The organism is Gemmatimonadota bacterium (genome assembly GCA_026706845.1).
Taxonomy (GTDB): domain Bacteria; phylum Latescibacterota; class UBA2968; order UBA2968; family UBA2968; genus VXRD01.
Map to the genome: position 1 here is coordinate 1 of JAPOXY010000036.1, position 57,671 is coordinate 57,671.

At 52.4% G+C, this 57,671-nt stretch carries 49 protein-coding genes and 1 pseudogene (1 of these 50 running past the window's edge); 17 read left to right on the forward strand and 33 right to left on the reverse strand.

All coding sequences use genetic code 11. The features are described from left to right. Positions 1 to 185: 185 nt before the first annotated feature. From OXG87_03585 to OXG87_03595, 3 genes are all read left to right on the forward strand, one after another. Positions 186 to 1,154, forward strand: coding sequence for a quinone oxidoreductase (locus OXG87_03585; GenBank protein ID MCY3868613.1), 969 nt, complete (start codon positions 186 to 188; stop codon positions 1,152 to 1,154). A gap of 4 nt (positions 1,155 to 1,158) precedes the next feature. After that, positions 1,159 to 1,641 carry an 8-oxo-dGTP diphosphatase gene (locus tag OXG87_03590; protein MCY3868614.1) on the forward strand — a complete coding sequence of 161 codons (483 nt, stop codon included), beginning with the start codon at positions 1,159 to 1,161 and terminating at the stop codon, positions 1,639 to 1,641. A 107-nt stretch (positions 1,642 to 1,748) separates the two neighbouring features. Further along, a complete protein-coding gene (locus OXG87_03595; GenBank protein MCY3868615.1) occupies positions 1,749 to 2,600 on the forward strand; it encodes an RNA polymerase sigma factor RpoD/SigA in 852 nt (283 codons plus the stop codon). A gap of 9 nt (positions 2,601 to 2,609) precedes the next feature. Here the strand turns inward: OXG87_03595 and murD are convergent, their stop codons facing one another. The 8 genes from murD to OXG87_03635 form a co-directional block, all read right to left on the reverse strand. After that, complete coding sequence (gene murD, locus OXG87_03600) at positions 2,610 to 3,962, reverse strand: UDP-N-acetylmuramoyl-L-alanine--D-glutamate ligase (GenBank protein MCY3868616.1); 1,353 nt, start codon at positions 3,960 to 3,962, stop codon at positions 2,610 to 2,612. A gap of 20 nt (positions 3,963 to 3,982) precedes the next feature. Further along, on the reverse strand, positions 3,983 to 4,969 hold the full coding sequence (locus OXG87_03605) for a MoxR family ATPase (protein ID MCY3868617.1): 987 nt from the start codon (positions 4,967 to 4,969) through the stop codon (positions 3,983 to 3,985). A gap of 13 nt (positions 4,970 to 4,982) precedes the next feature. Beyond that, positions 4,983 to 6,302 carry an asparagine synthetase B gene (locus tag OXG87_03610; GenBank protein ID MCY3868618.1) on the reverse strand — a complete coding sequence of 440 codons (1,320 nt, stop codon included), beginning with the start codon at positions 6,300 to 6,302 and terminating at the stop codon, positions 4,983 to 4,985. Further along, positions 6,299 to 8,128, reverse strand: coding sequence for a tetratricopeptide repeat protein (locus OXG87_03615; GenBank protein ID MCY3868619.1), 1,830 nt, complete (start codon positions 8,126 to 8,128; stop codon positions 6,299 to 6,301). Before OXG87_03615 ends, OXG87_03610 begins: the two co-directional genes overlap by 4 nt. Next, complete coding sequence (locus OXG87_03620) at positions 8,103 to 11,393, reverse strand: hypothetical protein (GenBank protein MCY3868620.1); 3,291 nt, start codon at positions 11,391 to 11,393, stop codon at positions 8,103 to 8,105. The genes OXG87_03615 and OXG87_03620 overlap by 26 nt, the downstream gene beginning before the upstream one ends. 10 nt (positions 11,394 to 11,403) lie before the next feature. After that, positions 11,404 to 12,066, reverse strand: a complete 663-nt coding sequence (locus tag OXG87_03625) for a DUF4159 domain-containing protein (protein MCY3868621.1) — start codon at positions 12,064 to 12,066, stop codon at positions 11,404 to 11,406. An 82-nt stretch (positions 12,067 to 12,148) separates the two neighbouring features. Beyond that, positions 12,149 to 12,490 carry a YkgJ family cysteine cluster protein gene (locus tag OXG87_03630; protein MCY3868622.1) on the reverse strand — a complete coding sequence of 114 codons (342 nt, stop codon included), beginning with the start codon at positions 12,488 to 12,490 and terminating at the stop codon, positions 12,149 to 12,151. Positions 12,491 to 12,505: 15 nt separating this feature from the next. After that, entirely contained in the window at positions 12,506 to 13,648 is a 1,143-nt protein-coding gene (locus tag OXG87_03635) for an aldose 1-epimerase family protein (GenBank protein MCY3868623.1), read from the reverse strand. Between the two features lie 222 nt (positions 13,649 to 13,870). Between OXG87_03635 and OXG87_03640 the strand changes: the two genes are divergently transcribed. The 4 genes from OXG87_03640 to OXG87_03655 are packed head-to-tail and all read left to right on the forward strand — an operon-like array spanning position 13,871 to position 17,931. Beyond that, a complete protein-coding gene (locus OXG87_03640) occupies positions 13,871 to 15,253 on the forward strand; it encodes a Mur ligase family protein (protein ID MCY3868624.1) in 1,383 nt (460 codons plus the stop codon). Beyond that, positions 15,250 to 16,140 (forward strand): LD-carboxypeptidase, encoded by an 891-nt coding sequence (locus OXG87_03645; protein ID MCY3868625.1) that lies wholly within the window; start codon positions 15,250 to 15,252, stop codon positions 16,138 to 16,140. The genes OXG87_03640 and OXG87_03645 overlap by 4 nt, the downstream gene beginning before the upstream one ends. Continuing rightward, positions 16,137 to 16,937 carry a M48 family metallopeptidase gene (locus OXG87_03650; protein ID MCY3868626.1) on the forward strand — a complete coding sequence of 267 codons (801 nt, stop codon included), beginning with the start codon at positions 16,137 to 16,139 and terminating at the stop codon, positions 16,935 to 16,937. The genes OXG87_03645 and OXG87_03650 overlap by 4 nt, the downstream gene beginning before the upstream one ends. 40 nt (positions 16,938 to 16,977) lie before the next feature. Next, positions 16,978 to 17,931, forward strand: a complete 954-nt coding sequence (locus OXG87_03655) for a hypothetical protein (GenBank protein ID MCY3868627.1) — start codon at positions 16,978 to 16,980, stop codon at positions 17,929 to 17,931. Between the two features lie 135 nt (positions 17,932 to 18,066). On the opposite strand, the gene OXG87_03660 is transcribed toward OXG87_03655, so the two are convergent. Both OXG87_03660 and OXG87_03665 read right to left on the reverse strand, forming a co-directional pair. Then, on the reverse strand, positions 18,067 to 18,456 hold the full coding sequence (locus OXG87_03660; protein MCY3868628.1) for a clan AA aspartic protease: 390 nt from the start codon (positions 18,454 to 18,456) through the stop codon (positions 18,067 to 18,069). A gap of 313 nt (positions 18,457 to 18,769) precedes the next feature. Then, entirely contained in the window at positions 18,770 to 20,191 is a 1,422-nt protein-coding gene (locus tag OXG87_03665) for a CRISPR-associated endonuclease Cas3'' (GenBank protein ID MCY3868629.1), read from the reverse strand. A gap of 70 nt (positions 20,192 to 20,261) precedes the next feature. Here OXG87_03665 and OXG87_03670 point away from each other — a divergent pair, with 70 nt between their 5' ends. From OXG87_03670 to OXG87_03680, 3 genes are all read left to right on the forward strand, one after another. Then, a complete protein-coding gene (locus OXG87_03670; GenBank protein ID MCY3868630.1) occupies positions 20,262 to 20,441 on the forward strand; it encodes a hypothetical protein in 180 nt (59 codons plus the stop codon). A gap of 238 nt (positions 20,442 to 20,679) precedes the next feature. After that, on the forward strand, positions 20,680 to 20,880 hold the full coding sequence (locus tag OXG87_03675) for a hypothetical protein (GenBank protein ID MCY3868631.1): 201 nt from the start codon (positions 20,680 to 20,682) through the stop codon (positions 20,878 to 20,880). Then, positions 20,858 to 21,190 (forward strand): type II toxin-antitoxin system PemK/MazF family toxin, encoded by a 333-nt coding sequence (locus tag OXG87_03680; GenBank protein MCY3868632.1) that lies wholly within the window; start codon positions 20,858 to 20,860, stop codon positions 21,188 to 21,190. Before OXG87_03675 ends, OXG87_03680 begins: the two co-directional genes overlap by 23 nt. On the opposite strand, the gene OXG87_03685 is transcribed toward OXG87_03680, so the two are convergent. The 4 genes and pseudogenes from OXG87_03685 to OXG87_03700 all read right to left on the reverse strand — a co-directional run bounded on the left by OXG87_03685 (position 21,183) and on the right by OXG87_03700 (position 23,495). Further along, positions 21,183 to 22,154: a transcriptional regulator gene (locus tag OXG87_03685; GenBank protein MCY3868633.1), complete on the reverse strand. Its 972-nt coding sequence runs from the start codon at positions 22,152 to 22,154 to the stop codon at positions 21,183 to 21,185. The two genes, OXG87_03680 and OXG87_03685, sit on opposite strands and share 8 nt — an antisense overlap. Before the next feature lie 277 nt (positions 22,155 to 22,431). Beyond that, the gene (locus OXG87_03690) at positions 22,432 to 22,713 is read right to left on the reverse strand and encodes a hypothetical protein (GenBank protein MCY3868634.1); all 282 of its coding nucleotides are present in this window, start codon (positions 22,711 to 22,713) and stop codon (positions 22,432 to 22,434) included. A gap of 31 nt (positions 22,714 to 22,744) precedes the next feature. Further along, positions 22,745 to 23,098, reverse strand: a pseudogene (locus OXG87_03695) (HEPN domain-containing protein). A gap of 49 nt (positions 23,099 to 23,147) precedes the next feature. Beyond that, on the reverse strand, positions 23,148 to 23,495 hold the full coding sequence (locus tag OXG87_03700) for a nucleotidyltransferase domain-containing protein (GenBank protein MCY3868635.1): 348 nt from the start codon (positions 23,493 to 23,495) through the stop codon (positions 23,148 to 23,150). Positions 23,496 to 23,693: 198 nt separating this feature from the next. Between OXG87_03700 and OXG87_03705 the strand changes: the two genes are divergently transcribed. Then, positions 23,694 to 23,816 carry a hypothetical protein gene (locus OXG87_03705; GenBank protein MCY3868636.1) on the forward strand — a complete coding sequence of 41 codons (123 nt, stop codon included), beginning with the start codon at positions 23,694 to 23,696 and terminating at the stop codon, positions 23,814 to 23,816. A 43-nt stretch (positions 23,817 to 23,859) separates the two neighbouring features. Here OXG87_03705 and OXG87_03710 read toward each other — a convergent pair whose 3' ends face one another. Genes OXG87_03710 through aroA form a run of 3 tightly spaced genes read right to left on the reverse strand, consistent with a single transcriptional unit; the run spans position 23,860 to position 27,491 of the window. Next, entirely contained in the window at positions 23,860 to 25,230 is a 1,371-nt protein-coding gene (locus tag OXG87_03710) for a hypothetical protein (GenBank protein MCY3868637.1), read from the reverse strand. A gap of 26 nt (positions 25,231 to 25,256) precedes the next feature. Then, a complete protein-coding gene (locus OXG87_03715) occupies positions 25,257 to 26,231 on the reverse strand; it encodes a PD-(D/E)XK nuclease family protein (protein ID MCY3868638.1) in 975 nt (324 codons plus the stop codon). A 3-nt stretch (positions 26,232 to 26,234) separates the two neighbouring features. Further along, positions 26,235 to 27,491: a 3-phosphoshikimate 1-carboxyvinyltransferase gene (gene aroA / locus OXG87_03720; protein ID MCY3868639.1), complete on the reverse strand. Its 1,257-nt coding sequence runs from the start codon at positions 27,489 to 27,491 to the stop codon at positions 26,235 to 26,237. A gap of 268 nt (positions 27,492 to 27,759) precedes the next feature. On the opposite strand from aroA, the gene dnaE reads away from it, so the two are divergent. Next, positions 27,760 to 31,257 (forward strand): DNA polymerase III subunit alpha, encoded by a 3,498-nt coding sequence (gene dnaE / locus OXG87_03725; GenBank protein MCY3868640.1) that lies wholly within the window; start codon positions 27,760 to 27,762, stop codon positions 31,255 to 31,257. Positions 31,258 to 31,336: 79 nt separating this feature from the next. On the opposite strand, the gene rodA is transcribed toward dnaE, so the two are convergent. The 15 genes from rodA to OXG87_03800 all read right to left on the reverse strand — a co-directional run bounded on the left by rodA (position 31,337) and on the right by OXG87_03800 (position 50,367). Next, entirely contained in the window at positions 31,337 to 32,557 is a 1,221-nt protein-coding gene (rodA, locus tag OXG87_03730; GenBank protein ID MCY3868641.1) for a rod shape-determining protein RodA, read from the reverse strand. 22 nt (positions 32,558 to 32,579) lie between these two features. Then, the gene (locus OXG87_03735; protein MCY3868642.1) at positions 32,580 to 34,445 is read right to left on the reverse strand and encodes a penicillin-binding protein 2; all 1,866 of its coding nucleotides are present in this window, start codon (positions 34,443 to 34,445) and stop codon (positions 32,580 to 32,582) included. Further along, positions 34,435 to 34,914: a rod shape-determining protein MreD gene (gene mreD, locus OXG87_03740; protein ID MCY3868643.1), complete on the reverse strand. Its 480-nt coding sequence runs from the start codon at positions 34,912 to 34,914 to the stop codon at positions 34,435 to 34,437. The genes OXG87_03735 and mreD overlap by 11 nt, the downstream gene beginning before the upstream one ends. 38 nt (positions 34,915 to 34,952) lie before the next feature. Then, complete coding sequence (locus OXG87_03745; protein MCY3868644.1) at positions 34,953 to 36,797, reverse strand: LysM peptidoglycan-binding domain-containing protein; 1,845 nt, start codon at positions 36,795 to 36,797, stop codon at positions 34,953 to 34,955. A gap of 13 nt (positions 36,798 to 36,810) precedes the next feature. Continuing rightward, a complete protein-coding gene (locus OXG87_03750) occupies positions 36,811 to 37,536 on the reverse strand; it encodes an SPOR domain-containing protein (protein MCY3868645.1) in 726 nt (241 codons plus the stop codon). A gap of 235 nt (positions 37,537 to 37,771) precedes the next feature. Continuing rightward, positions 37,772 to 38,809, reverse strand: coding sequence for an S-methyl-5-thioribose-1-phosphate isomerase (gene mtnA, locus OXG87_03755; protein ID MCY3868646.1), 1,038 nt, complete (start codon positions 38,807 to 38,809; stop codon positions 37,772 to 37,774). Between the two features lie 16 nt (positions 38,810 to 38,825). Then, the gene (rsfS, locus tag OXG87_03760) at positions 38,826 to 39,209 is read right to left on the reverse strand and encodes a ribosome silencing factor (protein ID MCY3868647.1); all 384 of its coding nucleotides are present in this window, start codon (positions 39,207 to 39,209) and stop codon (positions 38,826 to 38,828) included. A gap of 16 nt (positions 39,210 to 39,225) precedes the next feature. Continuing rightward, the gene (locus OXG87_03765; GenBank protein MCY3868648.1) at positions 39,226 to 39,639 is read right to left on the reverse strand and encodes a LytR C-terminal domain-containing protein; all 414 of its coding nucleotides are present in this window, start codon (positions 39,637 to 39,639) and stop codon (positions 39,226 to 39,228) included. A gap of 95 nt (positions 39,640 to 39,734) precedes the next feature. Further along, positions 39,735 to 40,202: a hypothetical protein gene (locus OXG87_03770; protein ID MCY3868649.1), complete on the reverse strand. Its 468-nt coding sequence runs from the start codon at positions 40,200 to 40,202 to the stop codon at positions 39,735 to 39,737. A 128-nt stretch (positions 40,203 to 40,330) separates the two neighbouring features. Continuing rightward, positions 40,331 to 41,452: a glutamine-hydrolyzing carbamoyl-phosphate synthase small subunit gene (carA, locus tag OXG87_03775; GenBank protein ID MCY3868650.1), complete on the reverse strand. Its 1,122-nt coding sequence runs from the start codon at positions 41,450 to 41,452 to the stop codon at positions 40,331 to 40,333. A 13-nt stretch (positions 41,453 to 41,465) separates the two neighbouring features. After that, a complete protein-coding gene (locus OXG87_03780; GenBank protein MCY3868651.1) occupies positions 41,466 to 42,740 on the reverse strand; it encodes a dihydroorotase in 1,275 nt (424 codons plus the stop codon). Positions 42,741 to 42,764: 24 nt separating this feature from the next. Continuing rightward, positions 42,765 to 44,066 carry a lactate racemase domain-containing protein gene (locus OXG87_03785; GenBank protein ID MCY3868652.1) on the reverse strand — a complete coding sequence of 434 codons (1,302 nt, stop codon included), beginning with the start codon at positions 44,064 to 44,066 and terminating at the stop codon, positions 42,765 to 42,767. A gap of 27 nt (positions 44,067 to 44,093) precedes the next feature. After that, a complete protein-coding gene (locus OXG87_03790; protein MCY3868653.1) occupies positions 44,094 to 45,254 on the reverse strand; it encodes an iron-containing alcohol dehydrogenase in 1,161 nt (386 codons plus the stop codon). A 107-nt stretch (positions 45,255 to 45,361) separates the two neighbouring features. After that, a complete protein-coding gene (locus OXG87_03795; GenBank protein ID MCY3868654.1) occupies positions 45,362 to 48,370 on the reverse strand; it encodes a hypothetical protein in 3,009 nt (1,002 codons plus the stop codon). 8 nt (positions 48,371 to 48,378) lie between these two features. Further along, positions 48,379 to 50,367, reverse strand: coding sequence for a hypothetical protein (locus tag OXG87_03800; protein ID MCY3868655.1), 1,989 nt, complete (start codon positions 50,365 to 50,367; stop codon positions 48,379 to 48,381). Between the two features lie 214 nt (positions 50,368 to 50,581). Here OXG87_03800 and OXG87_03805 point away from each other — a divergent pair, with 214 nt between their 5' ends. The 3 genes from OXG87_03805 to OXG87_03815 are packed head-to-tail and all read left to right on the forward strand — an operon-like array spanning position 50,582 to position 53,139. Beyond that, positions 50,582 to 50,836 carry a hypothetical protein gene (locus OXG87_03805; protein MCY3868656.1) on the forward strand — a complete coding sequence of 85 codons (255 nt, stop codon included), beginning with the start codon at positions 50,582 to 50,584 and terminating at the stop codon, positions 50,834 to 50,836. Between the two features lie 22 nt (positions 50,837 to 50,858). Next, positions 50,859 to 52,052 carry an acetylxylan esterase gene (locus OXG87_03810; protein MCY3868657.1) on the forward strand — a complete coding sequence of 398 codons (1,194 nt, stop codon included), beginning with the start codon at positions 50,859 to 50,861 and terminating at the stop codon, positions 52,050 to 52,052. A 34-nt stretch (positions 52,053 to 52,086) separates the two neighbouring features. Further along, a complete protein-coding gene (locus OXG87_03815) occupies positions 52,087 to 53,139 on the forward strand; it encodes a mannonate dehydratase (GenBank protein MCY3868658.1) in 1,053 nt (350 codons plus the stop codon). A gap of 11 nt (positions 53,140 to 53,150) precedes the next feature. Here the strand turns inward: OXG87_03815 and OXG87_03820 are convergent, their stop codons facing one another. Beyond that, positions 53,151 to 54,614: a sulfatase-like hydrolase/transferase gene (locus OXG87_03820; GenBank protein MCY3868659.1), complete on the reverse strand. Its 1,464-nt coding sequence runs from the start codon at positions 54,612 to 54,614 to the stop codon at positions 53,151 to 53,153. Between the two features lie 379 nt (positions 54,615 to 54,993). Between OXG87_03820 and OXG87_03825 the strand changes: the two genes are divergently transcribed. Both OXG87_03825 and OXG87_03830 read left to right on the forward strand, forming a co-directional pair. Continuing rightward, positions 54,994 to 56,706: a toprim domain-containing protein gene (locus OXG87_03825; GenBank protein MCY3868660.1), complete on the forward strand. Its 1,713-nt coding sequence runs from the start codon at positions 54,994 to 54,996 to the stop codon at positions 56,704 to 56,706. Positions 56,707 to 56,716: 10 nt separating this feature from the next. Then, a protein-coding gene (locus OXG87_03830; protein MCY3868661.1) for a DNA topoisomerase IV subunit A crosses the window boundary here: on the forward strand, positions 56,717 to 57,671 show its 5' portion. 947 nt of this gene lie beyond the right edge of the window; only the first 955 of its 1,902 coding nucleotides appear in the window; its start codon is at positions 56,717 to 56,719; the stop codon falls past the right edge of the window.

Below are 57,671 nucleotides of genomic sequence, written 5' to 3' on the forward strand. Positions count from 1 at the left end.
GCGTTACCCCGCTCGCTGCGGTTGAAGATTCCCGCGTTTTCCCTAACGGCTCGGTTCTGTGTTTCGATATTTTGATGTGATGACATTGACTCTATCCTCCTATTGCCTGATTACGGTAATATCTATATACTTTGAAAACGCCGTTTTTGTCAAAGGATTCTTATTCTCATCAAAAGGAGATTCGCGTGAAAGCTATTCGCATATCGCAATACGGTGGTGCAGAAGTTTTGAGTTTTGAAGATATTGATGTAGCAGATCCAGACGAGGGACAGGTGCGGATTACCGTAGAAGCAGCGGGTGTCAATTTTATCGATACCTATCACCGCACCGGCCTTTATCCTCTGAATTTGCCGTTGACGCTGGGACTGGAAGGCGCGGGCATTGTGAACGCGGTGGGTGCGGGGGTTTCGGATTTGGCTGAGGGCGACCGCGTGGCATGGAAAAGTGTGGAGGGCTCTTATGCCGAGCAAGTTGTCGCAGACGCAGCCGAGGTGGTCAAAATTCCCTCAGATGTCGCTACTAAAACCGCAGCCGCGGTGATGTTGCAAGGGCTGACTTCGCATTATCTGGTCAATAGTACCTATCCGGTTCGAGAAGGCGATACCTGCCTTATCCACGCAGCCGCAGGAGGCGTTGGTCTTTTGCTCGTACAGATGGCAAAAATGCGCGGGGCGCGGGTTATTGGCACCACATCTACAGAAGAAAAAGCGGCTCTGGCACGGGGCGCTGGTGCCGATGATATTATTCTTTATACCGAACGGGATTTTGAAGCCGAAGTTCTGCGCCTCACAGATGGGCAGGGCGTCGAGGTGGTTTACGATTCTGTTGCCAAAGCCACCTGGGAGAAAAGCATCAATTGCCTCAAACCGCGCGGTTATATGGTCTTTTTTGGCAATGCCAGTGGGCCGGTTCCGCCGATTGATCCTCTGCTTCTGTCGCAAAAAGGGTCTATTTATCTCACGCGCCCGACGCTCAATAGCTACACGCAGACCCGCGAAGAATATCTCCAGCGTACCCGCGAGGTTATGGGTTGGGTTCAAGACGGCAGCCTGGATGTGCGTATTGGCGAAGCGCATCCTCTTGAGAATGCGGCCGAAGCACATAATCGCCTCGAAGGTCGGCTGACTACGGGGAAAGTGCTGTTGATCCCATAATCGCATGTGTATCGAAAATCACACCACGCTGATACTGCTCGTGAGGGGTGATCCCATAACCCGTGTTTTGCTCGGTTATAAAAAACGCGGGTTTGGTGCGGGGAAATATACGGGTATTGGCGGGAAAATTGAACCCGGTGAAACGGTGCGTGCAGCCGCTGTGCGCGAAATGCGTGAAGAAACAGGCGTTGTGATGTCACCTCATGACCTTGTGGATGCCGGGCATGTGACGTTTTATTTTCCCGCCCGTCCCAAATGGAATCTCACGACCCGTATTTTTATTGGGCGCAGGTGGCAGGGCGAGCCGACGGAAACAGGGGAAATACGCCCCGTGTGGTTTGATATCGATCACCTGCCCTTTGATACCATGTGGGATGATGCTACCTATTGGTATCCCTATGTGTTGGCGCATAAGCGCGTCAGAGCGATATTTACATTTTCGACCGACTGCAAAACCGTCGCGACCAGCGAGATTGAGATGTGGTAGGCTGTGTGTTTTTTACTTGACTCTTGCGGTAGAATGGCTATATATCAGAGCGTTTGATAAACGAAACTTAACAAACTCTTCACTTTCTCTTTTATGAGGTGATTATTTTGACTACATCGACTAAAAGTGTTTCCAAAGATGCATTGCATCACTATCTCGAAGATGTGGCTTCGTCTCAACCTCTATCTTCCGAAGAGGAAGTTGCGCTCGCTGTTCGCATTCGCAAAGGCGATCAGGAAGCGCGGGCAAAACTCATTGAAGCCAATCTGCGCTTTGTGATTACAGTTGCCTACGAATATCAAAATCAGGGCGTACCGCTCGTGGATCTCATTAGCGCGGGAAACGTCGGTTTGATCACAGCGGCAGAGCGCTTTGACGAGACGAGGGGTTTTAAGTTTATCTCTTATGCTGTTTGGTGGATTCGCCAATCTATTTTACAAACCCTGGCGGAACACGCCAGGGTCGTGCGCCTTCCGCTCAATCGCGTGGAATTGCTCAGACGCATATCTCGCTGTAGAAGTAGCCGGCAGCAAGAGACTTCGACGCGCACTGCGGAAGAAGAAATTGCCGAAGAATTGGATATTCCGGTAGAGCAGGTTATGGATATTCTCACCAGCGGACAGCGCACCTTGTCTCTCGATACGTCTCTTGGCGATGGGGAAAATAGCCTTCTTGAGATGATGCCCGACAATTCTCAAGAGTCACCCGACGCAATGGCATTGAGAAATACCCTCAAAGCTGAAATCTCAAGTGCTTTGAGCACCCTTGATGAGCGCGAGCAAAAAGTGATCCGACTCTATTTTGGATTGGGCGGCGGTGCGGAGATGACGCTCGAAGAAATTGGTAAGAAATTTCGCCTGACGCGCGAACGGATTCGTCAAATAAAAGAAAAAGCACTTCGAAAATTGCGCCATCCCACGCGAGGGCGAAAATTGATGCCCTATGCCGATGATACCTGAACTGAAACGCTAATTTCTCAATTTTTCCACGCATTTTCGAAACCGCTCACCGCGCTCTTCAAAATTGCGAAACTGGTCGTAACTCGCCGATGCTGGCGATAGCAATACCACATCGCCAGATTGTGCGAGGCTTGTCGCGCAATCCATCGCTTCTTCCAAATTTTTTACGCGGTGAATATTGGTTTTCCCTTTTGCCGTTGCCGCAATTGCTTCCCCGGTTTCGCCCATCACTATTAGATGTGCGACCTTTTCTGCTATTGCCTCTCCCAGATCGTCAAATGCAATGCCCTTATCGTAGCCGCCGGCGATCAGCACGATTGGTTTGTCAAATGATAGGAGTGCTGTTTGCGTGCGGTCGGGACTCGTGGCTATTGAATCGTTCACATAGAGTGCGCCGTTGACTTCTGCTACCGGCTCCAGTCTGTGCGGTACCCCCTGAAATGTCTGCAATACTTCGGCGATCTTTTCTTCAGATACGCCGCTTATGACCGCTGCTCCCGTGGCTGCCAGTGCGTTGGCGAGGTTGTGCCGACCGCGCAAGGATATGGTATCTACAGAACAGACGGTTCGCTTCTCGCCATTGATTGTATGTTGAATTTTTCCCCCGCGGACAAATACATCTCCTTCGCCTTCAACGGCAAATACCACCCGCTGCCCTGCACCCGCCCAACGAGACATTTCGGCATATTCTCCGTTGACACTTGTCCAATCGCTTTTTGTCTGGTGCCTGACGATTTGTTGCTTGGCTTGTCGATACGCTTGTAGAGATCCGTGAATGTCGATGTGATTTGGCGCAAAGTTGGTTGTGACAGCGATGTGAGGACTCCACGATAAATCGCCCAATCGGTCGAGTTGAAAGCTCGATAATTCCAGTACGATAGGTACATCGGCGTGTAGCAGATCCAATTCGTCCAGCAGGGATCCTCCGATATTGCCGCCGATTCGCGTGCGTTTATCTTTTTGCTTGAGCATTTCTCCTATGAGCGAGGTTGTCGTGGTTTTGCCACTGCTGCCCGTTATGCCGATTATGGGCGCGGGACAGCGTTCGACAAATAGGCAGATTTCCGATGTGATGGGCACGTCCGCAGATTCTGCGATTTTCAAGTATCGCGATGACCGGGGTACCGCGGGATTGGCGACAATTAAATCTGCGTTCCGAAAATCTGTTTCTTCGTGCCCCTCCAGCTTAAAGGCGATGGGTAATCCATTCAGGGCGCGTACCGAAGCGCGCAGGTCTTTTTCAGGGCGCAAGTCCGTTACTGTCACCACCGCGCCTTCGCGTACCAGAAAACGCACTGCTCCCACGCCCCCGCCAAATAATCCCAATCCCATTACTGTGACGCGCTGGCCTTTTAGGTTCACGGGTAATCTCCAGGTGAAAGCTATTCTTTTAACAATTGATCAATGAGATCGACCGGGGTGATGCCTTCGGCTTCGGCGTTGAAATTCGTGACGAGGCGATGGCGCAAGACGGGTTTGGCGACAAAAGATACGTCGTCTATAGACGGTGCGTAGCGTCCGCTGAGTACGGCGCGCGCTTTGGCACCGAGGATGAGGCATTGGGAGGCGCGTGGTCCTGCGCCCCATCTGAGCATGTGGCCGATGGATGTGTCAGCATTTTGAGGGCGGGTTTTGCGGACGAGATCTACCGCGTGATCTACGATGTGATCGGCTACTGGAACTTTGCGGATGAGTTGCTGGAGGTCGCGAATTTGTTCGGCGTTGATTACGGGCTGCACGTCGTGGGTTTGGGCACCTGTGGTGGCTTTGACAATGGCGCGTTCTTCTTCCTGGGTGGGATAATCGATCCACAGGTTAAATATGAAGCGGTCGAGTTGGGCCTCGGGCAGGGGATAGGTGCCTTCTTGTTCGATGGGATTTTGTGTGGCTAAGACAAAGAAGGGTTCTTCGAGGCGAAAGGTTCCCCCCCCGGCGGTGACTTCGTGTTCTTGCATGGCCTGCAATAAGGCGGCCTGAGTTTTGGGCGGGGTGCGGTTGATTTCATCAGCCAGGATGATGTTGGCAAATAAGGGACCTTTGACAAAGCGAAATGCTTTGTGTCCGGTGGTCTGGTCTTCTTCGAGGAGTTCTGTGCCCGTGATGTCCGAAGGCATGAGGTCGGGGGTAAATTGGATGCGGCTGAAAGACAGGTCAAGGGCGCGTGCGAGGGTGCTGATGAGGAGTGTTTTGGCAAGGCCGGGTACGCCGACGAGCAAACAATGGCCCCCGCAGAGGAGGGCAATGAGGAGCTGATCGACGATTTCTCGCTGGCCAATAATCACTTTGCCAATTTCGGCGACGATCTGGTCATACGCGGTTTTTAATTGTTCAACTGCCTGGAGTTCTTCACGAGGTGATGCTTCGGGCATTTTGTTTCCTTTCCTATGTTTTGCGTTTTTCCTTTTTCGCCGCCGGGAAGAGAATATTGTTGAGTATGAGGCGATAGCCCGGCGAATTTTTGTGCAGTGCGAGTTGCGTGGGCGGGTCGTTGACAAAGTGTTGATAGTCTTCCGGGTCGTGTCCCGCATAAAATGTGAACGTGCCTTTGCCGATGTTGCCGTGGATGTATTTGACGTGGTCTGTGCCGGGTATGTCGCCCATGATGGTGACGGATTTTTTGATGCGGTTTTTGCGAAAGGCCGTGGTCTGGCCCAAAAAGCCGGGGACGATGGGCGTGTGGTTTTGCGTGAGCATGGTGGGTACGGGATCGTATTTTGCCGAGAATTCAAATAGTGAAAAGGCGTCGATATCGGCATTTTTGACCTGGCTCATCTCAATGGGCGACAGGTCGATGTCGGCGTGTTCGTATTCGAGGGGGTCCATAACGAGGTTGAAGTTTTCAAAGGCTGCTGTGCGCGAGAAATCGAGTTTTTGACGCGCCTGTGGATCTGCGGGGTCGCCGTCGTAAACGCTATCGACGATGTCGATTCCGCGCGCTGCAAGGGCAATGTCAAAGGTATCGGTGGCAGAGCACATGGCAAAGAGAAATCCGCCCTGCGCGACGTAGTTGTAAATGGCCTGTGCAACCGCGCCTTTGAGATGGGCTACTTTGGCGAATCCCAATTTGCCAGCGAGAGCTTTGAATCCGGCCTGTTGTTGTCGGTACCAGAGGGTGTGGCCGTGGCTGCGATAAAATTTGCCGTATTGTCCTGTGAAGTCTTCGTGATGCAGGTGCAGCCAGTCGAAGTTTTCGAGTTTGCCGCTGAGGACTTCTTCGTCCCACAATGTGGTGTAGGGGATTTCCGCGTACGTGAGGGCCAGTGTGACGGCGTCGTCCCAGGGCTGTTTGTTCGGGGGGGTATAGACGGCGATACGAGGAGCTTTTTCAAGGCGCATGCGGTTCATGTTGCCGGATTCAATGTCGGCGTAGATGCGCGTGGCCTGCGCGGCTGAGATGGCCTGAAAGGAGACGGCGCGGATGCGGGCTTCGCGCGCGATGGTTTCGTGGTGGTCGATGAGGAAGGATCCGCCGCGGTAGTTGAGCAACCATTCGACGGGATGGCCCTGTTGCAATGCCCAATACGCAATGCCGTAGGCTTTGAGGTGATCTGTTTGCGATACGTCCATGGGGATGAGTATTTTGCCGATGTTCGCACTTCCACCACCAATCGCCGCTGTGCAGGGAGAGGATGTTGCGAGGATGAGGAGCAGGATGAGAAGTGTGAAGTATGTGTGTCTTGCATTTTTTTGTTGTAATATCATCCCGCTTCCTTTGTTTTTTCGAGGGTTTCGATTTTTTGTCGGAGGTTTCGCAATCGCTCGCGTGCTATGTCGGCTTCGAGGCTTGTGGGATAGTTGACGAGCAGGGTTTCATAGACTTTTTGCGCGTCGTAATATTGTCCGAGGTATTTGTCGTAGATCGCGCCCTGTGCGATGTATGCGGCGGGGGAAAGCGGGCTTTCGGGTTGCGTGGCGATGAGTTTGCGATAGGTCTGAAGGGCTTGTGGGTAGCGTTTTTGGTCGGCGTATATTTTTGCCTGATGGTCGAGCAAGCGATCCGCGAGAAAGGATTGCGGATGGGCGCGATGGAGTGTTTCAAAAGCGTGCAATGCTCCGTTTTGATCTTTTTGACGCAGCTTGAGGCAGGCACCGGCATACGCGTTGAGCAGGGTTGCGTCTGCGCGCTGACCTTCTTGTAATAGCGCGGATAGGGCGATGGTGTCGTTGATGATGTCGCGGTTGACATCTGTTTTGAGCACGGCGTCGAGCAGGGTTTGAGCCTGGTCGATCTGGCCCGATAGAAAATGCAATTCGGCGAGGCGAAAGCGGGCTTCGGTCGCTTCGGAGGCGGTCGCTCTTTCGGCGATGATCTGGTGGTAGATATTCCGCGTCTTATCTGTGCCGTTCGCCTGTAGATGGCCTTCGGCGAGGGCAAATAGCGCTTTGTATCGCCAGGTGCTGCGTCGATGGGTCTGGATCAGGTTTTGAAATGCCTGCTGGGCACCTGCAGCGTCATTGTGGTGGTCGCGCAAGATGATGCCCACGAGAAAACGGGCTTCGTCGGCCTCTGCGCGGTTGGGGTGGCGGGCGATGAGGTCGCTGTAGTGGGTTTGTGCCTCGGCGGGGCGGTTTGCAAGCTGATATGCTTTGCCCAGGCCCAATTGCGCGCGCGCGAGATGGTGGGGACGGTCTGCGCGGTCACATATTGCCCGATAAGCGGCAATAGCGATTGGGGGATTTTCATTGTCGAGGGCGTAGTGCGCAATGCGGAACAGATAATTCCAGTTATTGTCTGTGGGCGCATTGGGCGAGAGCAAAAGGTCGAGTGTTTGCGCGACAAACCCAGCGGGCAGGGCGTATTCGATGAGCAGGCTGAGATCGGTTTGGTCTTTGGGCGATGAGAGCAGGTCAAAGATCTCGGCGTGCTGGTCGCCGTTTTGGGCAAAGTCGCGCAGGCGTGCTTCAACGTGTGCGCGATACTGCGGGTTTTGTCGAATCCAGATCAGATATTCGCGCACGGCATTGGGATAATGGGCGCGGCGTTCGGCGACTTCGGCGAGTTCGCGGGCAAACAGCGTTGTGTCCTGGAGTGCGATTCTCGCGCGGCGATAGGTCTGTTCGGCGCGTTTGTCGAGGTTGCGTTTGCGATAGCGGTCGGCAATGATGGCAAAGGGGTGTGTGCTGGTCGCTTTCTGGAGCAGGAGTTCCCAGGATGCGGCGGCGGAATCTATTTGGCCCAGTTCAAAGAGGGCAATGCCCAGACGAAGGCGCGCGTTGTTATCGTTTGGAACAGATAAGAGGCGTTGGCGAAACAGCACGGCGACTTCGTCATATCTGCCCGCCCGCGAAAGTGCGGATTCGAGGCGCATGAGAAGGTCGGCGCGATGGGGATGCTGGATGTAAAGCCCGCGGTAGATGTGGATCGCGCTCGTGAAGTCCTTTTTTGCTTCAAGGGCTATTGCGCGCCGTAGCGCGGCATTGATCTGCTCGGCAGATGCGATTGCCGTTCCCGCGAGTAAGAGGAGGATGGCGATATAGCAACTACCTCGAAAAAACCAAATTTTATTCGTCCGTTGTCTTTTTCGCATCTTCAATTAAGTTTTCAAAATACCGCCGGATAAGGGCCTGGTATTCGGGTGAATACCCTTCTTTGAGGGCGTCGCGCATCAAATGGCGCAGTGGGTTGTCGGCTTCTCCCAAATCTGCGGGGAGAGATCCCGGTCCGCGATAGGTCAGATTTACGCCCGTGCGCGCCTGTCGTTTTTTGCTTTTTCCGCGCGATCTCATTGCCTGTTGGGCATCGAGCAGGCGAGAGAGGATCTGTCGCTGTCGCATGAGGGTTTGGGGGGCGACCCGGCGCTGTCGCATGTCGCGCGCGGTTTCCTGCATGTCGCTGGCGATTTTACCCAGGTCGCCGAGCATTTCGCGCTGTTGCCGCGCCAATTCGCCGCGCAGGGCATTGAGGGCGTCCCGGATGGCGCGCTGTCGGGCTGCGAGTTTTTGCCACGAGGGTTGGCCGCTTTGCCCGGGTTGCCCAAATAGATTTTCGGTTTGGGCGTTGAGTGATCCCTGTTGCTGGGCGAGTTGGGCCATTTTTGCCATCATTTCTTCAAAGCCCGTGCCCGATTCTGACGATGCGAGTTGCCCCAGTGCGTGTTGTACCATCATGGCTGAGCGATTGATTTCTCCCATGGCTTCGCGGGCGAGTTGGGCAGCCTGATTGGCATTGCTCGCGTTGAGTTGTTCGGCAGCGGCTTCCATTTTGTTTAAGGCATGACCGAGGGATGCCTGAGCGCGGGGGGGCATGAAAAAGGTTTTTTGCGAGGCGTCCATCAGGCGTTGCGCCATACGCGATGCCCCGGTTATCGCACGCGCCTGGTCCAGGGCGAGGGGAGCAGTGTCGTCGCGGTTTCCCGCCTCATTGGCGCGCTGTGCCGTGCGTTCCTGCGCCCGGGATAAGGTGAGCAAATCGTGCAATACGCGGTTGAGTTCTCTGGCGATCTCATCTTTTTGTCGCTGGATAAATCCCTGGCGGGTCTGAGCCAGGTTCTGGCTCAGGTTTTGCAAGTCCCGGGCGAGAGAATCGCTGTTTTGTCCCGCGCTTTGTCGTTGTCCCCGGGCGAGGTCCTGTCGCACTTGATCCATGCGGGGGGTGAGTTGTTTGTTTTGTATTGCATTGGCGATTTGGTCGAGTTCGCCGTCAGTGGGGCTGTCCATTTTTTGCGATGCCTGTTGAAGTTCTGTGCGCAGTTGTTCGGTGTCTCGGGCGATTCGCGCCTGGCGGCGGATGAGGTCTTCGGCAGACTCGCGTTCGATATTTTGCGTGATCTGGTCCTGAGCGTGGGCGAGTTCTTCGAGTTTTTGGTTGAGGGCGTCGAGCGTTTGTTGTTGTTGCACGCGCCGCAGAAGGGCGAGGGTGCGGTCGATGCTTTCGCGGAATTTTTCGCGCGCCATCTGAAATTGTTCGAGGGCTTCGCGCACCATGTTTGCATCGGCATTTTTGATGGCTTCGTCCAATTTTTTCATGACATCATCGAGTTCTGGCGTGCGAATTTGCGAGAGCAATGTTTGTAGTTCTTCGAGTTTTTGCAAGGTGTCGTCTTCGAGCAATCCGCTTTCTTGCAGGCGGTCAAGTGCGCGTTCGAGTTGTTCGGCTGTGGATTCAATTTGTTCGGCGAGTTGTTCCTGTGTTTGGCGTGCTTTTTCGAGTTCGCGTTTTTCCTGCCAATCGAGTTTGTCTTTGGAGAGCATATCGCGGGCGAGTTCTTTGAGGCGCGCGTCGAGTTCGCGGCCGCGTTGTTGTACGGCTTCGATCTCGTCGATGCTTTCGCGCTGTGTTTGGTCCGCTTCTCGATGGATTTCAAACAGGCTGGGCATGCGAATTGTAAAGGTGGCTGTTTCCCCATAAGAGGGGTTGGGATTGTTGTCGTAAGCGCGAATTCTGTAGGTGATTTGATCGCCAGGTAGCAAGTCGAGGTAGGACATGTCCCAGTGATAAGATGTCTCAATTTCGCGACCGGGCGTTGTGATAATTGGAAGGATGTGGTCTGTGTTGTCGTCTTTCTGATATCTGAGTTGCAGGCGCGAGACGCCATAGTCGTCAAAGGCTTCGGCAACGAGGGAGACGCGCATTGATTCTGTGAGGTCGATATCTTGTCCCGGACGCAACAGGCGCACATCGGGCGGTTGGTCGGGTAGCGCGACAATGCGATATGTTACGGGATCTTTGTTGGCGATCATCTGGGGATCGCGCAAGTGTATGCGATAGCGCCCGTCTTTTTTCACTGTCAGGGTCGCCTGTGCAAGCGATGAAGATACTGAGGCGGGTAATTCGGTTGCGTCGTCAAATACGAGCGAGGCCGATTCAAGGGGTTTGTTGGCTTCAATGGTCAATGAGATTTCTGTGCCGATTGGTACAATTATGTCGCCGCCCTGTTGATCGATGCGGTCGGGCAGGGCTGTGTGTGGCGGAAATCGGTCGCGGTGCGAGATGCGCGTGACAATGGGTCGCGGGTGTACGGTTGCGGTGTAGGTGGGGGTTTGCGCGTCGTGGGCAGACAGGCGGTAATCAAAAGATCGCGTGACATTGGGAAAGTGGTGAGACGCGTCCGTTTGTTTGACTGGCAAGACAAAAGACGCCCACGTTTGTACGCCTTTTTCGCGCACATACAGACGCGCAGTGCGCGGAACAATGCCCGCAAATTGTGCGGTGAGTGTAAGAGGCTCCCCACCGATGATTTCGATATTGCCCGGTTGCAAAATTATGTACGTGTCTGGCGGGCGGGTGTATGGGGTTTGGGGGTTTGCGAGGCGTTGGGCTGCGCCAGATAAGGCCGTGGGCCATCCCGCGTGGAGCAAGAGCGCGATGAGGGCGAGCACGACAACCGCCGTGGCAGCGCGGATGGGTGGCTTGCGATTGATGAGTGTTTCATACGGAAGATGCTGTGTGGCGCGTTCTGCCTGGATGACTGCGGCATCGACGAGTGCGGTGGCGTGTTCTTCGCGGTCTCTTTGTCGCCACAATTGGAGGGCGTTGATCAGATGTTGCTGGAGGCCTCCAAAGTGTTGTTCCACGCGCAGTGCGATCTGGTCGAGGCTGGGTGGTCTGATAAATGGCAGGACGCAGAAGCGGGCGAGCAAGTATAAGAGGCACAGGGCGCACAAACTCTCTAAAATAATTTTTAGGATTGGGCGCAGGTAGAATATCGATTCGAGGATGACGAGGGCAATTCCAGCGCTGAGGATAAATATCAGTGCGAGTCCCACGCCTGTCAGTGCCCGATTCGCCGCCAGCAGTGTGCGCAATCTCGTGAGGCGGTGGGTGAGTTTTTGATGTGCAGAGTGTGAGGTCATGGAACAGTAGTCAGTGCGTTAGCGCCCATACAATGACATTGGTGCCCATTTTGAGGGCTTCTTGTCTTTTTTCGGGCGGGTCGTTGTGTACGTCGGGGTCATCCCATCCATCGGCGATGTCGCTACTTGTGTTGTAAAAGACGATCAGGCGGTCTTCGTGAAATAGACCCAGAGCTTGAGGTGGGTCGCCGTCGTGTTCGTGGATTTTTGGCAAGCCATTTGGAAATTGAAACGGCGTTTTGAAGAGGCCAAAAGACGGGGGTAATGGGACGAGTTTTTTGTCGGGGAATGCGCGTTTGATTTCCCGGCGAAAGGATTCGTCCAGGCCGTAGTCGTCGTTGGCGAAGAGAAAGCCGCCGCGTTCGAGATAGAGGCGCAAGCGCCGCAGTTCTTCTTCGGAGAATCGGATATTGCCGTGGCCTGTGAGAAATAGCACGGGATAGGCAAAGAGGTGTTCGTCGGTGAGCGCGACCTGAGCTTCTTGCTCGGCGGTGCGTATGGGCGTGTGCTGTCTGATAAATGCGAGCAGGTTGGGGATTTCTGTTGGGCCATTGTACCAATCACCGCCGCCGTCGTATTTGAGACGCGCTATGGTGAATGCAGCGGGCGGGTCTTGCAATTGCGCCAGGCTGGGCGCAGAGATTATCAGGAGTAAGAGGTAGAAATGGCGCATGGTTTTTTTAACGCGAGAAGGCGGTTTTCGGTTCCGTTGTAGGGGCGGTGCCCCTGTGCCCGCCCATCGGAGGTCAGGTCTCTTATGTTTCAGTTTTTACTTTGTCTATTTGCAGGATGGAAGGCTCTGTGCCAAAGGTGTAAGTGCAGTCGAAGTCAACTTCGGATAAACACCGCGTGTCAATTGGAAATGCCGCGCATTGTTGTGGACGGTTTTCGTAGATGCTGCACAGGGTGTCCCCAGTGTCATTTTTGATGAGAAATGGGCATTTGAACAGGAGTTCGCAGCAGTTGCCACACTGGTTGCATTCGCCCTGTCGGTTTTTTTCTTGTTGCGCGACGTAGGCTTTGCGAAATCGCAGCAGTAAGAAGCGCCGCACTTTGCCTATAGCCTGTTCGCGCATTTTGCCAAGGGTTCTGGGCATGGGAAAGTCCTGTTTTTACTTCATTTGTTCGATTTCACGCTCTGCAGCCTGTACGCTACTTTTGGTGTCGTGAACGGCAATGGTGAGGTCGCAGTGCCGGGTTTCGCCACCGTTGAGTGTGATGACGCGCCCAGCATCGCGTTCAAAGCTTTTGGCGTTGGGATAGTTGGTGGCGGGTTCGAGGCCTACGACATATCCGTCTCGCGTTGCTGCGGTGTTTTTCCAGAGGGTGAAGTACGGCATTTGTTTGAGTGAATAGTGGAGCGAAGACCCTATGTTGCCTTCGGCGTTTTTGAGCAGGACAGATGTGTTGTCTTCGCTGTTGCCAGCGAGTTCGTAAAAATAACATTGTTCGATATAACCCGGGGTGGGACCGAGGCATTGGTCAAAGGTGCCGAAGCCTTCCTCTGCGCGTGGGTCGCGTGGGGAGACGGTTTTGTGCGGTGTTACGATAGATGCGCCTTCTTCGAGGATGGGTGCGCCGTAGTTGCAGTGGTAGAGCAGTTCCATTTCAGCGGGTTTGTCGTTGAGGTTGGTCACTTGATCGGCTATGGTGAAGTTGTTGCTGCCGAGTTCGGTCGATATGGCTGTGGTGAGGCGCAGCGCGGGACCAAACATCATGGTTTCATCGACGATGCCCAATACGGTGATGCGATGGGGTGGTGTCAGGTCGATTTGTATTTCGACATAGCGCGCGGGTATGTTGGCGATTTTGCCGTGCAGGGGAACAAAGACTTCGGCTTCGTTGCCGTTGTTGTCGATTACGATGTCGTTGCCGGGGGCGCCATTGCTGTCGATGCCACAGCGCACGATCCATTCGTTAAAGCCTTTGAGCCATCCCAGGCCGCCCCGGTCGTTGAGTTCGATGAAGGCCGGGTTGACGAGGTCGCGCACGGGCGATTCCCAGCCGAGGAATATGCCGCGATAAGTGCCTTTCCATATTCCCATGCCGCGCGTTGGGACGATGAATACGGAGAGTGCCCCGTTGTCGAGTTCTATGAGGTCAACCCCGTCTTGTACGCCGCCTTTGAGGGCGGTTTTTTGCACGCGCCAGGTATGTTTTGTGCCAAGTGGCAGGGTGGATTCATCGATGGTCCACGATTCTGTCCAGAGTGCGCGTTCGACATCGGTGAGGACAAAGCGATACATGCCTTCCATGGGAATTCCTTCTGTGTAGGGGCGGTGCCCCCGTGCCCGCCCGTCGTTGGGGCAGGCTCCTTTTGTTGTCTATGATCGTCAGAATATACGGGAAAATGTGCGAGGTGAAAAGCGCAACGTAGAGATGCCGCCGCCTGATGCTGCCGGGGTGGTTGTCAAAATGGGTATAAGGACTTAATTTTATACTGATTTTACGCAACTTCTACAGCATTGGCGATTGTAATGAAAAAACAAACTTTTTTCTTTTGCGGTATTGGTGGCAGTGGCATGAGTGCCATTGCACAGGTGTTGTTGCATCAAGGCCATGCGGTGCGCGGGTCGGATCGCAGCTATGACCAGGGGCAGAATGCGGATTTGTACGCGCGGTTGCAGGCGCTTGGGGTGGTGTTGTTTCCGCAGGATGGGTCGGGCGTGGATGCAGATGTGGATGTGCTGGTGGTGTCGAGTGCAGTCGAGCCGACGATTTTAGATGTACAGGCGGGGCTGGATCGCGGTATTGCTATTCGCAAGCGGGCAGAGGTGTTGGCGGACTTGTTCCATCGGGGAACGGGGATTGCCGTGGGGGGTACGAGTGGGAAATCGACGGTGACGGGGATGATTGGTCATATTTTGAGCAGGACCGGGCGCGATCCCACGGTGATCAATGGGGGGATGATGCGCGATGCTGTTCAGCCACCGCGATTGGGCAATGCACTGTGCGGGGATGCCGAGTTGGTCGTGATTGAGGCAGATGAGAGCGATGGCACGATTGCGCTTTACGAGCCGACGGTGTCGGTGTTGACGAATATTTCGCTGGATCACAAGCCGATGGCGGAGTTGGAGTCGCTTTTTGGGGCGTTTTGCGCGCGGGCAAGAGATGCGGTGGTGGTGAATCGTTTGTGTGAGCGGTCGATGGCTTTGACGCAGGGCGTAAAGCGGCGAGTGACTTTTGGGGTGGATTGCGAGGGGGCAGATGTGAAAGCTACCGGTGTCGCGTTATTGCCCGATGGTGTGCGGTGCATTGTCAATGGGCAGGCTTGTCGGTTGCGCGTGCCTGGACGGCATAATGTCGCCAATGCGGTGGCGGCTATTGCCGCGTGTGGGGTGCTTGGGATAAGCGTACAGGATGGGGCAGAAGCATTGGGTGATTTTCAGGGGATTGGCAGACGGCTGGAGGTGGTGGGCAGGGCGCGAGGGGTGACGGTGATCGATGATTTTGCACATAATCCGGATAAAATTGCCGCGAGTTTGGCTACGCTAAAGGCGCAGCCCGGGCGCGTGCTGTCGGTGTTTCAACCTCACGGGTTTGGGCCAACGCGGTTTTTGATGGATGGGCTGATTTCGGCATTTGTCAATGGGATGGATGCGGATGATCTGGTGATTATGTCGGAGATTTTTTATGCCGGCGGGACAGCGCAAAAGGATATTTCGTCGGGAGACTTGATTGCCCAGATTGCGCGTGCTGGGCGGCGGGCTGAGTATATTGAAAGGCGCGAGGATATTGTTGTGCGTTTGGCGGAGGAGGCCCGGAATGGCGATCGGGTTGTGGTGATGGGTGCGCGGGATGATTCGCTGACGGATTTTGCAAGAGATATATTGTCACAGATTGAGAGCAGGGTGCGATGAGTTTGCCTCCTGAATTGCAACCGGGCGATACGGTGGGGGTGATTGCGCCGTCCGGGTCTTTTGAGCGCGAGCGGTTGGCCCCCGGGCTGGCGTTTTTGCGTGCGAAAGAGTTTGATGTGCGCGAGGGGGCGGCGCTTTACGCTCAGGAGCGGTATTTGGCGGGGGCGGATCGGGCGCGTGCAGATGATGTGAATGCGATGTTTGCCGATGGGGATGTGAAGGGGATTTTTGTCGCGCGCGGCGGGTATGGGGCAGCCCGCATTTTAGAGTTTTTGGATTGGACGTCTATTGCCCAAAATCCAAAGGTGCTGGTGGGGTTGAGCGATACGACGGCGTTGCAGTTGGCGATTTTTGCGCGAACGGGATTGGTGACGTTTTCCGGGTTTTTGCTCTGTTCGGATGCGACAGCAGAAGGTGTTGACCAGGAGACTGAGCAGGCATTATGGGAAGCGGTGTGTTCGCATCGGTTTGAGGGCGTTGGTTTAACGCCTCTGCGCGATGGCGAGGTGAATGGTCCATTCATTGGGGGGTGTTTATCGCTGGTGGTGTCGCTGGTGGGTACGCAGTTTTTGCCAGTACTGGACGGTGCTGTGCTGGTGCTGGAGGATGTGAATGAGCCGCCGTATCGCGTGGATCGGATGCTGAATCAGTTGGCGATGGCCGGGGTGTTTGATCGCGTCGCAGGTGTGGTGTTTGGCGAGTTTGTGGATTGCGAACCCGAGCGCGAGACAGAGGGCCGTGTCGAGGATGTGATTGATGATTTTGCCGCACGGGTGTCCTGTCCGGTTTTTTGTGGCTTGCCTTATGGACACGGCAAGGCGCGGCGGGTGCTGCCGATTGGTCTGGGCGTCAGAATTGTACGGGATGTATTGGAATTTGATCTATGAAAAAAATACCCCTGATATTGATCATTGCCTTGACGATGTCATGCGCGGTGATAAATCGACTGAATTTGTTGACGCCCGAGCAAGAGGTGGAGCTTGGCAGGCAAGCCTCCCGAGAGGTGGAGCGGTCCGTGCGATTGTACAGGGATCCGCTGGTGCGCGCTTATGTAGATAGCATGGGTCAGGCTCTGGTGCGGGTGTCGGCACGGTCACAGTTTCGATATTATTTTAAGGTGGTCGATGCACCCGAGGTGAATGCATTTGCTCTGCCAGGGGGATTTGTGTACGTGAATCTCGGGTTGATTAAAGCGGCTGAGACCGAGTCGGAATTGGCTGGCGTGATCGGGCACGAGATTGGGCATGTGGAGATGCATCACGGGGCTAAGAAAATTTCACAGCAGTATGGTGTTGCCGTGTTCGTGGATATTATCTCCGGTGATGGGGATCCATCTATGAGGCGAAAAATCATCGCCCAATTGGCAGGTTTTGGTGGGGGATTGGGCGTGCTGAGCTACGGACGAGAAGCAGAGCGCGAATCCGATAAGTTCGCGGTACATTGCATGGTGAATGCGAGGGTTGATCCCGAGGGCATAGCGCGTTTTTTTGAGACGCTGTTGAAGTTAAAAAAAAGAGATCCAAAGGGTGTGGAAGTGTTGTTTTCGACCCATCCTCCAACGCAGTCGCGCATCGATTTTGTTCGATCTGAAATTGCCAAACTTCCGAATACTGCGGGCCTTAAAAAGACATCCGCGCGGTTCGAGCAAATCCGCGCCCGTATCGGCGGAGGTAAAGGCCGTTAGTAGCCTTTGCGAATTTCACACTTCCTACTTCATACTTCCTATGGTTCGTTTTCTCAAGTGGTTTTTTCCGATTTTTGCGGCGGTTCTGATTGTTGTGGCCGCCAGTGCGTACTGGTATGTGACGCCGCAGCGGTTAAAGGCGATTGTGCAGCCGCGTTTGTCGCCGGCTTTGGGCAGAGAGGTGATGTTTGACGGTATAGAGTGGGGGCTGTCTGATGGTGTGGTGATTTCGGGTTTGTGGGTGGGAAATGGGGATGGTTCTAACCCTTTGTTGGTCGCGGAGCAGGCACAGGTGCATGTGTCGCCGAGTGCGTGGTTTTTGGGTGATAGGTGGTGGGGTGAGTTGGTGCTGGAAGATGCAGTTGTTTCGCCTGGGAGACAGGGGCGCGTTGAGTTTGTGTTCCGCCGTTTGGAGATGGATTTGTACCCCCAAAATGGGCGTTTATATCTCTCACAGATAAAAGGGCAGGTGTACGAAGGTACGCTCACGGGTGATCTGGTGTGGGATAATGGCGCGTGGGATGGTTCTGTGTCGCTTGCGAATGCCCAGGCAGAACAGGTCGTGCATTCGATTGGCTGGGATATTCCGCTTTACGGCGCGGTTGATATAATGGCTCAGGTTTCAGGGGCAAGTGTGAGCGGTACTGCAAGTATGGCCGAGGGGCGCATTGTGAAGTGGAATTTTTTACAGCGGTTGTTGCACCCGATGGCGCAATGGGGTTTGATAAATGCCGATGAGGTCCCGCTCAAAGATGTGACGGTGGTTTTTCAGGTGCAGGGCGATGAGGTGATTCTCGATGGGACAAAGTTCACTGCTTCAGATATAGCTTGTACGTTGAATGGTAAGACTTTGGGTGGGCAGTTGGATTATGTGCTGGATGTGGATATGCCGATCCAATTTGCCGGGTTTCGTTTGGGACGCGGGACCATTCCCATACGAGTAAAAATTACCGGTACGGCAAATGCGCCAGAGGTGGCGGTGGAGATAAAATAAATTTTTTTTAAAGAGCCAGCACGATGACGATGACTATGCCGAGCACTATCAATCCGCCAAAAAAAACGACGCAAAAGCCTTTGATAAAACCGCCCACGAAGCCATCTTTGTTGTCGTTCATGTTATCCGTTTCCTTCAATCGCCGCGAACAAAGCCCTGAGAAGCCTTCAGCAGAACGGCTGGTAACCGTTTCAGTTTTTCATTCCGAGGGTCAACCTCAAATCCACCGGATTCTAAAGCGGTAACGCCGAGCAATGGTTCCGCTCCTTCTTCTCCGTACACAATAGTCCCACCGACGATTTCTCCCTCGAATTCGATCTCGGCGATGGTTATATCCATGGCCACAGGATTTCCGTCTGCAAGTACGCAATCGCGACTACCCCTCGGTTCAAGTCCAATCTCTTCAAGGCGCACCCTCGGCACGAGCGAGTCGAACGCGCCAGTATCGACCTGGAATTTGTCGGTCCAGCTACGTTGTCGATCTGAGGGATTGCGGATTGTTACGTCAACATAAACCGCGGACATGGTGGTTCTCCTATCGGGTTGGTTGCGAATAGATTCTATCTAAAGGTTTTGAGGGATGTATGCCTACATGCACTTTCCGCATTAGTGGGGGACATATTTCGTCATTCGCGATCATTTCCATCGTGATCGGGCCATCCCCACGTATGTGGGGAATATACAGAGGTCTTCCAATAAAACAAGGACTGAAATGGTACATCCCCACATACGTGGGGAACATGAAGGTCGGATGAAAACAGGCTGGATAGAGGTTGGTTCATCCCCACCTGCGTGGGGAACATGCAACGATTTCAGCGGTTGGAACATCGAAGCCGGTTCATCCCCACCTGCGTGGGGAACATGGTAAGATGCCTAATAATGCCTGATCAATTGTACCGACGCCAACAGCAGCTAATAATGCTTTCTTGAGATTATCTGATAGCCAGGCACTACAATGTACACTTGCAGGTATTGTCTCATCGCCATAATTTTCTTCAGGGTTTTTGGACTCAGGTACAACTGCCTGACGAAAAGATTGGGAAAGATTGCGTGCGCTGTGTGCCAGAACAATAGAAGGTTGCGTGTTTTGTGGAAAAAGGCGTTGATACACTGGCTGTTTATCATCACCTTTCATACGCTCAAACATGGCGTTTGCAGTCGCCATTGTTGGCAAGGCAATATACAGGCCAGCCCCCTTTTGATGTGCCATTAACCGGTTTGCTAACAACACAGCCGCTTCAGTTTTTCCTGCACCTGTTACATCTTCGAGGATATAAAGGCAAGGCCCTTTGCCAATCGTCAATTCTCCACATTTTGACTGCAACGGTGTTGGAATTTTAATATCCGGCGCAAACAAATCCTGCAAATTGTGCTCTTGAACAGGCGTATCTATTAGCAATTCTGTAAGATCCGTTGCTTTCTCTGCCTGCTTCAATGCCAATTGCCAATATTCATCCAACGGCATTGATACATCACAATAAGAAAAGAAATCAGCATTTGACCCAATCCAGTCACACAGAACTGCAACCCCAGCCAGCCACCAAGAGGCCATTCGCAACTTGGAGCGGTCTATTTCTGGTAAGGTCATAACGTCTTCAAACAACAGATCAATAACTGCCTGGATATAGCTTTTTGTTGATATGATGTCTTCATCAGCAAAATAATCTGATAAAATTTGTTGCCCTTCTTTGGGAGGTTGCCCGTGATGTCCGGCTATGGCACGCATCCAATAGTCGTATCCCGTCTCTCGAACACGACGACCAGACGTGCTGGTTTTCGGCAGAAAATTTATTTTTTGGAAATATGTTCGGATACAATCTTTCCAGAGAATATACCCCAGTGTGTCATGAGGTAGATTATAGCCCTTGTTGCTTTCCCGATTTTGCAGTTTTTTTAATAAATCAGGACGCAAATTCTGGAAACCTTCTGCGAATTTGCCAACATCATGTAGTGCTAAAAAGAAGGTCATGTATTGAACTAAGTGATTTTCGTCCAAGTCCGTCAGATATGCTAATGTGGTTCTTATTCGCTCATTTTTTTTTAAAAATATTTGTCCCACAGCAGCGACGTCTAAGCAATGGTATGGCAAAATATGTACTGTCATCTTCTCAGCCCCATATCCAGCTTTGCCCCAATACTTCCTGTGGTTATCTGTCCTCTGTTGCATAATTTCCTCAGATTTAAATTTGATCTTGTCAAAATTTCGAATTGAATGAATTTTTGAGCGGCTAAATGTAGTGAAATTTTGTTCACTATGCAAGATTAACTTGCACCTATGATGCGGCTTTTCTATTTTCTGCATCCCAGAGGAACTGTCAGGAGAGTAAGTGATGAACCACGACCATATCATAAAGGAAGTTCGAACGATTCGCGAACAACTGGCGGCATCACATGGCTATAATGTGCGTGCCCTGTTTGCGGCAGCAAAAAAACGCCAGCAAGAAAGTGGGCGAAAGGTCGTTAAATTGACACCCAGGCGGTTAAAAATTGCAGATGAAAAAGCGGTATAACCAATACGACTATACGCGACCTCAGTCTGCAAATCCGCTGGATATGATTTCTCTCATTCAAGTCCTTATTAAAAGGTCTGATTCCAGGATAATTTCTTTCCAAAAAAGTTGCTTTTCGTTCCGAAGTTGGCTATATCTTATTCGGCGACCAGAATGGGCCGGTGTCAACCGACTCAGGACAATGTCCCTGGCCGCTACTTTTTTGATCTCCTGCTCACACCCCTTTAAGGAGTTACTCATGCTTAGCACTGCTTTGGGTATTGTGAAAGACGGAAAAATCGAAACGTTAGAAAGCATTACATTGCCTGAGGGGCAAAAGGTATTGGTCACTATGTTGCCCGACGATAATATTTTTTGGCAAGAAGCCAGCCAGGAAACCCTGAAACAGATTTGGGATAATAAAAAGGACGATGTATATGCCCGATTACTTGATGAATGATATTGTACTTGTTCGATATCCCTTTTCTGATTTGCGTGTGTTCAAAGTGCGTCCAGCTATTATTGTGAGTGCGCCACATGTTTCTCAAGATGTCTTTATTGTCCCTCTTACCAGCCAAATAACGAATCTTTTGCCGGGCGAGTTTGTGCTGGAGAATTGGAAGCAATCAGGACTCAATGTTGCGTCTGCTGTTAAACGAGGCATATATACCATTCATCAGAACTTGATTCTCAAGAAAGTGGGACATCTCGCACAGAAAGATCTAACGACATTGATTGTATCTTTGCGAAGTTGGCTGAATCTCACATAGATTTCGTTTCATACATCCTTCCTGCCGCGATCATATCCTTTGCGATGACCTGTCGCAATTCCTCTGGTTCTATCACTTCGCAATCTGCGCCCCAGCCTCTGATCCACGGTTTCATCTCCAGCGTGTGGCTCACGGTTAAAGTCATGAGGCAGCCACCGTCTGGCTGGTTGTCAATGGCATCGACACAGGGCCAATCCGATTCCCGCACGCGGTATGCCACATTGGGCGAGAAGCGGAGTTTGACGACGATGCGCTCATCGCCGCCCATGACGCCCCATGCTTGTGTCAGATAATCGTAGGGATCGAAATTGTCCCTAATCTGATATGACGAATCGAGAATTTTGACCTGTTGCACGCGCTCGATTTTGAACTCTCGGATGTCGCGGCGCAAATGGTCATACCCGATCACATAACAGGCATATCCCACAGGGGACGGCTCGATGAAGTATGGGTCAAAGACGCGCCTGGTGGTTTCATCGGTGTATGGATTGTAATACGTCAAACGCACCTGTTTGCGTTCAGACCACGCGCGGGTAAAGGTCTCCAGAATGCGGATGTACTCGCGATGCGGTCTGCGCTTGTGCGTGGCTTCGGCGGTTCGGGCGATGTGTTGACCGATTGATTCGGGAAGTGCGCTGGCGAGTTTTTCAAGTGCAGAGACGACATGCGGATTGTGTTTGTCGCTGTGCGCTGCGAGCAATCGGGCCGAGAGATACAGTGCGAGGGACTCGTGCAGATTCACGCGTACAGATGTGATATAGCGGTCTTTCACAACGCCAAAATGGTGATTTTCTTCCCAAATCGGCACGCCAGATCGCTCAAGAGAACGCAAGTCGCGATAAGCAGTGGTGCGGTGATACCCAAAGCGTTCGGCAATTTCACGAGCAGTTAGCCCTCGGGAAGATTGAAAAAGCAAATTTTCCAGCATTTTGAGTCGTTCTGCGCGGGTTTCGTCGCGGTCCATAAAACCTCCTGTGTGACAATATAAGACATGGGTGTTGCGACTTTCGCTACACATGATAAAAAAATCGTGGGATGGGATAAACGGAATCAAAATAGGGCGCGTTGTGGGTGGGATTTTAGAGAGGGTAAGTTATGGGAGGATAGTGTATTGATTGACAAATTCAGCAGGAGACAAAATGGGAATATTTTGGTATGAATCCAAATCAACGAGATGAAGGTATAGACAAAATGAGAGCCAGGAGAGCGTGGTTATTCCACCGACTTTAAATCGCATTAGATCAATTTGAGGTGGTTAGAGAGCGATGGGTCATACCTACGATTTCACCGGTGTGGTCATTGATTTCAACGACTTTGAACGAACGGTTCTTCCAGTCTTGTCCCCCGAGGTTGGCTGCCAGGCTCCTCCGTTCCCATGGACGAGAGAACCCTATGGTTATTTTCCAGGCATTTGCTGTTTCGTCGAATACCACCTCTTCAAGTCCTAAGTCCTGAACTTCCTCGTCGGCAAATAGTTCGGTTATGTATTTGTTCGCCGTCCGTACGGCTTCTTTTACGTTCATTTATGCCTCCATTTCTGCGATCTTATTATTTTTATTTTTTCATACGCAATTTTACGCCACATTCTTGCAAATAGGTTCTTATTCTTGCTATAAATTTTTCTGCATTTTCTATTAAATCGTCCGCGGCCTCTTTAGAAATGGGTATCTGAATACTGTAATCCGCAACAATCCGTTGATCCTGTTCTTGTGAAAGAATGCGTGCCCACTCCTTTTCAATATGACCGGGGTTGACCAGTATTTTCCCAAAGAGCCGGCGTAATGCAGCATGAGATTCTGCAAGGGTGTTGTGATAGAACAAAGCCGCTTTTGCTGCATGCATCACAGCGTAATAACCTCGTGAGACAGCGTCTTCGTAGAGATCTTCTTTCATTAGTATCTGAGCTGCCTGAAGGGATTTTAGGCCGCGTTAAATTCTGAAACAATGTTTTCTTGGTTCATAAAACAGGTATTCCATCCCGCGTAACGGTTTGCCAGAAGGGGGCTTCATAGTCCTGGTGGTATATCCATTCCTCAGCAGTAAGTACGATAAGTGAGGGCACAACTTCGGTGCCAATCGCGAGCGTGTATCCGGGTTCAGCAACCGACTTCTTCGTTTTCCAATCTCCCTCGTGGATGACAACGAGAACATCCAGATCAGAGTCCTCATCGGATGATCCACGCGCTTTGGATCCAAAGATAATGAGATCTTTGATAAGATTCGCAAATTGTGCTTCCAGAGCTTTCTGGTAAGCTTCAAGCCAAATGCGTTCTTCGCGCGTCAATGTCAAAGTTTCTAAGGCCATAATTCTGAAAAATTGAGAGGTTTTGGTACAGTCTGCCTACCTAGAGAGTAACCAATTTATACTTATAAGAAAAGCATTTCCGAGTGCGAAAAGGGTCAAAATAGGGAAAGTTGGACGGGGTCTTGTTGTGTGTCGGGTTGTGGGGGGGATTGTCTGGCGGGTCTGTCATGGGGATAGCACACGGCCTTGAAGGGGCAGGTGGATTATGTGCGGGATATGCCCATTCAATTTGCTGGATTTCATCTGGGCAGAACCATTCCCATACGCATAAAAATTGGCGGCGCGGCAAGCGCGCCAGAGGTGTCGGTGGAATTAAAATAGGCTTAAAGGGCCAGTAGAAGGATAATGAACCTCCGCGTGGTTTTTAACTCATCTGGAACCGAAACGCAAATAGATCCGCGTCCTTGAGGGTGAAGCGTAACCGCACTGGCTGACCTGCCAGCAGACGCATATCTCTCCCACTCTCCCAACGGACTGTACCGTCGATGGCATCACCGAATATCTCAGGGCACTCGTCCAGTGCGAAGCCCGGCTGCGGATGCCCTTCCATATCCTGGATCTCAACGCGCACAAATCCCACCGCTGATGTGGAAAAGTTCAATCTCAGACTGTCGCCTGTGAAAATTAACGGACGGGTGACGAATTCGCCGCCAGCGTAGCCTGCCCGGACCGATACGAACCCGTCGGTTCGGAGCGAGAACCGACGAATATGGACAGTTGGCAGGCGCCAGTTTTCCATACCGTACAGCGAGAGTTCATCGGGCGATGTTTGCAGAATGCCCCGCTCCATGTACATCCCGCGCTCATGCCAGTTGCCCTCATCGAGTCCGGGACGGACAAAAGCCTCCATGAAGTTGCGAGCGAAGTGGCGTCCATCGCGGCTGGACATAAACACGATGTCATTCACGCCTGAACCGTATTTCCAGCCCGGAATTGGCTCGCGTTCTGGCACGAAGCGTGACGGAAACATCAGATACACGCCCGGCGCCCGCTCATAAGGCACGCAGGCATTGGTGTAGAGATGTTCATAGGGAATCTCGCCGGTGTCAATCAGTTCAAGCGGTGTCCAATGGCGAAAGTCTTTGGAGGTCGTGCGGCGAATCCAGCGCACCCCGTTTATGAAGTTGCCCTTACCCGCCACGCCGCGTGTGTACGCGACATATTCCTCCTGTTCCACGTCCCAAAAGGCGATATTGTGTGAATCAAAGGGTTGATCGGTCAGGATTGGCGCATCCTGCATCAGTCGCCAGCGGAGACCGTCAGGCGAGACCAACGCGAGTACATCACTGGTGCGTACAATGGCTTTGTACCGTTCTTCGTCCAACGCGTCGGGATTACCATCGCGAAACGGCGACATGTTCTTACCTGGTCCCGCCCAGACGAGGTTATTCTCTTTCGAATCTTGAAACGCAATCAGTCCGAGTCGTGGCTTCTCCCAGTGAACGCCGTCGGTGCTTTCAGCGTAGGCGGTGAGCGGTTGACGCGTACCGCGAATCGGCATCTCCTGGTCGCAGCGATACCACGCGCGGAACCGGTCGCCGTCGCGGAATGTTACCATATATGACACACCGCCTCGTTCCCACGGATGTTCAGGGGAAATTACAACCTCACGACGCACAGGTTCATGCAAGCGTTGCGTGACACCCTGCGCTTCAGCAATCCAGAAATTGTCCACGAATAGTTGGCGGTCTGTGCCGATGTGGATAGGTGAACTGTTGTTATCTTGTCGTTCCATTTTGGACTCTTTCGTTTATAAAAAAATTAAAAAAGTGAGAGTTGAACGGGGTCTTGTTCTGTGGTGGGTTGTGCGGTTGGCTGCGTGGCAGGTCTGTCATGGGGATAGCACACGGCTTTGAAGGGACAGGTGGTACACAGGTGGGTATTTGTCGTCATTGGGAAGGCATCTTGCGAAGCGGTGTTTTGCTCGGGGTCGTTGAGGAGGACGCGCATTTTCTGGACGCTCTCGGTGACAAACATACGGGTCTGGTCGAGGTCGTCAAGAGAGAGGTGTAGGGTGCGTTCGGTGCTGGTTTGCAGGTAGATGTCCTGGAGTTGCAGGTCGGATAATGCGACGTCCCACTGCGAGGTGGCATAGAGAGCGTACACAGCGAGTTGATGGCGGTCAGCCTGGCGTTCACGCCCGGTTTTCCAGTCGAAGATATAGACCGATTTGTCGCGGCGAATCGCCACGTCGAGCACGACCCAGATTTTGGTATTGGCAAGGGTAAAATCTTTGAGGTCTTCAATGGTGAGATAGTCTTCGGGGCGGGCAGTTTGGAGGGTGGCGTAGGCATCGGAGGCAAAAAAAGCGTTGAGACTCGTCGAGATGTGATTGGCCGACTTGTTCTGATCGGTTTCGGTAAAGGGTTCGTTGTAATAGTGTTCAAACAAATTGGTGTATCGAGAGGCCGAATAGCGCCAGAGATGATCTCTGGATTCTTGCAGGTGTTGGTGGAATAAATTTTGCGCGTAGGTCTCGACGGCAAAGGGGAGAATATCGCGTCCCAATTTCAGTGCATTGAGCGCGTTGCTGATGGCGTCGTGAACCACGGTACCGACGAGTTGCGGTACCGTGGTTATTTTTTTCAGGCGATAGAGCAATTGGGTTTGCTCGTCGGCGTCTTTGTCCCAGCCACCCCAACTGCCGTAGTAGTTGAAGTAGTATTGTCGCTTGCACGAATCAAACATGCGATGGCGCGAAGGCGACCAGGAGAATTCGTTTTGGAAATTGGACATATTTCAATAAAGCGCGTTCAAGACATCAAAATACGTCGGAAATGTTTTGTTGACGCAGTCGGAGTCGTTTATGACAATGCCGGGGATTTTTAGTCCGATCAGCGATAGGCTCATTGCCATGCGGTGGTCGTCATACGTGTCGAGTGCCGCGGGTTGGATGTGGTCTGCGGGATAGACTGTGAGGCCATCGGCGCGGGTGTCAACGCGCACGCCGAGTTTGTTCAGTTCGGTTTTGAGTGCGGCGATGCGGTCGGTTTCGTGGATGCGGAGGACGGCTACGTTGTGTACGCTGATTGGAGCAGAGGCAAACGGGGCCAGGGCGCACAGGGTTGGCACGATGTCGGGCGTGGCGTTCATGTCGATGTCGAGGCCCGACAGACGCCCTGTTCCGCGCACTTCAATGCCTTCGGGGTCTTTGCTCACGTCACAGCCCATTTGGGATAGGATATCGACAAAGCCGATGTCGCCCTGAATGGATTGCGCTGTTAAATTGGGTACGCGCACGCGGCCACGGGTAAGTGCGGCTGCGGCAAAAAAGTAAGAGGCGTTGGATGCATCGGGTTCGATCTGATATGCGCGGGAATGATAGCGCTGACCTGCGCGCACGGTGAAGGAGCGGTAGTTCTTGTTGGTGACTTCAATGCCAAAGTCGCGCATGACGGCAATGGTGAGGTCGATGTACGGTTTGGATACGAGGTCGCCTTTGACGTGGATTTCGACATCGGTTTGGGCGTAGGATGCCACTTGAAGCAGGGCAGTGAAATACTGGCTGCTTTTGCTGCCGTTCATGGTGGTGCGGCCACCTTTGAGGCCAGAGGCGACGATGAGCGCGGGGGGGCATAGCCCGTCCTTGCCTTCACAACGCGCGGTTACGCCGAGGGGGGTGAGGCCGTCGAGGAGGTCCTGAATCGGGCGCTCGCGCATTCGTTCGACGCCGTCTATGGTATAGGTTCCAGCGCCCAGGCTGAGATATGCCGCGAGAAAGCGCGCTGAAGTACCTGAGTTGCCAATGTGGAGTGTTGCGTGATCAGCGGGTATGCGCCCGCCTGTGCCATAGACGCGAAATGCCGCCTCCGTTTCGTTTTCTTCCACGCGAATGCCCAGATCGCGCAGGGCATTTGCCATATACCGCGTGTCGTCGCTCATGAGTGCGTTGTTGAGATGGCTGATACCATCTGCAAGTGCGGCAATTAGCAGAACGCGGTTGGTGATGCTTTTAGAACCCGGAATCGCGACATCCGCATCGACTGGGGCTGTCATGGGTTGGATTTCAAGAGTTTTCATAGGTACAAAAATAAATTAAAAATTGAAAATGAACAAGGCACAATAGTTTACCTGTGGGCGGTTTTTCGATGTCCTGTTTTAATGGCGTTATACCCTGCCATTCTGTCGCTTGATTTTTCCTGTTACCCGTTTTAGATTAGAGAGCAGACCGGGATCTTCTCTCCTGATTCTTTCCCCCTCTCCTATTTCTTTAAGTTTGTCCGAGATGCCCTCCCCCAACATCTCCATTTACGGGAGCGTGTTGATGAAATCCTCTGACTTTGTCCATTTGCACAGCCACACGATGTACAGCCTGCTCGATGGCGCATCGAGAATAGAAGATATTGCCCAAATAGCCGCTGAATGGGGCATGCCTGCGGTTGCGATGACCGATCACGGCAATCTTTTTGGCGCTATTGATTTTTATCGCGCGATGAGAGATGTGGGCGTCAATCCGATTATCGGGTGCGAAGTGTATTGCGCGATGGGGAGCCGGTTTGACAGAAAATCTATGCCGGGTCTTCAGGGCAGTTCAAACCATCTGGTTTTACTGGTCAAAAATTATACGGGATATAAAAATCTGATCAAGCTGGTGTCCGCGGGATATCTCGAGGGCTATTATTACAATCCGCGCATAGACAAAGATTTGCTGCGCCAGCATTCGGAAGGGCTGATTTGCCTGTCGGCGTGCATCGGGGGAGAGATCCCATATTTGATCGAACGCGAGGGATACAATGCTGCGCAAAAGGCCGTGGAAACATATCTCGATATTTTCGGCGATGATTATTATTTGGAGATTCAGAGGCACGGCATTGACAAAGAAAAAAAGATCAATCCCGGATTGGTCAAGTTGCACAAGGAGATGGGTGTGCCCCTGGTGGCGACCAATGATTCGCATTTTACGCGCGCTGAAGACCACGAAGCGCATGCGGCTCTGGTCGCTATTCAGACGGGTAAGACATTGGACGACCCCAAGCGCATGTGTTATCCCGAGGGTGTGTATTTTAAGTCGGCAGAAGAGATGTACGAGCTGTTTCAGGATATGCCACACGTTTTGGAACCCACGCTCGAGATTGCCGAAAAATGCGATCTGGAGATTTCCCTTGAGGAATATCACGCGCCCGATTTCCCTTTGCCAGAGGGTTATGATTCAGCCAGCGATTATCTGAGCGATCTGGCGCGCAAGGGCATGGAGGCGCGGTGCAAGCAGGTGACCGCTGAGCATGAAGAACGCCTGAAGTTTGAGTTGGGCGTGATCGATCAGACTGGATATCCGGGCTATTTTTTAATTTTGCACGATCTGGTGCAATTTTCCAATGCCTCTGGCATCCGAGCAGGTGCGCGCGGGTCTGCGGTGAGCAGTCTGGTGGCTTACGCCCTGGGCATCACGGCTGTGGATCCCATTGAATACGGGCTGGTTTTTGAGCGGTTTTTGAATCCCGAGCGGATTTCGCCGCCCGATATTGATTACGATATTGCCGACCGCGATCGCGAGCAGGTCATTGATTATGTGGTGCAAAAATACGGGCGCGACAATGTATGTCAGGTGATTACGTTTGGAACCATGGGGGCGAAGGGTGTGATCCGCGATGTGGGGCGGGTGTTGGACCGGCCATTTGCAGAAGTCGATAGAATTTCAAAACTGGTGCCCGCAGAATTGAAGATGACGCTCGATAAAGCACTTGATCAGGTGCCCGAGTTGCGTCAGATTGCGGAAGATGGGGACACGGGGCAAAAGATGATCGGCATTGGCAAGCAACTCGAAGGTCTGGCACGCCATGCGTCGATTCACGCGGCTGCGGTGGTGATTACGCCCGAGCCTGTGACCGAGTTTATGCCCGTTTACAAAGCACCCAAGGGCGGCGAGGTGATGACGCAGTACAATATGTATCACGTGGAAGACCTGGGCTTTTTGAAGATGGATTTTTTGGGACTTCGCAATCTGACGGTGATCGACGATGCCGTGAAGATGGTGAAGGAGAATTACGGTGTGGATGTGGATGTGGATAACTTGCCTCTGGACGATGAGGCGACCTATCGCCTGTTCGGCCGGGGCGATACGACCGGGGTGTTCCAATTTGAAAGCGGGGGAATGAGGGGCTATTTGCAACAACTGAAGCCGGATACGATTGACGATATTATTGCGATGAATGCGCTTTATCGCCCGGGACCGATGCAGTACATTCCCAATTACGTTGACCGCAAGCACGGGCGGGAGGAAGTGACGTATGACGATGAGAAGATGCGCCCGGCTCTGGAAGAGACGTACGGTATTATTACTTACCAGGAACAGGTGCAGCGCCTGTGCCGCGACTTGGCCGGATGTACACTTGCCAAAGCCGATGGTATCCGCAAAGCCATGGGGAAGAAGTTGGCCGATGTAATGGAAAAGTATCGGCTCGAATTTTTAGAGGGTGCCACGACCAATGGCGTTGAAAAAGCGGTTGCACAACAAATATGGCGAGATATTGAGGTTTTCTCGGGCTATGGGTTCAACAAGGCGCATAGTGCGGGCTATTCGATGGTGGCTTACCAGTGCGCGTATCTCAAGGCGCATTATCCGGCTGAATTTATGGCGGCGAACCTCAACAGTGAAATTGGCAATATCGAGCGCCTGGTCGTTTTGATTGAAGAATGCCGGCGAATGGATCTGGATGTATTGCCTCCAGATGTAAATGAAGGGCAGGGCGATTTTGTGGCGACCAAAAACGAGATTCGAATGGGTATGGCTGCCATTCGCAATGTGGGGCGCAGCGCAGTTCAAGCGATTGTTGCAGCGCGTGAAGCAGAAGGCCCTTTTGAGTCGCTATTTGATTTTTGTGACCGCGTGGATTCTCAGGCTGTGAATAGGCGGTGTATCGAAAGTCTGATTAAAGCCGGTGCTTATGATTGCGTGCCCGGGCATCGCGCGCAGTTGCTCGAAGCCTTAGACCGCGCACTGGATATGGCACAATCTGTACAGATGGATCGCGCGCGCGGGCAGATTTCCATGTTTGAAATGGTCGAGATGCAAACGCAGGTGGTGAACGACCAATCGTTGCCCGAGGCTGAGGAATGGACTGAGCGCGAACGCCTCGCTTTTGAAAAAGATATGCTGGGCTTTTATCTTTCGGGGCATCCGCTGGAACGCTACAGAACCGATTTGGCAGAAATGGGTATGAGATCGGTAAATGATCTGAAGGAATTGCCCGATGGTGCTGAGGTCCAGATGGGAGGCGTGTTGGCCGAGGTAAAACCGCATACGACACGCGATGGTCGGCCCATGGCTTTTGGTACGCTGGAAGATTTGAGCGGTGCGGTTGACCTGGTTGTGTTTTCCGATAATTTTGAAAAATTGCGCGAGCAACTGCTGGTCGATGAAATGGTGGTTTTGCAAGGTCGGTTTTCCGCACGCAATGGCCGGTCTTCGGTGCAGGTTGAAAATGTGATGCCTATCGAGCAAGCGCGCGAGCAACTGGCCGATACCGTCAATGTGTTGTTGCCGGGCGATTTAATTCGGATGGAGCCGCTTAAGTCTTTGCATACCCTGTGTCTGAAACATCCGGGCAACTGTCAGTTGCGATTGCATCTGGAATTGGAGCGCGACCATTCCACCGTCGTCCTGTCCCGCCAGGTTCAGGTGTTGCCTTCCGATGCCCTGTTGCGAGAAATTGTCGAACTCACGGATGGCAGAGCCAATGCATGGGTATCAACCGAGGCGGGACGCGCCCGACGTGCGGCGAGACGTCAACCCGATGATCTGGTTTTTGAGGGGGGCTTGTAACGGCGTGATTGGAGACGGGAAAAAAGATAAAGGCGAGAGGCCATCCGGCCCCTCGCCTTTTGCGTTTTACATCTCACCCTTAATAATCCTCATACCTGTTGGCATAAATGTTGAGCAACAGACCAATGAGAATCATGTTTGTGATGAGGGTGGAACCGCCGTAGCTCAGGAAAGGCAAAGGTAGACCCGTGACGGGCATGATGCCGATGGTCATGCCGATGTTGACAAAAATGTGGAAGAGGAGAATGGTCGCCAGACCGATAGCGGTCAAGCTGGAGAAGCGGCTTTTGGTCTGTATGGCAATGGATAAGGCGCGCCATAAGATGAACATAAATAATGCCAGAACAAAAAAGGCACCGAGAAATCCAAATTCTTCGCATATAACAGAAAAAATAAAATCGGTGTGTTGTTCGGGTAAAAAGGCGAGTTTGGTTTGTGTCCCTTCTAAAAATCCCTTGCCCTTGAGGCCCCCAGACCCAATGGCGATTTTGGACTGAATGACCTGATAACCCGCACCGAGTTTGTCCATATTGGGGTCGAGAAAGGTGAGGATGCGGCGTTTTTGGTAGTCGTGGAGTTTGTTTTCCCACACATAAGGTGCGGCGATAGCAACCGTGAGATTGACCAATAGCAAGATGCTTGCGGTGAATAGACGGGGGCGTTCATAGAAAAGGATCCCAATGAGCAGCAGTACTATTGCGACTAACATCCACGGGTGAAAAGCACATATCAGGGTGAGGGCAGGGGAAATTAAAAAAAATAAATGCACGGGTCTGACACCTGCCCAGAATAACATGGGCAAGATGAGAACGCTAAAAACCAGGGCGGTGCCCAGATCGGGTTGCTTAAAAACGAGTAAGATGGGCACGAGAACGAACAATAGAGGTGGGATAAAGGCACATACGCGGGTCAGGTCGCGGTTGCGATAGGTCAAAAAGCGCGCGAGTACCAGGACGGTCGTTATCTTGGCTAATTCAGAGGGCTGTATGTGGATGGGACCAATGTTGAACCAGCGTCGGTCCCCCAATTCGAGCACCAGAACCAAAAGTGTGACCGTCAGGCCATAAAGGACATAGGCAAAGGCGTAAAAAAGTTTAAGGGGAATGACCATGGTGATGATCATGGCAATAAACCCGAGTAAGGCCCAGATAATTTGCTTTTCATAAATATTGCCGGCCAGGCCCAAATCCCAATTGTAGCTGGCACTGTATATGGTGGTAATGCCCACACCAATGCCCAGGCATATTGCTGAGAGGAGGCCGATGTCGAGGTCGCGTCGAACAAATAGAGAAAGATTCACAACTACCTCGAAAAATGAGAGGTTACTGGTTATTGACCGCGATCAATTCGTCGGTGGATTTTGGCACGGCGTGTTCGAAATAGGCTTCGAGCGTTTTTTGTGCAATAGGTGCGGCAATTCTGCCCCCCGAACCACCGTTTTCAACAATCACGGCGATGGCAATGCGCGGGTTTTCTGCCGGTGCATAAGCGACAAACCAGGCGTGGTCCTCACCGTGGGGATTTTGTGCGGTGCCCGTTTTTCCCGCAACGACAATATTGGGTAAACGGGCAGAAAGCCCGGTGCCGTATGGACTGTTGACCACGTCTTCCATCATGCTTTGCACGGTTTTGATTACCTCTTTTGAGAGGGGAATTGGCGCGGTTTTGCCCTGTGTCCCTTTGATCACATGCGGAGTGGGTAACTGACCGGTTGCCAGCGCGCTTGTATAGCGCGCCACCTGAAGGGGCGTTGCCAGAAGTTCCCCTTGCCCAATGGTCAGGTTGAGCATATAGCCACCAGCCCAGAAGCCGTGCCTCTGTTTGTAATAGGCGCGGTTGGGCAGCAGACCGCGTGCTTCACCATCGCCTTCCGAAGCGATGTCGATATTTGTCAATTCGCCAAATTCGAACATAGCGGCATACCGATGCCAGTTGTCAATGCCCACTTTGAGGCCGAGTTGATAAAAGAATACATCACACGATTTTACGAGTGCTTGTCGCATGTTGATAGGCCCACAACCTTTTTTGTTGTGACATCTAAACCGGCGGTCGCCCAAAACCATGCCTCCTGTGCATGGTCTCAAGCGATATTCATCGGCTTTGATTATGCCCATGTCCAAAGCGGCTATCGATGTGATCATTTTGAAGACCGAAGCGGGTGGATATTCGCCTTTAAGGCTGCGGTTGAGCAAGGGTTTTGATGGGTCTGTTTGTAAGTGCTGCCAGGCTTTGGGGTCCCGGATAGATTGTGGATGAAAACCGGGTTTGCTGACCATGGCAATGATTTCGCCAGATTGTGGGTGCATGGCAATCAGGCTGCCGCGCATGCTATCTGCAAAGGCGTGCTCAGCGGCATGCTGCACACGCCAGTCGAGCGTGAGCCACAAATCTTCACCGGAAATGGGAGGATCTGTTTTTTCGGGGAAACTGCCCACTTCGCGTCCTTTTGCATTCACTTCGATGTATTTGACGCCCTTATGGCCTCGCATTCGGTCTTCAAATATGCGCTCAATACCTCGTTTCCCAATCTGATCGTCGTAGCCATATCCCCGCGTTTTCAGGTGGGTATATTGAGATGCGTTGATAAGTCCGACATAGCCCAGAATATGGGGTGCTAAGGGAAAGGATTTACTGACGTTGTGCTGCGTGTGCGAAAATTCGGTGGATATCGTCGCGGGTTTGTCAAAGATGGGATAGCCCCGGCGGGTTTCGATTTGGATTTCTACACCGGGAAAGTCATAGCGATTTTCTTCGATAATGGAAATGGCTTCAAAATCCACATCGAGCTTGAGATTGACCGGATCGTAAAAATGCCGGTTATGCGATTGCAATTTTTCTGTTATAGTTTTGCAGGGCAGATCCACAATTTGCCCGAGGCGTTCGAGAAGCCCACTGCATTTATCTTCTTCAATATTTGCCAAAAAGCGAGGGGGAATGACCGAAATGTTATAAGATGGTCTGTTATCGACCAAAATGATACCATTGCGGTCGCGGATTAAGCCGCGATTGGCCTGGATAATGACGGGCTGCATGGTATTCTTTTCAGATTTGATGCGATACTGTTCCCATTCGACAATCTGTAGTAGATAGAGGCGAATGCCCAATATGCCAAAGAGAAACGCGATTATACCGAAAAGAATGCGTGCGCGATGTGCTCGAATGCCGTTGTATGTGAAGTCATTCTGCATGGGGCTGAATATTGAGAAGTGAGAAATGGGTTAGGACAGACGACAATGCCGTGCCCAACGTAGCTGTATAAAGACTTGTACCCAATCCAATGCTCAAAATTTTGAGCGGTTGCAAAGCAACGAGAAAAAAAATAATATCGTGTAAGAGTGTTGCCAAAAACAAAATGAGAGCCTGTGCTTGCAGGGCTTCAGCAGCGATGCCTACACGGCTATAACCTGCAAAAAAACCAATCAGGCTGTTGCCGAGGGCATTGACGCCCAAACGCGTGCCGGGGTCGTATATGTCGATGAGCAATCCCGATATAAAACCCAGTAATGTCGCTTCAATTTGCCCTCGGGTAAAGGCAATAAAAATCAGTATGATGATGACGATGTCCGGCGCAACGCCGTAAATGGCGAGGCTTTCGATCCAGGATGCCTGGAGAAGCAGTGCCAGAAGAATGAGCAAAATATTGCGGGCGATAATCATTGATAAGGCAGTCGGCAGTCAGCTTTCCTCCACCTCTTTTAATCCGCAATTTCTCTGACGCGAATGCGGGTGCCGGGCCGCAAGCGCGATGGACTTCGAATGTCATTCCAGGATTGTAGAGCTGCAACACTGGTATCAAAGGCGCGCGCTATGCTCCACAAGGTATCGCCCGTGCGCACTGTATAAAAGATAGTAGATTCCGATGTTCCATCTTTGGGTACCCATAATGTGAGGCGATCGCCCGGATGAATGGGATGATTGGTATTCAGATTGTTCCATGCGCGCAGGTGCGAGACCGTGATGCCTTTTCGTTTGGCAATGCCCCACAGGGTATCACCTGTACGCACCGTGACATTGATCTGGCGATAGTGTTTAGGGTCGGGGTTGTGGCTAATATTTTTTGTTTGTAGTGCTGGGCGCGCCTGTGTTGCGGCAGATAGGCGTTTGGCGTGGGGATACATAGGAATGCTGAGTTTTTGACCGATTTGCAGGCGGCGAGGATTGGTGATGCCATTGGCTGCCTGCAGGTCGGCTGACGACACCCCCACGCGGGATGCGATCCCCGATAAGGTATCGCCGCGTTTGACCACATAGTCGATGAGTTGAATTTTTTTGTGTTCTGGTATTTGCGCGTAATTGGCTCTAAATTTCGCGCCTGTTCCTTTTGGAACGCGCAAAGTATAGGCGTTTCGCCGCATGGCAGGCGGTGTATATGGACGACGCAGTTCGGGGTTGAGGTGGCGCAGATAGGTGTAGGTAGTACCCGCACATTCCGCTGCCAAACGCAGGTTCACAGGTTCTGTTAAAACGACTTTGTCATAAGACAGGGGAGGTTGATAGACAACGTCTTTAAAGCCAAAAAAAGCGGGATCTTTGGCAATGACGACAGCTGCCATAAACTTGGGTACGTGATTGCGGGTTTCTCTGGGCAGTACGTCGATTTCCCAAAAGTCGCGGGTTCTGGATCTTGCAATGGCGCGATCCATCCGGCCCTGTCCGCAGTTGTAGGCCGCGACAACCAGATGCCAATTTTTAAAGTGCTCGTATAGATGATTGAGATGTCGCGCAGCAGCATGTGTGGATTTTTCGGGGTTCATGCGATCATCGATATAGGTGTTGCGCCGCAGGCCATAGAGCAAGCCAGTGCGATACATAAATTGCCACATGCCCAGGGCGTATGCACGCGAGAGCGCGCGGGGATTAAATCCACTTTCGATCATGGCTTTGTAAGCGAGGTCCGAAGGCAGACCCTGTTCGCGGAAAATTGTCTGGATCATAGGCAAATAGGCAGTGGAGCGAGACAGACTTCTTTCAAAGAAGTCGCGCTTTTCCGTGAGGAAATATTGGATATAAGCCATGACTTCGGGTCTGAGGTCAATGGGTACATCGGCTTGCCCTGCCAGTACTCTTATTTTTAGTTCTCGATAGTGCGGATGATGCAACAAGTCGGCAACTACAGATTCGGGAAGGGCATTGAGCAGGGTTGCCAGTGGTGCATGCGGTGGTATGGGCGCACGGGACGAAATCGCGTGATAGCGTTCGAGTGTGAAACGCATCAACGCGGCCCATTTTTTTGCTGTTTCCGGTTCGGCAACAAAACGCTCGCGCAACATGTGCGCTGCCGTATCGAGCAAAGCTCTTACGCGAAGAGAATGGGTTTCGACTGCGGCTTTTTGAAGCAGGTCATAGAGACGGTCGCCCGTGGGTTCTATCTCTTCTATAGCTATAGAAGGCTTTATTGGTATAATTGGTTCTGCAACTTCTGCTGGTTCTGTAACTTCTGGTACAGTTAAGGGGGCAGGTGCGGGTGCAAGGGGAGTGCGTGCGGTGGTTGCACAACCGCCAAAAATTAGAACTGCAATGAGACAAAGGTTATACCGCATGGCCGTCTTCGCGTTATTGAGAAGATTTTGCCTGTACAATGAATGCCGTTTCATAGCCTTTCTTTGTTACCTCCCTGAGTAGTATCTCTGCATCGTCGCGCGTCTGAAAATTGCCGACGCGCACCTTAAAATAAGGAGATTCAAAATCTATAAAAACATCGTCGCGCGCCAGTTGAACACGCGCTTGCATTTGTGCATCTTCCGCTGAGCCTCGCGTCGATGAAGAAAAAATTTGAACTCGAAACCCCGATGTGGCTTGAGGTTGCATATTGGCAATTTGTGTGCGAACCACATAAGCATCGGGAAAGCCCAATGCTCTGATGGTGTCGCGCAGTGTTTCTGCTGATTCGGGTGTGTGGCTGTTGCCCGCTCGAATTTTGTAGAGTTGGATGTCTTCGTCGAAATGAATATATGTCAGAACCTGAGCATCACGCTGAATTTGTTCGCGCAAGGCTTCTGCCCGGCTGTGATCGCGAAGGGCTGCAACTTGAACGCGGAAGCCCCCAATTTGTGATACTTCCGCAGGGGGCATTGCTTCAGCGCGTACAGGTGTTTGCAATACCGTGTCGTCGTCCATGAGGGTCTGTGGATCAAATTCTTCTCGCGCCGCCGATGAATCAGTTGGCGATGAATCAGCCATCGGTGAATCAACCGGAGGGACGAGTTGGGTCTGCGGTGCGACACAGCCGATCAGGAATACGACAAATAAGACAAATAACAAGATTTTTTTTCTTATCATTTTGCCTCCACGAGCCGTTGTCAGTTTCTTTTTTAACCTTCACCCGTGCCCATCTACCTCTGCTCATTGTTCAGACAGGATTCTACATGTTTGACCCTCAGACTTTAAGAATGCATGCAAAATTTGTCAATAACTTATATTGCGTATTTTATCGAAAAATGCTCTATTTTGCCCAATATCTTGTATATCTTGTAAAAAAACATAAAGTCGCTTAATTGTGGAATAAACGTCGAGTTTACCATCTAAACCACTGCTCAAATATTTCTGAGTAATTGCCTTTTGCTACGCCTTTTTCCGTTATGATCGCCGTGACGAGGCGGTTAGGGGTCACGTCAAAGGCGGGGTTGTACACATGGATGCCTCTGGGCGCGGTTTGTCGGCCCATGCCGTGCGTGATTTCTTCTCTTTCGCGTTCTTCAATGGGAATTTGTGCGCCAGTATCGCGTTTCATGTCAATGGTAGATAAGGGCGCAGCCACGTAAAAAGGCACCTGATGCGCTTTGGCTAAAATTGCCAGTCCATAGGTGCCGATTTTGTTGGCTACGTCTCCGTTTCTGGCAATGCGGTCCGCGCCGACAACGATGCTGTCGATGTTTTTTTCGCGGAGCACCGCAGCAGCCATGCTATCGCATATCACGGTGACATCTACGCCGCTTTGATTCAGTTCCCAGGCAGTGAGGCGCGACCCCTGCAAGAGTGGACGGGTTTCGTCGGCATAGACCGCGACTTGTTTGCCCGCTTCAACAGCGGCGTAAACCACTGCGAGAGCCGTGCCGTAGTCAGCCGTGGCCAGGCCGCCTGCATTGCAGTGGGTCAGTACAGTCGCCTGTGAGGATAGCAATTCGGCACCATTGCGACCAATCTGGCGACATATCCTTTTGTCGTCTTCAAAAATTTCATGGGCTTCGTTAAGCAGGCGATCGCGTTTTTCTGCGGGTGAATGGTTATCTGCTTTGGCGAGGACCTTTTCCTGGCGGTCCAGTGCCCAAAAGAGGTTGACGGCTGTGGGGCGCGTTTGCGCCAGTTTTTGAATGCTTTCTGCGACATACTGATCAAAGTCGGCGTTCCGCGCTATGGCTTCTTGCGCTGCAATCACGACGCCATAAGCAGCCGCGACACCAATGGCTGGAGCGCCGCGCACCCTCAAGCTGACGATGGCTTCTGCCACTGTGTTGACATCGCGGCAAGTGATGAATTTGTACTCTTCTGGCAATAAGGTCTGGTCGATGAGACGCAGGGCATCATTTTCCCAGGTGATGGTCGGAACGGGCATTGGCCATCTCCAGTTGTCACGGGTCGCGGATTAAGTTGTTTGTCAATACATCGTCCTCAATACGCTCTATCGGCGCATCGCGCCACAGGCGTTCCAGTCCGTAAAATTGGCGCGATTCTTTTTGAAAAATATGTACGACGATGTCGAAGAAGTCGATCAGTACCCATTTCCGCACATCATATCCTTCGACCTGATAGGGGTGCTGCCCTTCTGCTTTGAGACCCTCGATTACCGCATCGGCCAGAGCGCGAACATGCACATCGGAGGTTCCCGTACAGATGATAAAGTAATCGACAAAGTCGGCTGTTTGACGCAGATCAATGGCAATGAGGTCTTCGGCTTTGCGCGATAGCAACTGTTCAATACAAGTACTGCGAACGTTTTCGGTGGTATCTGACAAAGTGAATTCCCTCTTCTTATTTAAATATTTCCAACCCGCGATAATCGCGCCCAATGATGACGGTTACTTCCTCGATGCGAAAGGGGTCGGGTGTTTTTTGCTGGATCACATTGGGCGTGCCGAGTACATCGGCGACTTGTTTGGCATATTCTATTTTTCCCATGCGGTCTATGACAATGGTCTCGGGAAAATTGAAATTTTCAGCATTGCCCAAGGTCATGACATCTATGCCAAAATCGCGCAGTTTTTGCCCGACCTCGGTTGCAATACCGCCTGTGCCACAGCCGTTGAGAATTTCAACGCGAATATTGTGAGAGACTCGGGGGGCATCGGGCACGACATCGGGTGCCGTTTGCGGTTCCCAAAAGGCTTTTGTCGCAAAGACCAGACCGGCGATGAGCAGGCCGCCGAGAACCCATAACCATTTCATGTAGGCCAATATAACAATAAAAAAAACAATATAAAGAGAAAAAAAAGAGGCGCCGACCTTATGCGGTGGCGCCCCTATCTGTTCAGGTCAGTCCTTTAATAACGCCTGTACCTGTCGTTGTAATAATAGGGATAGCCATAGCCATTGAAGGTGCTGAATCCAAATTCGATCCGAATATTGGGTTTGGGCTGGTACAAAAGACTGACGTTGGGAACGACGACTTGAACACCGCCCGATGAGGTTGAACCGTAACGCGTATTACCCGACATTTGATTGACCAGGCCAACTTGCGCTCTGACGATGAGCGGTTTGGATATTTGATAGGTGATGTCGTTGAGATAATACTGGTTCAGGCCTCCGCCGTATCCCGAACTGTAGCTGATTCCAATGGTGTGGTTAAATTTGAGCTTTTTCAGGTCGAACAAACCGCTGGTGGTTTTTAACCCGTTCACGAGGTTCTCACCTGCGAGCGGGATTTTGTTTTGTGGCTGAATGCCAATTTCTGCCCGTGCCTGCGTCGCAATCAAGGCTATAACAGCAAGTGTACAAATCCATTTGTACATGTGTAAAACCCCCTTTCCGTTATGAACAGGATACAGAAACTGAGATGAGATGTCAAGTGTTCTGTTTTCTTAGACACCTGAGTATATCTTTATGTTCCATAGTGGTTAATGTATGTCGTTCGCTGTTATTACGCCTTGTCCATCAACTTAGCAAATTCGTCGAAGAGATAATCGGCATCGTGTGGGCCGGCAGAGGCTTCGGGGTGGTATTGGACGGAGAAGGCGGGTAGTTCGCGGTGGCGCAGACCTTCGAGGGTGTTGTCGTTGAGGTTGATGTGGGTGAGTGCTACGACTTCCCGGTCGAGGGTGGTGAGATCGACGCAGAAACCGTGATTTTGTGCGGTGATTTCGACTTTGCCCGTGCTGGCGTGCTGTACGGGCTGGTTGGCACCCCGGTGGCCAAATTTGAGTTTGTATGTTTTTCCACCCAGTGCCAGGCCGAGAAGCTGATGGCCCAGACATATTCCAAAGGTGGGGCGTTCTCGGATCAATTTGCGGATGTTTTCGACTGCATACGTCACGGGTTCTGGATCGCCCGGGCCGTTGGATAAAAATATGCCGTCGGGATCGATTTCGAGGAGTTGCTCTGCAGGTGTATCGGCGGGAAAAACAGTTACATCGCAGCCGCGGTCAACGAGGTAGCGCAAGATGTTGTGTTTGATGCCAAAGTCGTAAGCCGCCACGCGGTATTTGGCTTTTTGCTTAAGATGTCTGGTCTGGCCGGTTTTGAGATCGCAAAGGCCCTCGGCCCAGTGGTAGGGTTCTGTGCAGGTGACGTTTTGTACGAGGTCGCGCCCGACCAGGCCGGGGAAGTCTCGCGCTTTTTGGACGAGGCTGTCGGAATTGAGATCGATGGTTGACAGCACGCCTTTCATTGCGCCTTGACGGCGGATATGCCGCACGAGGGCGCGGGTGTCAATGCCCTCGATGCCGGGTATGTTGTGTTCTTTTAGAAAGTCGCCGAGGGCAATGGTCGATCGCCAATTGCTGGGGTATGGACAGTATTCTTTGACTATAAAGCCAGAGACCTGGGGTTTTTGCGATTCAAAGTCGGATGGGTTGATGCCGTAGTTGCCAATGAGTGGATAGGTCATGGTTACGATCTGGCTATTATAAGACGGGTCTGTGAGGATTTCCTGATATCCCGTCATGCTGGTGTTGAAGACGACTTCTCCTTCGCATTCGGCTTCTGCGCCAAAGGATTTGCCTTTGAAAATGGTGCCGTCTTCCAATGCGAGAATCGCTTCCATGAATGTTTTCCCTTTACTGTTTGTATGTTATTTGACCACCCAATATCGTCATTGTGGCCCGACCCTGTAATGTCCATCCGTGAAAGGGCGTGTTGCGCGATTTGGATTTGAACTGATTGGCATCTACAATCCATTCGAGATCGGGATCAATGACTGTAATATCGGCGGGTTTGCCGGGGGAGAGGCTGCCGCCTTCGATGCCGAGGATGCGCGCGGGTTCTATGGTGAGTTTGGCAATTGTATCTGAAAGAGGGAGCAGGTTGGTGTGGACGAGTTTGGTGAATATGACGCCGACAGCGGTTTCGAGTCCGAGTATACCATTGGGTGCATTGGTAAATGCAACCAATTTTTCTTTGGTCGTATGTGGCGCATGGTCTGTGGCGAGTGCGTCAATAGTGCCGTCCTGTAAGCCTGCGATCACAGCTTCCCGGTCTTCGCTGGAGCGAAGTGGCGGACTCATTTTGCCAGCCGTGCCGAGTACGCGCACGTCTTCATCGGTCAATGCAATGTGATGGGGCGAGGCTTCGCAGGTGACGGGCAGGCCCTCTGCTTTGGCTCTTCGCACGAGTTCGGCAGCGCGTTTGACACTGAGGTGCAGGATGTGGAGACGCCCCCGGGTTTGGCGCACGAGTTCGATGTCGCGCGCGTTCATGGCGGCTTCGCCTTCGGCGGGCATGCCTTTCAGGCCCAGTTCTCGGGAGACCGCGCCTTCGTGCATGTGCCCGCCGCGCGTGAGTTCAAAGACTTCGGAGTGCGGATAAACCGCAAAATTGTTGGCGGCTGCGCGCTCCAAAAGCTGGCGCATCAGAGTTTCGGATTCAATGGGGAGGCCGTCGTCGGAAAATCCAACAGCACCTGCTTTGAGCAGGGCATCGGTGTCGGTGAGTTTTTCGCCCTGCATTTTTTCGGTTGCACAGGCAATGGGATATACGCGGGCATCTGATGTTTTTGCCTGTTGGGCGATGTATTGGACGATTTCCGGGCTGTCCATCGGCGGTTCTGTATTGGGCAAACAGGCCACAGATGTGAAGCCTCCGGCGGCAGCGGCTTCACATCCGGTTTTGATGGTTTCTTTTTCTGGAAAGCCCGGATCGCGCAGGTGGACATGCATATCGATGAGTCCGGGTACGACGATTTGGTCTGAGACATCGATGGTATCGGCATTTTCAACGGCAATATGCGGTTCAATGTGCGCGATGTGACCGCGCTGGATGAGCAGATCGGCTATTTCGTCGCGGTTGTTAGCCAGGTCGATGATGCGACCGTTTTTGAGCAGGAGATCGGACATTGGAAAGGTTGTAAATATCCTCTCTCAATCTGCGAAAACGGATTCGGGTACGCGGTCGCGGTAGGCTTCGATGGGCGGTAGATTGCCATCGGCTTCGGTTTCGAGGGAGCGCAGTCCGGTGAGTATTTCGAGATCGTCGCGGATGTCCGCCTGTGCCAGATAGGCTTCAGATGCTTCGACTTCACCCAGGTCGAGCGTGTTGGGGATCCAGAGTACGCGGGCGTCTTCCGGTGCGATGAGACCAATGGACTCGAGGGCGATGTCGAGGACTTCGGCGTCTGTGTCGCAGTGCAGCGGGACCGCACCTGCTGAAACGTGTTGTCCGGTGATGACGTTGGTATAGGTGGCGTGATAGTCGATTTTATCGACGAGGCGCCTGGTGGCAAATTCGGCCATGCCGATGCCGGTGGCGTTGCCGTGCGTGGCTTCGGTGAGGTCGCGCACAAAGATGCGCAAGACGCGCGGGGTTTCGTCGCCCATTGCGCGGCGGTCGTTGCGCTTGCGCCCGATGACGTTGGTGTCCATGCCCGAGCCGGAGATATTTTTGCCCATTTCGTCGATGATGAGCAGATCGACATCATCGAAGGGAAGCGAGGGACACCACTCTTTGGATTTGGCTTGAAGAACTTTTTCGCGTTCTTCAAAGTCTGCCGCGGGAATGGCTTCGATACGTGCGGTTTCGTCATAGCCGTTTTCAAGGGTGGCTACGCCAAAGGTGATGGGCATTTCCTCGCGCACGACTTTGCCGACTAAGCGCACGATTTTGTCAAAGGAATGGTGGATGATGGCGCGGTGATATACCGAGGCCCCTTTGTGTTTGCCCAGGCCAATGAGCATCATTTTCATCAGCCCGCTTTCAATTTCGCCGGCAAATCCCGTATGCGGTTTGATGCGGTTGACCACAATGACGTGATCGGCTTCGGATGCGTGTTTGTCAAAGTAGATGGGCATGCCAAAATCCGATACGCCGATCTGGACGACGTCCATCGACGATTTGATTGGACATTCCATTGTGCCTTCGGTGATGCCATATCCGGCCAGGACCTGGATTTGTCCCTCGGCTGTGCCCCCGCCGTGCGATCCCATTGCGGGTACGATGTAGGGAACAGCGCCAATGGCTTTCATTTCTTCGACGATGGTTTTGATGATGGTGTCGATATTGGCGACGCCGCGGCTGCCCGCGGTTATGGCGACGGTTTGACCGGGTTTGATCACAGAACTGGGATTGATTTTTGCGATTTCATCGCGCACAGTGCCGGCGATGTCATCGACGCGAGGAGCGTCAAAGTGCTGGCGAATGCGGAACATTTGTGGGTAAGTCGGCATGGTTTATCCTCCTGTTGTGATTTGCTATCACATGGATTCTTCGTAAAGGGCGATTACGTCTTTTATGGTTGTTTTGCGCGGGTTGACCTGAATATTGCCGCTTTTCATCGCGTCTTCGGCCATGACATGGATGCCTTCGGTTTTTGCACCGGCTTCGCCCAATGTGGCGGGAATACCCACGTCGTCGGATAGGTTTTGCACGGCTTCAACCGCGAGAACAGATGCGTCAATAGCGCTCAATCCATCTACATCTTCGCCCATGGCGGCGGCGATGTCGGCGAATTTCTCCGGGCAGGCGCAGCGATTGTAGTCCATGATACGGGTGAGCAAGATGGAATTGGCAATTCCGTGTGGTACGCCGTAGTGACCGCCAACCGGATGCGACATGGCATGTACATTTCCCAGACGGGTTTGGGAAAAGGCAAATCCAGCCATGGTACTGCCGGTGAGCATATTTTGCGTGGCTTCGTGGTTGTGGTCGCTGTACGCGGCTTGTCGCAGGTTTTGCGAGATGAGGCGGATGGCGTGCAGGGCCATGCCTTCAGAGATGGGGTTGGATATCAGCGACACGTATGATTCAATGGCGTGTGTCAAGGCATCCATTCCGGTCGCTGCGGCTATGAACAGAGGCAATGCGACGGCCATATTGGCATCGAGAATGCCCACATCGGGAATAACATGGGGACCTGCGACGGTGCCTTTGAAGTGGTTGTCGTCGGTGATGACGGCAAAGGGCGTGACTTCGCTGGCTGTGCCATAGGTGGTGGGGACGCAGAGGAGAAAGGGGATGGGACCGGGAACGGGTTTTTCGCCGATAAAATAATCGGTGATTTTTTCCCCGTGATTGACGAGTACGCCCGAGGTTTTTGCCACGTCCATTGAGGATCCCCCGCCAATGGCGAGCAGGAAATCGCAATTTTCCGACTGGTATTGCGCGGCACAGGCTTCGACGTTGCGAATGGGGGGGTTGGGTTCAACGCCGTCGTAGATGCTGTAGGAGATGTGTGCCTTGTCGAGTATTTCTGTAACGCGCGCGACAACGCCGGCCTGGACGAGGCCCCTGTCGGTGACGATTTGTGCCTTTTTTACCTGTTTTTCATTTACAATTTGGGGGATGTTGCCAATGGTGCCCCGTCCCATGATGAGGCGTGTGGGGCCATAATAACTAAAGTGATCTTGAAACGCCACAAGCAAACTCCTATGCGATTTTTATTTTTTGATAGTAAAAAGAAGAAAATGGTTTTTGATGGTGTTGTCAATGAGATAAAAACACACATCAGCAGTGCGGCATTGACTCAAAACGACATACCGAGGCGGACGTAGTAGCCGATGCCCTCTGGATCGGTGAATCGGTATGCCACGCCGAGGCGGTAGCGGATTGCCGAATAGAGGACGTAATAGTTGATGATAATCTCGGTGCCAGCCGAGAGGAGTGGGCGAGATTGCGATGTATCGGGTCCCCAGGTGTTGGCGGCGTCGGTGAAGAATGTCCAGAAGATGCGGTTGTAGTGTATCGGCCACGCCCGCAGGCCGCGGTTCTCCAATGCGAGGGGGGCGCGGTATTCCAGGGATGCAGACCAGGCGTGCCGTCCCGACCGTGTAGATGTATCGTATCCACGTGTCGGGAAAGTGATCGACTCAGTGCCTCCGATGTCGAAGTAGCTGTTGTCGCTGCCCGGTCCCCGAGATGCACCAGCACTCGCGCGAAGTGCCAGGACGGGTGCTGCAAATTGGCGTCCTGGAAGCCAGAGAGGCAGTCGCGCATAGGTTTTGACAGTGCCTCTAATGTCATCTGCCGAGCGGTCGTTTGAGGAGCGAGAGAGGTCGTGGCGTCGCCTGAAGCGAGCGGAGAATGATGTGCCGGTCGCCTGTCCCATCTGAAAGGCGGATGAGCGCGCAGTGGTGGCGGAAAAACGCACCGATAGTTCGCCCAGGGTATTGCGCGGATCATCGAGTCGGAACCGATGGGTTTTTCGCAGCGCGGAGTCCAGTACTTCTCGATCCTCTCGCACGAGTCCGCCGGAGACTGTGAGTGAGACACTGCTTCGCGCCTTTGGCTTTACCAGGGTCATTGATAGGGAGGCACGGCGTTCCCGTTCGAGGATGAAGAAGGTTTCGGTTGGGGCATCGGTACTCTCCTGATATAATCTGGCGCCGTCTTCGTCCCAGTCCTGCGATAGCGATAACCCGAGCGAGGGGTTCCCCAGTCCGTAGTAGCGGTAGGACAAATCGCCTGCAGCTCTTTCGTCAGAATATGATCTAACTGGCAGGAAGATGTGGGCACCGATTTCGTATTCGTGCCGGCGCACGAGGTCGATCCCTGAGGTGCGAGCGCCGATGGATGTGCCGAGTATTTTGGTGCGGCGTATCACCGTTTCTCCCTTGCGATGAGCGGGTACTGAGATGGGGTGATTCCATATGGGTTCCCAGTAGTAGGGACGCAGGGTCGCAAGCGGCGAGTAGGCGCGTACCCGTCCTTCTGCGCGTCCGCGTGATCTGTTGGCGACCTCGGCGGTGGTGTGTGTCGAGTCCGCGCGAGGCGCGGGTGGTGCAGCAGTGGGATTGAATGGAATCCGTTCTATCTCCCAGCCATCGGCGTGGTAAGCCGAGAAGTAGAGCCAGCGGCCCGACGGATCGACGCTGGGATACGCCGCCCCTGTGCGGAGATTGGTTAGCATGACGGGGGGCGAGACTTGCCCGTTATCGACTTTTGCCGCGAGTATGTTCGGGATGCCGCTGCGGTCAGATGCCCAGACCAGCCACTGCCCATTAGCATTCCATGATGGGGCGAAGTCGAGGGCACGGTCGCGGGTCACTTCACAGATGAGGTTGCCGTGTGTATCGAGGAGGACGATATCGTGGTACCCTTGAGTCCAGCGGGTCGCCGCAATCCAGCGGCCATCGGGTGAGATTGCCGGGTACGCCCAGTGGACGTCTGGATCGGGAGGGACCAGCGTCTCAATGGCACCGTTGCTGAGATTGACCCGCGCCAGTCCGCTGGTTCCCCCACCTTCGGCGACTGCGACTGCCCAGCCTGCGGGACTGACCGATGGGGCGATTAAGCGGGCGCGAGTTGTTATGCGTCGTACATCACTGCTCGGCGTTACGCGGTAGAGATCTCTAAACCTGCGATAGCGACCAGCAAATTCATATTGCGCGAAGACGATGTCTCCATTGGGGATGAAGGCAAATGTGGTGCTGCCATTGGTCAGGGTTACGGTCGATTCACCACTGCCATCTAATCTGGTTGATACCAGTTTGGCATCTGAACGTCCATCTGATCGGATGTAGTACAGTGTTTTGCCGTCGGGCGATACTTTTGGGTGGTACGCATAGCGGGCACCGCGGGTTATCGCCTGTGGTTCGGTGATTGTACCGAATTTGGCGAGGCGGGTGTCCAGTTCCGCCGCCGCTGTCCGCTGTGTATCTGCCCACGCTTTCCACTCATTCGTCAAGGTGGTGCCAAAGGCGCTGCGTCCGGCGGCATCGAGGCGGTAGGGTATCCACTGTTTTTCCACTGCTTCGACGAAGGCTATCATGCGGTCGCGTCCGTATTTTTGTATCAGGTGTTCGAAGAAGAGCGATCCGTAAGCATAAGCACGGGTGCCACCCGGCCACTGGGGCGAGTTGCCACCTGTCTGGTCGATGGACTCGAACCGCCCTTCAAGAGCCGCTGTTCGCAGGACCATTTTGTGGAATGTCCCATGAACGCGCCCGGTGCCAGTCAGTGCAGATTCGTACCAGACGGCAATGCCTTCGCGCACCCATCGCGGGGTGGCGCGTGCGGGGATTGTGAAAGCTGGGACTGGCAGGCGTCCGTCTGGGGGAAACAAGATGTATGGGGATGGTACGCGTCCAAATGGCTTGTACAACAAGCTATAACGGCCCGGGCGGTCAACGTGGAAGATGTGCGTGAGTTCGTGTACGATGATGTTTTCCAGCCGATCATTGTAAAAAGCACGTCCGAAGGAGTCGATAGGTGGGCGGGCGTAGATGGTGATTCGGTTTGAGGGACGCACACTCGCGTAGCCATTCGAGACGTCGATGTGATCGGTCAGTACAAGGTCGATTATTCCGCGTGGCGCGTCAATGAATTGTTCGGATAGCCGGGCGTGCGCCCATTCTGCGCGCTCCGCTGCCCTGCGTCCCAGGTCTTCGAGATGTGCGGGAAAAGTGACGCGGAAGTGTTCTGTATCGAGTGTGCGCCACGATTCGTCCGGCGCAATGCGTTGCGCCGATGCCGATGCCGTGCATAAGGCGATGACGAGTAATACTTTTATCCCTATATCTATTCTTGATCTCATCGTTAGAATTAAAAATTGTGGAAGCCGTGTCCCGAGCCGGGGAACCAGATGAGGTCTATGACCATGCCGACGCCAATGCCGGTGCAATAGCCAATTACTGTGCCGTAGAAGAAGGGTTTTGCGCGTTCGTAGAGGCGTGGACCGCCAAAATGGACGATGAGGAGTTTGGCTGCCCAGACCATGAGTATGCTCAGGGCGTAATAGCGCGGTCCCGTTGTGTATTGAAATGCGAGGCCGAGGGGATGCAGCGGCCAGCGGGGGAACCATGTGCGCAGGCCCGCCAATAATGCGGCTATTCCCGCTCCGAGGAGCCAGATGCCGAGTTTTTGGGGGTCGAAAGATGTTTTTTCGGTTTCGCCCAATGCGCGTCCAATTCCACCAAAAATACCCAGGGGTCCTTCCCAGAGGGTCCAGGAACGCAGGAAGAGCGCGGAGTCGCGATAACAATAGTAGATGATGGTGGCGGCACAGACAAAGAAGCCCATGGTGAATGCGAGAAAGACGACGCCATTCGTCCAGTGTTTGCCGCGTTCTGCGGGCACGTCATCCATGGCTTTGAAGTGGTGGGGCAATACCTGCATGGTTTGTATGCGTCCGCCGCCGTAGAATACGCCGCTGTTGACCAGGTGCATTGCGGTCATTTCGCGGGTCGATAGGGTGGCTGTGCCGAGAATTGTGTTGACAAAGCCCGATCCTTTGATCCACACGGGGAAGAGATATCCAAATCCGCTGGCTGCAATGAATTTGGAGGTCGCAAAATATGCGATGAACATCATTAGCAGATGGACAATTGCGAGAGATAGCGACATGCCCAGGGACATGAAAAAGCTACAGAGGTACAATACGGAAATGAACAGGCCGATAACGGCGAAGCGATAGGAGATGGGTCCATCGCCGCGGTTGCCTTTTAAGGCGGTTTTTGCGACATGTATCAGATGTCGTCGCGCGATCCATACAGACCAGACGACGAGTACTGTCATTGCGCCGTGGCTTTCGAGGTTGACGATTTCTCCGCCTTTGGCAACTTGTCCTTCTAACCCGACTGTGAAACCGGTGCGGTTGATGATGCCCATTTTGACCACGGCGAAGAGGCCAAAGAACCAGAAGCTGAACAAAAGATCCAGGCTGCACAAATATCCGAGGCCAATGACCAAGGGCAAGACGCGCAAATAGACGGGGGGGAAGCTCTGTGCTACAGTCATGGATTTGGTGTTGATGCTGTCAAAGAGCGTGATGCGGGGTACGTTGGGAAACCAGAAGTTGATGATGTTCCAACCAATGATGCCCGCAGTCCAGGCAAAGCCAGCCCAGAAGACGGGGTCGCGGAAAATTTTGGGCAATGCACGGCCTTCGCCAAAGCCTTCCATGAGGTCCATGGGGAAGTTGACGAGTGGATAGGTCAAGCGCTCGGCATCGGCCCATTGGCGGTGAAAAATGGCGATGACAAAAAATCCGGCGGACATGAAGGCCAATACGCCAGAGAACCACCATAAGACGGATGGTATCCAGCCTGTCCAGGGGACAAATTCGCCCGTGTGCAGGCCAAAGTAGAAGCGGTCCATGATCCAGGGGGTGGGTTCGGGAAATGCCCAGTGAGGCAGTTCGTCTAAGAACAATTCTGCCCAGCGATTTTCCGGCGATGCAAAAAAATAAGGTGCGGGCAATGCGCCGATAAAGTACCCCATCCAGCCGACGCCGGGCATCATGCCCACAATCCACATGGTGGCAAAGATGACCATCATTTCGTGACGCGAGAGCACAGATTGAGGCGCTATCCGGGCGATGATCATGTTGATCACGACCCAGAGGAGGAATCCCAGGATGAGGGCGACGGGAAAACTGGATTTGACCATCGATCCCGCGTGGAGTACGATTTCGAGGACATTTTGAGAATAGGCCATAAGGCCGGCGGTGAGCAGGCCAAGGAGGATGGATCGTCCGGTGATGCGCGGCGATTCGGTTGGTTGAATTTGGGGGTCGGGTTGCGAAATAGCCATTTTGTGCTCCGTATTTAGAATGCGCGTTAATATACGATGCCCAAATAGCAGTGTCAAACGCCTGGGGTAGTATTTGTCAATTTGTGATATTGGGGTTATTATGAGGGGGCTGGTGAGTTGGGTTGTTGGGCGGGCTGGGTGCTGACCGCTGACTGCTTGGGGGCTGGTTGGGTGGTCGTCTTACGTCTCACCTTTTACGTCTCACCTTAATCTTATGGCACGCAAAGATATTCGAACCATTTCGATTTTTTGTGCGAAATGTAAAACCCTGCTGTACAAATACCGCAAGGGTGGGCGAGGCGGGTTGGTGAAGTGCATGGTGGAGCGGATTGCCGAAGACCATACCCGGGGGGATATGAAATGTCCAAAATGCGGACAAGGGTTTGCGAGGTTCAGGATGTATGGCGGGCAGGCCGCGCACAAGATTATACAGGGAAAGGTTTTTACGAAGGGTATGGCGAGGCGGTAAAAAAATAAGGAGCGAATACACGATGGCTAAATTTGTCGCGAATTACGATGAAGACAAGGTGCCCGATTACACATTGCCCGATCCATTGATTTTTGAAGATGGATCAAAGGTCGAAGATGCGGCCAGTTGGCAACAACGGCGGGCAGAGATTTTGTCTTTGTTTGAGACCCAGGTGTATGGCAAGATGCCGGGTGCCGCGACGGGCATGCGTTTTGAGACGCGGTTTGTGAATGGGGATGCGTTGGACGGGATTTGTAAGGAAGTTCGGGTTTACTTTTCTACAGATGCAGAACCGCGAATGGATATTTTAATTTTTTTGCCAAAAGACGCTGATGGACCCGTGCCGTTGTTTGTGGGATTGAATTTTGGGGGGAATCACACCGTTCATGCCGATCCCAAAATCGCGCTGTCCGAGCGGTGGATGCGCTCGAAGACGGAGGGGGTTGTCGATCATCGGGCAACGGAAGTGGCGCGCGGTAAGGCTGCAAGCAGGTGGCCTGTGGGGCGGATTTTGGCAAGGGGCTACGGCTTGGCTACGATTTATTGCGGCGATCTGGATCCGGATTATGACGATGGGTTTCAAAATGGCGTGCATCCGCTTTTTGATAGGCGAAATACTGGGGATGACTGGGGAGCTATTGGTGCTTGGGCTTGGGGATTGATGAGGGCGATGGATTATTTTGAAAGCGATGAGACGATTGATCACGTTCGGGTTGCCGTGATCGGGCATTCGCGATTGGGTAAGACAGCGCTGTGGGCTGGCGCGCAAGACGAGCGGTTTGCCCTTGTGATTTCAAATAATTCGGGATGTGGGGGTGCCGCGCTTTCCCGCCGTCGATTTGGCGAAACAGTGGGGCGGATTAATACCAGTTTTCCTCACTGGTTTTGCGATAATTTTAAGCGGTATAATGAGCGCGAGGACGATTTACCCGTTGACCAGCATTTGCTCATTGCTCTGATGGCGCCTCGCCCGGTTTATGTAGCCAGTGCAGAAGAAGATCGCTGGGCGGATCCAAAGGGGGAGTTTTTGGGTGCGAAACACGCCGATGCGGTTTATCGTTTGTTGGGAACAGATGGTATGGTTGCTGAAAATATGCCGCGTGTTCACGAGCCGATTATGAGTCGCATTGGATATCATATTCGCGCAGGCGGTCACGATGTGACGGATTACGATTGGGATCGGTATATGGATTTTGCCGATAAACATTGGCAGTGAAGTTCGACGGGTGGTTGAACAGAAAGGAATAGTTATGGCAACTCAAACAGAACGATCTTACGCGCTTAAAGCTGTGCCGGGATTTTATTCGTCGTATTCGGGTATCCAGATTGCGGCGCAGACATCGGATAGTGCGAACGATGAAGATTTGCAATTTATGCAGCAACTCGGCGTGGAATGGATGATGGTCGGCGTTGACGACCAGGAGAATCAGAATGCCGATTATTATAAGGCGTTGAAAGCGCGGTTTGCAAAATACGATTTGCAGATTTATCGCATTGCCAATCGCAGTGTGCATAATATGCCCGAAGTGACCCTGAATTTGCCGGGGCGCGATGAGAAGGTCGAGGAATTTATTACTTTTATTCGCAATCTGGGCGAGGCGGGTATTCCGTATAATACGTATGCACACATGGGCAATGGGATTTGGAGTTCGGGGCGCACAACGCGGCGCGGAGGCATGGATGCGCGGACGCTCGATATCGAGAATGCCATAGGGCATTGGGACGGTCAAATTTTTGAAGGAAAATTGACACATGGGCGGGTATATAGCGAAGATGAGCTTTGGGAGAATTACGAGTATATGATCCGCAAGGTCGCGCCTGTTGCCGAGGAATCAGGTGTTTATATCGGCATTCATCCCGATGATCCTCCCGTGTATCCTCTGGGTGGGATTCCGCGCTGTATGTTTGGCAATTTTAAGGGGTACAAGCAGGCGATGGATATTGCGGATAGTCCAAATATCGGGGTTTGTTTGTGCGTGGGGTGCTGGCTCGAAGGGGGTAAAGAAGGCATGGGCGTGGATGTGATTGAGGCTATTCACTATTTTGCTAGCCGTAAGAAGCTGTTTAAGGTGCATTTTCGCAATGTTTCAAATCCAATGCCAGAGCCGTGGGCAGAGACTTTGATGGACGATGGGTACCAGGATATGCATGCGGTGATGAAAGCTCTGCGGGAGGTGGGGTTTGACGGGGCGATTATTCCCGATCATATCCCGCAGATTCTGGGAGGTCATCGCGCGGGGGTGGCGTATTCGATTGCCTATATGCGCGCGCTGGTTCAAGCCGTGAATAACGAAGCGGGTTGAGGCGATAGGGATTACGGTCCACGTTTGCCCGTCGCGATGATTGTGCCAGCGGGCAATAATGCGTCAAGGCGGTTTGGTAGATCGTCGCCGATGCTGTGCAGCCATGTCATGAGTTGGTCGCGCAGGTCGTTTTCTGCGGTTGCTATGTGGGGTTGCCCACTCAGGTTTTTCACTTCATGTGGATCGGTTTGAAGGTCGTAAAATTCGTCGATGTCTTGCGGATTCCACACGTATTTGTAACGCTCGTTGCGAATGGCGCGCACTTCAAAGCTATAACCGTTGTAGCGGTAGTAGGTGCCATAGGCAATTTGTGGCCAGTCTGGGGGACGGCTTTGCGTCCCAACGAGTGGGAGAAGGTTGCGGCCTTCGCGCGGTTGGTCAGGGGATGCTTCGGCGCGGATGAGAGAGAAGAGGGTTTCGCCGATGTCGAGCAATGAGACATAAGCATCCTGGGTTGCAGGCGGTGTGTTGGGCGCGCGGATGATGAGTGGGATGCGCCAGACTTCTTCGTAAAAATAAGCCCCTTTGTCAAATCGGTTGTGTGCGCCTTCCATGTCGCCGTGGTCAGATGTGAAGACAACGGTTGTGGTGTCGGCGAGGTCGAGGCGGTATAGGGCGTCGAGTATGCGCCCGATGGCTTCATCGACCATTGTGATGTGTGCGTGGGAATAGGCGATGACGGTTTTCCATTCTTCTTCGTCGAGGGGGGAGGTGTCCATGCATCCCCACCAGGGTGTCGAATGGAACCAGGGGCGTCCCTCGCAGTTGTCGTTCAGGTTTGTGGGAAGTTCGACGCGCGTGCGGAGTTCTTCGGCGAGTTTGACGTATTCTTCGGGCAGGTGATGCGGAAAGTGTGGCGGTGCGGAAGATACGGTGAGAAAGAAGGGTTTGTTTTGGTGGCTCTTAGCCCACGTTTCGAGAAATTTTACGCCTTTGTTCACAGTGGGAAAGGGTTGGATATTTTCTTTTGGTTGCGGTGAATCTCCCCAAAATGGCGCGCGTCCTTTGATGAGGTTTTTGGTTTGGTTGGCGTAGCTGGCAACTGTTTTTGCGTAGGTGTGGTCATTTGTTTGTGGGTGGTATGGCTTTGAGTGTATTTCGATATTGGGATCAAAGCCGTGTGCGCCGCGTTTTTCCGGGTTGATATGCCCGAGGTGCCACTTGCCGTAGTAACCGACGTGATAGCCGAGACGCACGGCTTCGTCGATCCAGGTTTTTTGATGGAGTGGCATGGATTCCTGAAGGGAATAGCCGACGGATTGGTTGTCGTAAACGCCATTTTGATGCGGCCAGCGAGCCGTGAGCAGTGTACCCCGAGCGGGTGTGCAGAGGGGGCAAGATGTGAAAGCATTTGTGAATACCGTGCCTTCGGATGATAGGCGATCAATATTCGGCGTGGGAATGTCGGCACCGAGAAAGCCAAATGCCCATGCAGGCCATTGGTCGGTGAGGATGAATACTATATTTTGCGTCATGAGAATTTCTGTGTTGATAAATGATGTTGCGTACAATAAACCGATCTTTGGGATATTTCGCAATCTCAGATTTGCCCTTGATAGATGCACATAGAGTCACTATATTATATCACCTCTTACTCCTCCCCTGATTTTATCCATCGCACGCTGTTTTTCCTTCCCCATGTCCTTTCTGTTATCTTCACCTTCCAAACAAGGGCGGGAATATATTATGGCAACGGCAATAAAATCGCGCACTTCCAATGCTACACAACTCGATTTGCTCTCGTCATCCAGAAGTAATAGTAAAGCCAATGGCAAGAACAATGGCGCCCATAATTACGACGAGAGCAAGATTAAAACCCTTTCTTCGCTCGAGCATATTCGGTTGCGCACGGGTATGTACATTGGGCGGCTCGGATCGGGTACCGATCCCGACGACGGTATATACGTTTTGCTCAAAGAGGTGGTGGATAATGCCGTCGATGAATTTATTTCGGGATTTGGCACAAAAATCGATGTGACTATTGACGCCAATCACGTCAGTGTGCGCGACTATGGGCGCGGCGTTCCGCTGGGCAAAATTGTCGAATGCGTTTCTGTGATCAATACCGGTGCCAAATACAACGACGATGTTTTCCAATTTAGCGTGGGCCTCAATGGCGTGGGTAGCAAAGCGGTCAACGCGCTTTCTACGGATTTTCGCGTGGTGGCCTATCGCGATGGCAAGTACGCCGAAGCCCGCTTTACGCGTGGGAAACTCATTGGCGAAAAAAAGGGGCGGATTCGGGAACCAGATGGCTCCCTTTTTGAGTTCACGCCCGATCCTGAAATTTTTGACGAATACGATTACAATTTCGAATACGTCGAGCGCCGCATGTGGAATTACGCCTGCCTCAATAGCGGCCTCACGCTCGTTTTTAACAAACAGAAATTTGTCTCCAGGCGCGGCTTGCTCGATTTTCTCAGCCGCGAGGTCGATGATTCGGCACTTTATGAACCCGCGTATTACAAGGGGCAATATCTCGAATTTGCATTTACCCATACGTCCAATTATGGGGAAAATTATTTTTCTTTTGTCAATGGGCAATACACCATCGATGGTGGCACGCATCAAAGTGCTTTTCGAGAGGGTATCTTAAAAGGCGTCAATGAGTTTTACAAGAAGAATTACAGTGGCGTGGATGTGCGGGAATCCATCAACGGCGCTGTTGCGGTCAAGCTCAAAGAGCCCGTTTTTGAGTCGCAAACAAAAAACAAACTCGGCAATACCGAAGTGCGCTCGTGGATTGTTTCTGAAACGCGTAGCGCGGTGGTCGATTTTTTGCACAAGAATACCACGGCGGCGCAAAAGCTTCAGGAGAAGATCAACCACAATGAGCGCCTGCGCCGAGAACTCAACGATGTAAAGAAAAAGGCAAAGGAAGTCGCCCGCAAGGTTTCCATCAAAATTCCGCATTTCAAGGATTGTAAATATCACAAGGGCGATAAAAAAGGTGGCAATGAATCTACTATTTTTATCACCGAAGGTCCATCTGCTGCCGGGTCTATGGTTGCCGCGCGGGATGTGGAGACTCAGGCTATTTTTGGTCTGAAGGGCGTGCCCCTCAATGTGTTTGGAAAAACAAAAGCCGCGATTTACAAGAATGAAGAGCTCTACAATCTCATGACGGCTTTGGGCATTGAAGACAGCGTTGAAAATCTCCGTTTCAACAATGTGGTTATTGCCACTGATGCGGATTACGATGGCTTTCACATCCGCAATTTGCTGATGACCTTTTTCCTCAATTATTTCGAAGAACTCGTTACTTCTGGTCATGTCTATATTCTGGAGACGCCAATTTTTCGCGTTCGCAATAGCCGCGAAACGCGCTATTGTTATAGCGAAAAAGAACGCAATCAGGCCGTTGCTGATTTGCGAAATCCCGAGGTTACGCGCTTCAAAGGATTGGGGGAGATTTCTCCCGGTGAATTTGGACAATTCATCGGAGAGGATATGCGCCTGATCAAAGTCGGCGTGCGCTCGCTCGCCGAGGTTCCAACGACCCTCGAATTTTATATGGGCAAGAATACGCCCGACCGCAGAGACTATATTGTAGAGCATTTGATTTAGAGGATGAAAAATGGCTTATATCGACAAGTTATTTGACCAGTATTTTTTAGAACACGCTTCTTATGTCGTGAAGGATAGGGCGATTCCCGACATTGACGATGGTCTCAAGCCCGTACAGCGCCGCATTTTACACGCGCTTAAAGAGCAGGACGATGGGAAATTTCACAAGGTAGCCAATGTCGTGGGGCAGACGATGAAATATCACCCCCACGGCGATCAGTCGATTTACGGCGCGCTGGTTCATCTGGCGAACAAAGATATGTTTATCGATAAACAGGGCAATTTCGGCAATATTTATACTGGCGACGAAGCCTCGGCTGCGCGCTATATCGAATGCCGATTGACCCCGCTCGCCAAAGATGTGCTCTTTAATCCGGAAATTACCGAATACATTGAATCCTACGATGGTCGCAATAACGAACCCGTTGTTTTTCCAGCGAAGATTCCCGTGCTTCTCGCGCAGGGTACCGAAGGTATTGCGCCGGGCATGACCACGCGGGTGTTGTCCCACAATTTGATCGAATTGTTGCAGGCGCAAATTGCCTATCTGCAGGGGGAGGATTTTCAGGTCTTTCCCGATTTTGCGCCGGGCGGTTTTGTCGATGTGACCGAGTACGCCGATGGCAATGGCAAAGTGCTCGTGCGTGCCAAACTCGATACCAAAAATTCCAAACGCATTGTCGTGCGCGAATTGCCTTTTGGATCTACGTCTGACTCTCTCATCGCTTCGATTGAAGGTGCAGCCCGGAAAAACAAGCTCAAAATCGCGGGTATTAGCGATTATACGGGTGAGGAAGTCGAAATTGAAATTCGCCTTGCCCGGGGCGTGCATACCAAAGATACGGTGGATGCGCTTTACGCTTTTACCGACTGCGAGCAATCGATCAGTGTCAATGCTCTGGTCATTAAAGACAACCGTCCCCATATCGCTACGGTGAGCGATATTCTCAAACACAATGCCGACC

Bases quoted from the DNA above. Each gene is read 5' to 3' on its own strand.
- OXG87_03590 (MCY3868614.1), top strand. From the start codon at position 1,159: ATGTGTATCGAAAATCACACCACGCTGATACTGCTCGTGAGGGGTGAT.
- OXG87_03605 (MCY3868617.1), bottom strand. From the start codon at position 4,969: ATGCCCGAAGCATCACCTCGTGAAGAACTCCAGGCAGTTGAACAATTA.
- OXG87_03610 (MCY3868618.1), bottom strand. From the start codon at position 6,302: ATGATATTACAACAAAAAAATGCAAGACACACATACTTCACACTTCTC.
- OXG87_03615 (MCY3868619.1), bottom strand. From the start codon at position 8,128: ATGCGAAAAAGACAACGGACGAATAAAATTTGGTTTTTTCGAGGTAGT.
- OXG87_03620 (MCY3868620.1), bottom strand. From the start codon at position 11,393: ATGACCTCACACTCTGCACATCAAAAACTCACCCACCGCCTCACGAGA.
- OXG87_03625 (MCY3868621.1), bottom strand. From the start codon at position 12,066: ATGCGCCATTTCTACCTCTTACTCCTGATAATCTCTGCGCCCAGCCTG.
- OXG87_03630 (MCY3868622.1), bottom strand. From the start codon at position 12,490: ATGCCCAGAACCCTTGGCAAAATGCGCGAACAGGCTATAGGCAAAGTG.
- OXG87_03635 (MCY3868623.1), bottom strand. From the start codon at position 13,648: ATGGAAGGCATGTATCGCTTTGTCCTCACCGATGTCGAACGCGCACTC.
- OXG87_03640 (MCY3868624.1), top strand. From the start codon at position 13,871: ATGAAAAAACAAACTTTTTTCTTTTGCGGTATTGGTGGCAGTGGCATG.
- OXG87_03645 (MCY3868625.1), top strand. From the start codon at position 15,250: ATGAGTTTGCCTCCTGAATTGCAACCGGGCGATACGGTGGGGGTGATT.
- OXG87_03650 (MCY3868626.1), top strand. From the start codon at position 16,137: ATGAAAAAAATACCCCTGATATTGATCATTGCCTTGACGATGTCATGC.
- OXG87_03655 (MCY3868627.1), top strand. From the start codon at position 16,978: ATGGTTCGTTTTCTCAAGTGGTTTTTTCCGATTTTTGCGGCGGTTCTG.
- OXG87_03660 (MCY3868628.1), bottom strand. From the start codon at position 18,456: ATGTCCGCGGTTTATGTTGACGTAACAATCCGCAATCCCTCAGATCGA.
- OXG87_03670 (MCY3868630.1), top strand. From the start codon at position 20,262: ATGAACCACGACCATATCATAAAGGAAGTTCGAACGATTCGCGAACAA.
- OXG87_03675 (MCY3868631.1), top strand. From the start codon at position 20,680: ATGCTTAGCACTGCTTTGGGTATTGTGAAAGACGGAAAAATCGAAACG.
- OXG87_03680 (MCY3868632.1), top strand. From the start codon at position 20,858: ATGCCCGATTACTTGATGAATGATATTGTACTTGTTCGATATCCCTTT.
- OXG87_03685 (MCY3868633.1), bottom strand. From the start codon at position 22,154: ATGGACCGCGACGAAACCCGCGCAGAACGACTCAAAATGCTGGAAAAT.
- OXG87_03690 (MCY3868634.1), bottom strand. From the start codon at position 22,713: ATGAACGTAAAAGAAGCCGTACGGACGGCGAACAAATACATAACCGAA.
- OXG87_03700 (MCY3868635.1), bottom strand. From the start codon at position 23,495: ATGGCCTTAGAAACTTTGACATTGACGCGCGAAGAACGCATTTGGCTT.
- OXG87_03710 (MCY3868637.1), bottom strand. From the start codon at position 25,230: ATGGAACGACAAGATAACAACAGTTCACCTATCCACATCGGCACAGAC.
- OXG87_03715 (MCY3868638.1), bottom strand. From the start codon at position 26,231: ATGTCCAATTTCCAAAACGAATTCTCCTGGTCGCCTTCGCGCCATCGC.
- aroA (MCY3868639.1), bottom strand. From the start codon at position 27,491: ATGACAGCCCCAGTCGATGCGGATGTCGCGATTCCGGGTTCTAAAAGC.
- dnaE (MCY3868640.1), top strand. From the start codon at position 27,760: ATGAAATCCTCTGACTTTGTCCATTTGCACAGCCACACGATGTACAGC.
- OXG87_03735 (MCY3868642.1), bottom strand. From the start codon at position 34,445: ATGCAGAATGACTTCACATACAACGGCATTCGAGCACATCGCGCACGC.
- mreD (MCY3868643.1), bottom strand. From the start codon at position 34,914: ATGATTATCGCCCGCAATATTTTGCTCATTCTTCTGGCACTGCTTCTC.
- OXG87_03745 (MCY3868644.1), bottom strand. From the start codon at position 36,797: ATGCGGTATAACCTTTGTCTCATTGCAGTTCTAATTTTTGGCGGTTGT.
- OXG87_03750 (MCY3868645.1), bottom strand. From the start codon at position 37,536: ATGATAAGAAAAAAAATCTTGTTATTTGTCTTATTTGTCGTATTCCTG.
- mtnA (MCY3868646.1), bottom strand. From the start codon at position 38,809: ATGCCCGTTCCGACCATCACCTGGGAAAATGATGCCCTGCGTCTCATC.
- OXG87_03765 (MCY3868648.1), bottom strand. From the start codon at position 39,639: ATGAAATGGTTATGGGTTCTCGGCGGCCTGCTCATCGCCGGTCTGGTC.
- OXG87_03770 (MCY3868649.1), bottom strand. From the start codon at position 40,202: ATGTACAAATGGATTTGTACACTTGCTGTTATAGCCTTGATTGCGACG.
- carA (MCY3868650.1), bottom strand. From the start codon at position 41,452: ATGGAAGCGATTCTCGCATTGGAAGACGGCACCATTTTCAAAGGCAAA.
- OXG87_03780 (MCY3868651.1), bottom strand. From the start codon at position 42,740: ATGTCCGATCTCCTGCTCAAAAACGGTCGCATCATCGACCTGGCTAAC.
- OXG87_03785 (MCY3868652.1), bottom strand. From the start codon at position 44,066: ATGCCGACTTACCCACAAATGTTCCGCATTCGCCAGCACTTTGACGCT.
- OXG87_03795 (MCY3868654.1), bottom strand. From the start codon at position 48,370: ATGAGATCAAGAATAGATATAGGGATAAAAGTATTACTCGTCATCGCC.
- OXG87_03800 (MCY3868655.1), bottom strand. From the start codon at position 50,367: ATGGCTATTTCGCAACCCGACCCCCAAATTCAACCAACCGAATCGCCG.
- OXG87_03805 (MCY3868656.1), top strand. From the start codon at position 50,582: ATGGCACGCAAAGATATTCGAACCATTTCGATTTTTTGTGCGAAATGT.
- OXG87_03810 (MCY3868657.1), top strand. From the start codon at position 50,859: ATGGCTAAATTTGTCGCGAATTACGATGAAGACAAGGTGCCCGATTAC.
- OXG87_03815 (MCY3868658.1), top strand. From the start codon at position 52,087: ATGGCAACTCAAACAGAACGATCTTACGCGCTTAAAGCTGTGCCGGGA.
- OXG87_03820 (MCY3868659.1), bottom strand. From the start codon at position 54,614: ATGACGCAAAATATAGTATTCATCCTCACCGACCAATGGCCTGCATGG.
- OXG87_03825 (MCY3868660.1), top strand. From the start codon at position 54,994: ATGTACATTGGGCGGCTCGGATCGGGTACCGATCCCGACGACGGTATA.